Annotated in this window: 67 protein-coding genes, 1 tRNA gene and 1 riboswitch (1 of these 69 only partly in view); of the genes, 27 read left to right on the top strand and 41 right to left on the bottom strand. The window is 56.8% G+C overall.

What is annotated here, in order from left to right; all coding sequences use genetic code 11:
* Window positions 1-478: 478 nt before the first annotated feature.
* The 5 genes from JNB91_RS23775 (at window position 479) to JNB91_RS23795 (ending at window position 4,696) form a co-directional block, all read left to right on the top strand.
* Entirely contained in the window at window positions 479-1,027 is a 549-nt protein-coding gene (locus JNB91_RS23775) for a recombinase family protein (protein WP_220327964.1), read from the top strand.
* A gap of 102 nt (window positions 1,028-1,129) precedes the next feature.
* Window positions 1,130-2,758 carry a P-loop ATPase, Sll1717 family gene (locus JNB91_RS23780; RefSeq protein WP_220327965.1) on the top strand — a complete coding sequence of 543 codons (1,629 nt, stop codon included), beginning with the start codon at window positions 1,130-1,132 and terminating at the stop codon, window positions 2,756-2,758.
* Window positions 2,759-2,818: 60 nt separating this feature from the next.
* On the top strand, window positions 2,819-3,250 hold the full coding sequence (locus tag JNB91_RS23785; RefSeq protein WP_220327966.1) for a TIR domain-containing protein: 432 nt from the start codon (window positions 2,819-2,821) through the stop codon (window positions 3,248-3,250).
* Window positions 3,251-3,259: 9 nt separating this feature from the next.
* Entirely contained in the window at window positions 3,260-4,213 is a 954-nt protein-coding gene (locus JNB91_RS23790; protein ID WP_220327967.1) for a caspase family protein, read from the top strand.
* The gene (locus tag JNB91_RS23795; RefSeq protein WP_220327968.1) at window positions 4,214-4,696 is read left to right on the top strand and encodes a toll/interleukin-1 receptor domain-containing protein; all 483 of its coding nucleotides are present in this window, start codon (window positions 4,214-4,216) and stop codon (window positions 4,694-4,696) included.
* A 553-nt stretch (window positions 4,697-5,249) separates the two neighbouring features.
* On the opposite strand, the gene JNB91_RS23800 is transcribed toward JNB91_RS23795, so the two are convergent.
* Complete coding sequence (locus JNB91_RS23800) at window positions 5,250-6,455, bottom strand: tyrosine-type recombinase/integrase (protein WP_220327969.1); 1,206 nt, start codon at window positions 6,453-6,455, stop codon at window positions 5,250-5,252.
* A gap of 401 nt (window positions 6,456-6,856) precedes the next feature.
* On the opposite strand from JNB91_RS23800, the gene JNB91_RS23805 reads away from it, so the two are divergent.
* Window positions 6,857-8,335, top strand: a complete 1,479-nt coding sequence (locus JNB91_RS23805) for an AAA family ATPase (RefSeq protein ID WP_220327970.1) — start codon at window positions 6,857-6,859, stop codon at window positions 8,333-8,335.
* Between the two features lie 275 nt (window positions 8,336-8,610).
* Here JNB91_RS23805 and JNB91_RS23810 read toward each other — a convergent pair whose 3' ends face one another.
* Together JNB91_RS23810 and JNB91_RS23815 are read right to left on the bottom strand one after the other, a co-directional pair.
* Window positions 8,611-9,060: a hypothetical protein gene (locus JNB91_RS23810; protein ID WP_220327971.1), complete on the bottom strand. Its 450-nt coding sequence runs from the start codon at window positions 9,058-9,060 to the stop codon at window positions 8,611-8,613.
* Window positions 9,061-9,412: 352 nt separating this feature from the next.
* Entirely contained in the window at window positions 9,413-9,622 is a 210-nt protein-coding gene (locus JNB91_RS23815) for a hypothetical protein (protein ID WP_220327972.1), read from the bottom strand.
* Window positions 9,623-9,995: 373 nt separating this feature from the next.
* Here JNB91_RS23815 and JNB91_RS23820 point away from each other — a divergent pair, with 373 nt between their 5' ends.
* Genes JNB91_RS23820 through JNB91_RS23830 form a run of 3 tightly spaced genes read left to right on the top strand, consistent with a single transcriptional unit; the run spans window position 9,996 to window position 11,288 of the window.
* Window positions 9,996-10,235 (top strand): hypothetical protein, encoded by a 240-nt coding sequence (locus JNB91_RS23820; protein WP_220327973.1) that lies wholly within the window; start codon window positions 9,996-9,998, stop codon window positions 10,233-10,235.
* Window positions 10,207-10,827, top strand: coding sequence for a hypothetical protein (locus tag JNB91_RS23825; RefSeq protein ID WP_220327974.1), 621 nt, complete (start codon window positions 10,207-10,209; stop codon window positions 10,825-10,827). Before JNB91_RS23820 ends, JNB91_RS23825 begins: the two co-directional genes overlap by 29 nt.
* A complete protein-coding gene (locus JNB91_RS23830; protein ID WP_220327975.1) occupies window positions 10,824-11,288 on the top strand; it encodes a hypothetical protein in 465 nt (154 codons plus the stop codon). Before JNB91_RS23825 ends, JNB91_RS23830 begins: the two co-directional genes overlap by 4 nt.
* Before the next feature lie 179 nt (window positions 11,289-11,467).
* On the opposite strand, the gene JNB91_RS23835 is transcribed toward JNB91_RS23830, so the two are convergent.
* Together JNB91_RS23835 and JNB91_RS23840 are read right to left on the bottom strand one after the other, a co-directional pair.
* Window positions 11,468-11,710: a hypothetical protein gene (locus tag JNB91_RS23835; RefSeq protein ID WP_220327976.1), complete on the bottom strand. Its 243-nt coding sequence runs from the start codon at window positions 11,708-11,710 to the stop codon at window positions 11,468-11,470.
* Window positions 11,710-12,588 carry a lysozyme gene (locus tag JNB91_RS23840; RefSeq protein ID WP_220327977.1) on the bottom strand — a complete coding sequence of 293 codons (879 nt, stop codon included), beginning with the start codon at window positions 12,586-12,588 and terminating at the stop codon, window positions 11,710-11,712. The genes JNB91_RS23835 and JNB91_RS23840 overlap by 1 nt, the downstream gene beginning before the upstream one ends.
* Before the next feature lie 114 nt (window positions 12,589-12,702).
* Here JNB91_RS23840 and JNB91_RS23845 point away from each other — a divergent pair, with 114 nt between their 5' ends.
* The gene (locus JNB91_RS23845) at window positions 12,703-13,473 is read left to right on the top strand and encodes an ABC transporter permease (RefSeq protein WP_220327978.1); all 771 of its coding nucleotides are present in this window, start codon (window positions 12,703-12,705) and stop codon (window positions 13,471-13,473) included.
* Between the two features lie 11 nt (window positions 13,474-13,484).
* The gene (locus JNB91_RS23850; protein WP_220327979.1) at window positions 13,485-13,895 is read left to right on the top strand and encodes a hypothetical protein; all 411 of its coding nucleotides are present in this window, start codon (window positions 13,485-13,487) and stop codon (window positions 13,893-13,895) included.
* 2 nt (window positions 13,896-13,897) lie between these two features.
* Here JNB91_RS23850 and JNB91_RS23855 read toward each other — a convergent pair whose 3' ends face one another.
* The 32 genes from JNB91_RS23855 to JNB91_RS24010 form a co-directional block, all read right to left on the bottom strand.
* Entirely contained in the window at window positions 13,898-14,899 is a 1,002-nt protein-coding gene (locus tag JNB91_RS23855; protein WP_220327980.1) for a glycosyltransferase family 8 protein, read from the bottom strand.
* 87 nt (window positions 14,900-14,986) lie between these two features.
* A complete protein-coding gene (locus tag JNB91_RS23860) occupies window positions 14,987-15,727 on the bottom strand; it encodes a LamG domain-containing protein (RefSeq protein WP_220327981.1) in 741 nt (246 codons plus the stop codon).
* Window positions 15,728-15,737: 10 nt separating this feature from the next.
* Entirely contained in the window at window positions 15,738-17,852 is a 2,115-nt protein-coding gene (locus JNB91_RS23865; protein WP_220327982.1) for a sialate O-acetylesterase, read from the bottom strand.
* A 59-nt stretch (window positions 17,853-17,911) separates the two neighbouring features.
* Window positions 17,912-18,166: a hypothetical protein gene (locus JNB91_RS23870; protein WP_220327983.1), complete on the bottom strand. Its 255-nt coding sequence runs from the start codon at window positions 18,164-18,166 to the stop codon at window positions 17,912-17,914.
* A gap of 50 nt (window positions 18,167-18,216) precedes the next feature.
* Window positions 18,217-20,454 carry a phage tail protein gene (locus JNB91_RS23875; RefSeq protein WP_223218356.1) on the bottom strand — a complete coding sequence of 746 codons (2,238 nt, stop codon included), beginning with the start codon at window positions 20,452-20,454 and terminating at the stop codon, window positions 18,217-18,219.
* Complete coding sequence (locus JNB91_RS23880; protein WP_220327984.1) at window positions 20,433-20,858, bottom strand: DUF6950 family protein; 426 nt, start codon at window positions 20,856-20,858, stop codon at window positions 20,433-20,435. Before JNB91_RS23880 ends, JNB91_RS23875 begins: the two co-directional genes overlap by 22 nt.
* 6 nt (window positions 20,859-20,864) lie before the next feature.
* Window positions 20,865-21,476, bottom strand: a complete 612-nt coding sequence (locus JNB91_RS23885; protein WP_220327985.1) for a hypothetical protein — start codon at window positions 21,474-21,476, stop codon at window positions 20,865-20,867.
* A gap of 3 nt (window positions 21,477-21,479) precedes the next feature.
* Window positions 21,480-22,235, bottom strand: coding sequence for a hypothetical protein (locus JNB91_RS23890; protein ID WP_346269391.1), 756 nt, complete (start codon window positions 22,233-22,235; stop codon window positions 21,480-21,482).
* 3 nt (window positions 22,236-22,238) lie between these two features.
* A complete protein-coding gene (locus JNB91_RS23895) occupies window positions 22,239-25,049 on the bottom strand; it encodes a phage tail length tape measure family protein (protein WP_220327986.1) in 2,811 nt (936 codons plus the stop codon).
* Window positions 25,050-25,067: 18 nt separating this feature from the next.
* On the bottom strand, window positions 25,068-25,412 hold the full coding sequence (locus JNB91_RS23900) for a phage tail assembly chaperone (RefSeq protein WP_220327987.1): 345 nt from the start codon (window positions 25,410-25,412) through the stop codon (window positions 25,068-25,070).
* A 47-nt stretch (window positions 25,413-25,459) separates the two neighbouring features.
* Window positions 25,460-25,855 carry a hypothetical protein gene (locus JNB91_RS23905; RefSeq protein WP_220327988.1) on the bottom strand — a complete coding sequence of 132 codons (396 nt, stop codon included), beginning with the start codon at window positions 25,853-25,855 and terminating at the stop codon, window positions 25,460-25,462.
* On the bottom strand, window positions 25,852-26,046 hold the full coding sequence (locus JNB91_RS23910) for a hypothetical protein (protein ID WP_220327989.1): 195 nt from the start codon (window positions 26,044-26,046) through the stop codon (window positions 25,852-25,854). The genes JNB91_RS23905 and JNB91_RS23910 overlap by 4 nt, the downstream gene beginning before the upstream one ends.
* Window positions 26,043-26,975 carry a phage tail tube protein gene (locus JNB91_RS23915; RefSeq protein ID WP_220327990.1) on the bottom strand — a complete coding sequence of 311 codons (933 nt, stop codon included), beginning with the start codon at window positions 26,973-26,975 and terminating at the stop codon, window positions 26,043-26,045. The genes JNB91_RS23910 and JNB91_RS23915 overlap by 4 nt, the downstream gene beginning before the upstream one ends.
* 26 nt (window positions 26,976-27,001) lie before the next feature.
* Complete coding sequence (locus JNB91_RS23920; protein WP_220327991.1) at window positions 27,002-27,415, bottom strand: DUF4128 domain-containing protein; 414 nt, start codon at window positions 27,413-27,415, stop codon at window positions 27,002-27,004.
* A 2-nt stretch (window positions 27,416-27,417) separates the two neighbouring features.
* Window positions 27,418-28,131, bottom strand: coding sequence for a hypothetical protein (locus JNB91_RS23925; protein WP_220327992.1), 714 nt, complete (start codon window positions 28,129-28,131; stop codon window positions 27,418-27,420).
* Window positions 28,131-28,472: a hypothetical protein gene (locus JNB91_RS23930; RefSeq protein WP_220327993.1), complete on the bottom strand. Its 342-nt coding sequence runs from the start codon at window positions 28,470-28,472 to the stop codon at window positions 28,131-28,133. Before JNB91_RS23930 ends, JNB91_RS23925 begins: the two co-directional genes overlap by 1 nt.
* Window positions 28,469-29,089, bottom strand: a complete 621-nt coding sequence (locus tag JNB91_RS23935; RefSeq protein ID WP_220327994.1) for a hypothetical protein — start codon at window positions 29,087-29,089, stop codon at window positions 28,469-28,471. Before JNB91_RS23935 ends, JNB91_RS23930 begins: the two co-directional genes overlap by 4 nt.
* 4 nt (window positions 29,090-29,093) lie before the next feature.
* Window positions 29,094-29,504, bottom strand: a complete 411-nt coding sequence (locus JNB91_RS23940; RefSeq protein ID WP_220327995.1) for a hypothetical protein — start codon at window positions 29,502-29,504, stop codon at window positions 29,094-29,096.
* 36 nt (window positions 29,505-29,540) lie between these two features.
* Window positions 29,541-29,951 (bottom strand): hypothetical protein, encoded by a 411-nt coding sequence (locus JNB91_RS23945; protein WP_220327996.1) that lies wholly within the window; start codon window positions 29,949-29,951, stop codon window positions 29,541-29,543.
* A 75-nt stretch (window positions 29,952-30,026) separates the two neighbouring features.
* Window positions 30,027-31,319, bottom strand: a complete 1,293-nt coding sequence (locus tag JNB91_RS23950) for a phage major capsid protein (RefSeq protein ID WP_220327997.1) — start codon at window positions 31,317-31,319, stop codon at window positions 30,027-30,029.
* A gap of 97 nt (window positions 31,320-31,416) precedes the next feature.
* A complete protein-coding gene (locus JNB91_RS23955; protein ID WP_220327998.1) occupies window positions 31,417-32,325 on the bottom strand; it encodes a S49 family peptidase in 909 nt (302 codons plus the stop codon).
* Window positions 32,322-33,665 carry a phage portal protein gene (locus tag JNB91_RS23960; protein ID WP_223218357.1) on the bottom strand — a complete coding sequence of 448 codons (1,344 nt, stop codon included), beginning with the start codon at window positions 33,663-33,665 and terminating at the stop codon, window positions 32,322-32,324. The genes JNB91_RS23955 and JNB91_RS23960 overlap by 4 nt, the downstream gene beginning before the upstream one ends.
* Window positions 33,666-33,673: 8 nt before the next feature.
* Entirely contained in the window at window positions 33,674-33,823 is a 150-nt protein-coding gene (locus JNB91_RS23965) for a hypothetical protein (RefSeq protein WP_220328000.1), read from the bottom strand.
* Window positions 33,820-35,295, bottom strand: a complete 1,476-nt coding sequence (locus JNB91_RS23970) for a terminase large subunit (RefSeq protein ID WP_223218358.1) — start codon at window positions 35,293-35,295, stop codon at window positions 33,820-33,822. The genes JNB91_RS23965 and JNB91_RS23970 overlap by 4 nt, the downstream gene beginning before the upstream one ends.
* 298 nt (window positions 35,296-35,593) lie before the next feature.
* Window positions 35,594-36,223: a phage terminase small subunit P27 family gene (locus JNB91_RS23975; RefSeq protein WP_220328002.1), complete on the bottom strand. Its 630-nt coding sequence runs from the start codon at window positions 36,221-36,223 to the stop codon at window positions 35,594-35,596.
* A 618-nt stretch (window positions 36,224-36,841) separates the two neighbouring features.
* Complete coding sequence (gene nusG / locus JNB91_RS23980; protein ID WP_220328003.1) at window positions 36,842-37,495, bottom strand: transcription termination/antitermination protein NusG; 654 nt, start codon at window positions 37,493-37,495, stop codon at window positions 36,842-36,844.
* A complete protein-coding gene (locus tag JNB91_RS23985) occupies window positions 37,485-38,627 on the bottom strand; it encodes a helix-turn-helix domain-containing protein (RefSeq protein ID WP_220328004.1) in 1,143 nt (380 codons plus the stop codon). Before JNB91_RS23985 ends, nusG begins: the two co-directional genes overlap by 11 nt.
* Window positions 38,628-38,632: 5 nt before the next feature.
* Window positions 38,633-40,195 (bottom strand): MT-A70 family methyltransferase, encoded by a 1,563-nt coding sequence (locus JNB91_RS23990; RefSeq protein WP_220328005.1) that lies wholly within the window; start codon window positions 40,193-40,195, stop codon window positions 38,633-38,635.
* Window positions 40,192-40,380, bottom strand: a complete 189-nt coding sequence (locus JNB91_RS23995; protein ID WP_220328006.1) for a hypothetical protein — start codon at window positions 40,378-40,380, stop codon at window positions 40,192-40,194. Before JNB91_RS23995 ends, JNB91_RS23990 begins: the two co-directional genes overlap by 4 nt.
* Entirely contained in the window at window positions 40,380-40,601 is a 222-nt protein-coding gene (locus JNB91_RS24000; RefSeq protein WP_220328007.1) for a hypothetical protein, read from the bottom strand. The genes JNB91_RS23995 and JNB91_RS24000 overlap by 1 nt, the downstream gene beginning before the upstream one ends.
* Window positions 40,602-40,604: 3 nt before the next feature.
* Window positions 40,605-41,045, bottom strand: a complete 441-nt coding sequence (locus JNB91_RS24005) for a phage regulatory CII family protein (protein ID WP_220328008.1) — start codon at window positions 41,043-41,045, stop codon at window positions 40,605-40,607.
* 268 nt (window positions 41,046-41,313) lie between these two features.
* The gene (locus JNB91_RS24010; RefSeq protein WP_220328009.1) at window positions 41,314-41,532 is read right to left on the bottom strand and encodes a transcriptional regulator; all 219 of its coding nucleotides are present in this window, start codon (window positions 41,530-41,532) and stop codon (window positions 41,314-41,316) included.
* A gap of 47 nt (window positions 41,533-41,579) precedes the next feature.
* Between JNB91_RS24010 and JNB91_RS24015 the strand changes: the two genes are divergently transcribed.
* From JNB91_RS24015 to JNB91_RS24060, 10 genes are all read left to right on the top strand, one after another.
* Window positions 41,580-42,308 carry an XRE family transcriptional regulator gene (locus tag JNB91_RS24015; RefSeq protein WP_223218359.1) on the top strand — a complete coding sequence of 243 codons (729 nt, stop codon included), beginning with the start codon at window positions 41,580-41,582 and terminating at the stop codon, window positions 42,306-42,308.
* 435 nt (window positions 42,309-42,743) lie between these two features.
* Window positions 42,744-42,980 carry a hypothetical protein gene (locus JNB91_RS24020; protein WP_220328010.1) on the top strand — a complete coding sequence of 79 codons (237 nt, stop codon included), beginning with the start codon at window positions 42,744-42,746 and terminating at the stop codon, window positions 42,978-42,980.
* Window positions 42,981-43,061: 81 nt separating this feature from the next.
* Window positions 43,062-43,484 carry a hypothetical protein gene (locus tag JNB91_RS24025; RefSeq protein ID WP_220328011.1) on the top strand — a complete coding sequence of 141 codons (423 nt, stop codon included), beginning with the start codon at window positions 43,062-43,064 and terminating at the stop codon, window positions 43,482-43,484.
* Entirely contained in the window at window positions 43,481-43,687 is a 207-nt protein-coding gene (locus JNB91_RS24030) for a hypothetical protein (RefSeq protein WP_220328012.1), read from the top strand. The genes JNB91_RS24025 and JNB91_RS24030 overlap by 4 nt, the downstream gene beginning before the upstream one ends.
* A 161-nt stretch (window positions 43,688-43,848) precedes the next feature.
* Window positions 43,849-45,000 carry a DNA polymerase III subunit beta gene (dnaN, locus tag JNB91_RS24035; protein ID WP_220328013.1) on the top strand — a complete coding sequence of 384 codons (1,152 nt, stop codon included), beginning with the start codon at window positions 43,849-43,851 and terminating at the stop codon, window positions 44,998-45,000.
* Between the two features lies 1 nt (window position 45,001).
* Window positions 45,002-45,541, top strand: coding sequence for a hypothetical protein (locus tag JNB91_RS24040; protein ID WP_220328014.1), 540 nt, complete (start codon window positions 45,002-45,004; stop codon window positions 45,539-45,541).
* Complete coding sequence (locus JNB91_RS24045) at window positions 45,538-45,882, top strand: HNH endonuclease signature motif containing protein (protein ID WP_220328015.1); 345 nt, start codon at window positions 45,538-45,540, stop codon at window positions 45,880-45,882. The genes JNB91_RS24040 and JNB91_RS24045 overlap by 4 nt, the downstream gene beginning before the upstream one ends.
* A 53-nt stretch (window positions 45,883-45,935) precedes the next feature.
* A complete protein-coding gene (locus JNB91_RS24050) occupies window positions 45,936-47,117 on the top strand; it encodes a hypothetical protein (RefSeq protein ID WP_220328016.1) in 1,182 nt (393 codons plus the stop codon).
* On the top strand, window positions 47,114-47,602 hold the full coding sequence (locus JNB91_RS24055; RefSeq protein WP_220328017.1) for a hypothetical protein: 489 nt from the start codon (window positions 47,114-47,116) through the stop codon (window positions 47,600-47,602). Before JNB91_RS24050 ends, JNB91_RS24055 begins: the two co-directional genes overlap by 4 nt.
* On the top strand, window positions 47,599-47,757 hold the full coding sequence (locus JNB91_RS24060) for a hypothetical protein (RefSeq protein ID WP_220328018.1): 159 nt from the start codon (window positions 47,599-47,601) through the stop codon (window positions 47,755-47,757). Before JNB91_RS24055 ends, JNB91_RS24060 begins: the two co-directional genes overlap by 4 nt.
* Here the strand turns inward: JNB91_RS24060 and JNB91_RS31750 are convergent.
* Window positions 47,754-48,017, bottom strand: a complete 264-nt coding sequence (locus tag JNB91_RS31750; RefSeq protein ID WP_220328019.1) for a DUF982 domain-containing protein — start codon at window positions 48,015-48,017, stop codon at window positions 47,754-47,756. The genes JNB91_RS24060 and JNB91_RS31750 overlap by 4 nt on opposite strands.
* Window positions 48,018-48,127: 110 nt before the next feature.
* On the opposite strand from JNB91_RS31750, the gene JNB91_RS24070 reads away from it, so the two are divergent.
* From JNB91_RS24070 to JNB91_RS24085, 4 genes are all read left to right on the top strand, one after another.
* Window positions 48,128-48,838, top strand: a complete 711-nt coding sequence (locus tag JNB91_RS24070) for a hypothetical protein (RefSeq protein ID WP_220328020.1) — start codon at window positions 48,128-48,130, stop codon at window positions 48,836-48,838.
* Window positions 48,835-49,641, top strand: a complete 807-nt coding sequence (locus tag JNB91_RS24075; protein ID WP_220328021.1) for a hypothetical protein — start codon at window positions 48,835-48,837, stop codon at window positions 49,639-49,641. Before JNB91_RS24070 ends, JNB91_RS24075 begins: the two co-directional genes overlap by 4 nt.
* Window positions 49,638-49,853 carry a hypothetical protein gene (locus tag JNB91_RS24080; RefSeq protein ID WP_220328022.1) on the top strand — a complete coding sequence of 72 codons (216 nt, stop codon included), beginning with the start codon at window positions 49,638-49,640 and terminating at the stop codon, window positions 49,851-49,853. The genes JNB91_RS24075 and JNB91_RS24080 overlap by 4 nt, the downstream gene beginning before the upstream one ends.
* A 202-nt stretch (window positions 49,854-50,055) precedes the next feature.
* Window positions 50,056-51,006 carry a site-specific integrase gene (locus JNB91_RS24085; RefSeq protein ID WP_220328023.1) on the top strand — a complete coding sequence of 317 codons (951 nt, stop codon included), beginning with the start codon at window positions 50,056-50,058 and terminating at the stop codon, window positions 51,004-51,006.
* Window positions 51,007-51,037: 31 nt separating this feature from the next.
* On the opposite strand, the gene JNB91_RS24090 is transcribed toward JNB91_RS24085, so the two are convergent.
* Both JNB91_RS24090 and JNB91_RS24095 read right to left on the bottom strand, forming a co-directional pair.
* A tRNA-Gly gene (locus JNB91_RS24090) sits at window positions 51,038-51,111 on the bottom strand.
* Window positions 51,112-51,179: 68 nt separating this feature from the next.
* On the bottom strand, window positions 51,180-52,271 hold the full coding sequence (locus JNB91_RS24095) for a 2'-deoxycytidine 5'-triphosphate deaminase (protein ID WP_220328024.1): 1,092 nt from the start codon (window positions 52,269-52,271) through the stop codon (window positions 51,180-51,182).
* A 76-nt stretch (window positions 52,272-52,347) separates the two neighbouring features.
* Window positions 52,348-52,425: riboswitch (SAM riboswitch) on the top strand.
* Between the two features lie 46 nt (window positions 52,426-52,471).
* On the opposite strand from JNB91_RS24095, the gene JNB91_RS24100 reads away from it, so the two are divergent.
* A complete protein-coding gene (locus JNB91_RS24100) occupies window positions 52,472-53,650 on the top strand; it encodes an O-succinylhomoserine sulfhydrylase (protein ID WP_220328025.1) in 1,179 nt (392 codons plus the stop codon).
* Window positions 53,651-53,867: 217 nt separating this feature from the next.
* The gene (apaG, locus tag JNB91_RS24105) at window positions 53,868-54,260 is read left to right on the top strand and encodes a Co2+/Mg2+ efflux protein ApaG (protein ID WP_220328026.1); all 393 of its coding nucleotides are present in this window, start codon (window positions 53,868-53,870) and stop codon (window positions 54,258-54,260) included.
* 31 nt (window positions 54,261-54,291) lie between these two features.
* Here the strand turns inward: apaG and JNB91_RS24110 are convergent, their stop codons facing one another.
* A protein-coding gene (locus JNB91_RS24110; RefSeq protein ID WP_220328027.1) for an Hsp33 family molecular chaperone crosses the window boundary here: on the bottom strand, window positions 54,292-54,303 show its 3' portion. The gene runs 975 nt beyond the window's last position; the window shows 12 of its 987 coding nt (coding positions 976-987); its start codon lies off the right edge, out of view; the stop codon is at window positions 54,292-54,294.

The raw sequence follows: 54,303 nt of genomic DNA on the forward strand, positions 1-54,303 counted from the left end.
AGATGACGATGCGCTACGCTCACCTTGCCTCACACGACCTGGACGTGTGTTTACCCGTTCTTCTCCGAAGGCCATCAGAGCCGCCATCTGACGAGAAATAGTACTAACGACCTCCTGATTTTGACTGATGATCAGAATCTTGGTTCTGATCATCAGTTATAGAAAGCAGGAGGTGATGCGCAATCATCGGGGGGCTCGGCAACCGCTGACTGATTTGCTCAGCCGCGTTTCGGCCGGCAATCAGCTCTCTCGCTTCGCTACGGGTAAGCTACGCGGTCGCCGATTGCCGGATCGCTGGTTGCGAGTGGGGCGACATGTTTAAACGAAGTCGCGAAAGCAATAGCACACCTTAAATCCAGTAACATGGGGGTATACCCAAATTATACTCATGATTGCAATCTTCGACTTATGTAACATCTGGGTTGACTCGGGTTATTTGTGACAGGCTATGCCTCAACTTTAAACGTTGAGGTTACACATGGCCCGCATAGGTTACGCACGCGTCAGTACCACCGACCAAGATCTGCAGGTTCAGCTCGACCGCCTGCGAAGCGAAGGTTGCGAGATTATCCGCTCGGAGAAGGTGTCGGGCGGCAGTCGAGAAGGTCGCACCGAACTGGCGACTATCATTGAGTTCTTGCGGCAAGGTGACGAGCTTGTCGTTACCCGACTTGATCGACTGGGGCGGGACACTCGCGATGTGCTGAACATCGTGCACGAGTGTCAACAGCGCGGCGCGTTTGTGACTGTGCTGGATCCCCACGTTTCCACGCGTGGGGAGATGGGCCACGTCATTCTGACAGTGCTTGGTATGGTCGCGCAAATGGAGCGCCGCTTCATCAAGGAACGACAACGGGAAGGCATCGAACGCGCAAAAAAACTTGGCACCTATAAGGGAGGGAAGGCCCGGTTTAACTACGACCTGATTATAAATCTTCACTCCGGAGGTTTAGGCGCTTCTGCAATCGCAAAACGTGTCGGATGCTCGCGAATGCAGGTGTACAGGATCCTGAAGGGGTTCGCCTAAAAGATTTTGTTGCACGATTACTGTGCGAGAGTAGACCCTCCGTCCAGAATCATCATAGCTTCTTCAGCAACTTGGCATTGAAACGACCGGCTGGGAACTGTTATGATTAATGGCGTTGTCTATCGGCAGGGAGTCCATGTCGGAGAAATTTCCGCGGAGGATGACGAAACTTTCCTAGCCGAATGTTTCGTGGCGCAGGATTTTTATGCTCAGCTACTGGACATGGACTCGTCGAAGTCGATTGTCCTCGGGCGCACGGGGTCAGGGAAAACCGCAGTGCTCAGGCAGATTGAGCGCACGAGAGATGACACGATAAGAATCGACCCCAAAGAAGTTGCATTCGATTACATATCGAACTCAAATATCCTTCGGTTCATCATCGAATTGGGCTGCGATGTAAACCTGCTATTTCAGTTACTTTGGAAGCACGTATTCCTTAGCAACAGTATTAAGAAATACTTTAAAGACAGAAATAGCTTCGAGGTTGCTATCGACAATCTGTTTGATAGAAGCAATCCCGCACGATTATACTTCGAGAAATATCAGAAGACATTCTGGATAGAGCAGGATGTAATCATCAAGGAGATATCGAGCGGTTTCGAAGATAAGGTGTCAGCTGGACTGGAAAGTGCGCTCGGAGCTGAGAAGTTAGCACAGATAAAGTCGTCGCTCACAGCTACACAGAGCATTTCTGGGTCTGAGAAGCGCGAAATTCAGAGCAGAGTTAAACACGCTGTGTCTCAGCTTCAGATGCGCGACATGAACAGAGCGATAGATGCCCTAAACGATCTGATGAGTAACAAGCAAAGGCACTTCTACATACTAGTAGACGACCTTGATCTGGATTGGGTGGATCCGGTGCTTCAATACAAACTTATTCAATCTCTAATAGAAACAGTCAAAAATTTCCGAAAATTGCGCAACGTTAAAATCTTGGTCGCGCTGCGATCAGACGTTTATGAGAAATCCATCGCCTCTATCGAGTCTGAAGGCATGCAGCCTGAAAAATACGAGGGCATCATCACGACGGTGAAATGGGACCGGGCATCTCTCGCAGTTCTTCTGGATAAGCGAATATCCTACATGTTCAAGCGACAATATAGCGGAAAAGCGAACGTCACCTTCTATGATGTTTTTCCCGAAAAAATTCGCTCTCTGGCGGGTTTCGACTATCTGTCGGAGAGGACCTTGCTGAGACCAAGAGATCTAATTTTTTTCGTAAATCAGATCCTCGATAAGGCTTCAGGCTCGACCAGCATTTCGCAGAAAACCATATCGGATGTCGAAGCTGATTATTCCAGAAAGCGTCTTGATGCGTTAAAAATCGAATGGCGCTCTGTTCATCCAAAAGTTGACGCGTATATCTCGCTACTTAGCCGCCAGACCGGCAAAAATGATGTGCGTGAGCTGGCAGCTCGAGATCGGCTCCTCGAAGTATGCCTAGAGCTTGCCGAACTCGAAGGCAGCGATAAATTCAAGGACGAGTGCTTTGAAAAAGCGACGCAGTACTTAAAACGCGAAAATCCAAGAAAACTCTTCGAGCTTGCCACCTGTATAATCAGCGTTCTTTATAAAATTGGCGCGATAGAACTGAAGCTCAGCAAACAAGAAACGTTCTACGCGAGCTATAGAAACGACGCTGTGGTGTCACCCGTACAAATTACTGAAGACGCATCCTATCGCGTCACACCGATGCTATGGAGAGCTCTTGGAATAACGCCAAATATCTAGATAATACTTATGAAATGAAGAACGGTTTTATTGTCACCGACAGCTGTATGGTGTTTTCGAATGAGCCTGCATCAAATCCATGTGTTCATTAGTCATTCGTGGTCTTATTCCGGGCACTACGACACTCTAGCCAAGTGGGTTTTTGACCAAAATTGGCGGTTTGGCCAAGCAGTTGCCGATTTCAGGAACTATTCCGTCCCACGAACCGATCCGATCCTTAACGCGCCAAATGACAAAACATTGAAAGAGGCAATCTACAGACAGATCGCCAGAAGCCATGTCGTCGTGATCCCGACAGGCATGTACGCACACTATAGTAAATGGATCGGCAAAGAGATTGAGGGGGCAGCCTTCTACGGCAAACCGGTTCTGGCCGTAAATTTAAGGGGTGCCCAGCGAACTTCGAGCGTAGTGGGACGCTCGGCTGACGAATTTGTCGCTTGGAACTCCGCGTCGGTAGTCACGGGCATTTGGAATTTGTACTGCCGCTAGGAGATGGTGATGAGAAAAGCTCTGATCGTAGGGATCGATTATTACGATGGTGGCGGAAATTTGTATGGATGCGTCAATGACGCTTACGGTGTGAAAAGCGCCCTAGAACGCAACAGCGACGGCACTTTAAATTTCGATGTGATGATGCTTACCGGTACTGGCCCAAATGAGCAGGTCACACGAGGAGAGCTTCGAGAGAAAATCAAGGAGCTATTCGCGCACTCAGGCGAGATCGCGCTGTTGTACTTTGCTGGCCATGGCCACATAGCCGAAACGGGCGGATATCTAATTGCGAGCGATTCTAGGTCAGGAGACGATGGTATTCCACTCTCAGATCTTCTTGTCTGGGCCAATGAATCTGCTGCAAGCAATAAGGTCATAATTCTTGACAGTTGCCATTCAGGGGTCGCTGGGGAGAGGCCGGGCAAGCAGGCAATCGCCGAACTATCAGATGGCCTCACAATATTGACGGCCTCGACAGCAGAGCAATATGCCAGTGAGAAAGATGGCGCCGGGGTGTTCACAACCCTTCTAATCGATGCCCTTAATGGCGCGGCAGCAAATCTCGTAGGAGAAATTACCCCGGGCAGCATTTACGCCCACATCGATCAGTCTCTCGGCTCTTGGGCTCAGCGCCCCGTTTTCAAGACAAACGTTAAGAGATTCATTTCACTGAAAAAGGTTCAGCCGCCTATCACGCTGGCCGATCTCCAACGGCTGACGGAAATATTTCCTGAAGCGACTTATGAGGTTCAACTCGACCCATCGTTTGAGCCCGACAGCTCGGCGCCCGATCCAGAGAAAGCCGAAATCTTCGCCGTTCTTCAAAACTACAATCGCGTCAACTTGGTGCTCCCAGTTGGCGAAACGCATATGTATTATGCTGCGATGAACAGTAAATCCTGCAAGCTGACGGTTCTTGGTGAACACTATCGCCGGTTAGTTGAAAATAAGAGAATTTGAATGATTAAAGTATTCTTGTCTCACCAGCGAGCTGACTCAATGGTGGCCTCGCGCATCGCTGATAGGCTTAAACGGTACCACAGCATCGAAAGCTATCTTGACGTTATCGATCCGTACGTAAAGGCGAACGGTGAGGATCTCGCCGCTCACATTAGAAAAGAGATGACGAATTGCACTCAGCTTCTGGCGGTCATTTCAGATTCAACAATTGCTTCTCAGTGGGTACCGTGGGAGATAGGGGTCGCTACTGAGAAAAATTACCCGTTAGCTACCTATTCGCAGGGTTACGCTCGTCCTCCTGAGTTTCTTCAAAAATGGCCCTATCTTCGCAGCGATGCAGACATCGACGAATACGCGAAAGCATCGAAGCGAGCCGCATCAACGTATCAGGTCAGAAAATCAGCTTCATTTAGCGATGCCTCGGCGCAAGTTAGTTCGACGGCAGAATTTTTCAAAAGCCTTAGAGCCGGACTCGGTCAGTGATGCGTGTCGGGGTGACGGGCCATCAAGCTCGGGCGGATATAGATTGGCGGCGGGTACGTAACCAAGTTCGTGATCACTTATGTAGCCTTGACTCTTCAGACATTCTGATGACGTGCCTCGCAACTGGCGCCGACACTATTGTGGCACAAGAGGCGCTATCACGGGGCCTTCACGTTATCGCCGTGATACCACATGATGACTATGAATCCGTGTTCGACGCCGAAAGTAGGTTGGTTTTCCTGCAGCTTGTAGGAGCAGCCGATCAGGTAATTCGGATTGCTCCCCAAGCCGACAATGAGCAGGCTTACCTACTTGCAGGCCGCCTTATCGTCGAGCAGTGCGAGCGCATAATTGCGATATGGGATGGTCAACCGGCTGGGGGAAAAGGAGGCACTGCAGATATAGTCAGGTACGCGATTAGTTTGCAGAAATCGGTCGTCAGGTTGGAAGTCTGAAGCCACCGCGCCGAACTGGCTTGCCTTAAACGTTTTTTGGCCGAAGAAGATGGCGCATCTGGGTATGTTCGCCTGAATGTAAAACGGGTTGCACGAGTTTACCCGCCTGCCGAACCTTGTTGAAGCCTTTCGTTATCTAGCATATCCGCCCACCATTGCATCATATGAGCGCGCTCCTCCCAATAGGTAGCGCGGTTATACACTCTTCGTACCTTGGAGCTGTCAAGATGGGCGAGTTGAGCTTCTATGGCATCCGGTTTGAAATGGCCGCATTCATTCAGGATGCTACTAGCTGACGAACGGAACCCATGAGCTGTGTGCTCATGGCTACCTATCCCCATACGTCGCAGCGCAGAATTCATCGAATTTTCCGAGAGGAGACGCTTTCCGGACATCATCGATGGAAAAACGTTATCATCTTCACCGTATAACACTCTCATTTGATCGATGACTTCGATTGCCTGCCGAGACAGTGGCACGTGATGCTCGCGCCTCATCTTCGTTTTACCGGCTGGTATTGTCCACACTCGGTCTTTGAGATCAATTTCCGCCCATTCCATGGATCGCGTTTCGCCCGGGCGGGCAAAGCACAGTGCCTGAATTTTTAGCGCAGCCACCAGCGACGGCCACCCATCGTAGCCGTAAATAGCCCTCATGATTCCGCCAAGTTGACTGCGGGTCGTCAAAGCAGGATGGCTAGTAGGAACGTGCCGTTGAAGCGCACCGCGCAGAGCCGACGTCGGATCCGCTTCGGCCCTTGCCGTTGCGATAGCGTAGCGAAATACGCGGCCAATCGTTGAGCGAGTCGCTAAGGCGCTTTCAACTCTTCCGCTTTTTTCGATGCTTGCGAGCACCGCCAAGATATCCTTCGCTGTGATTTGGGTTATTGGGTATGGAGCCAGCTTCACCGCGAGGACTTTTAGCATCCATGTGTTCTTGGCGATGGTTGGTTCAGCCCGCCTGTCTCGACGGAGTTTGTCGATGAACTCGTCCGCTATCAGGCCGAATGTATTCCCGGCTGCGGCCTTTGCCTCCAACTGCTGTCGCTTCTTCGCCAACGATGGGTCTAGTCCCTCCGCCAGTTTGCGCTTGGCCTCGTCTCGTAGGCTACGCGCCACAGCTAAGGTCAATGCGGGGTAGCTCCCGAGTGTCAGCGTTTTACGCTTACCAAAGAAGTTATAGTCCAGCCGCCACGATTTCCCACCGGCCGCTGAGATGTATAGATACAGACCATTGGCGTCTGTAAGCTTACGCGGCTTGTCGCCTGCTTTAGCGTTGCGAATCTGAATATCGGTCAACGGCATTACGGTATCGAATTCCTGAATGGTCGTTTGATACCGTAATTATTACCGCGAAAAATGCTGGCTGTCACCGCACCTCGTTGTACGTCGCTACGCGCACGCGAGGCCAAGCGCCATATTTTGCAGGCACTTTAGCTGCGCTACTGAACATTACTGGACACCGCTGGAAGGGTAGCTGGAGCGGGTGAAGGGAATCGAACCCTCGTATTCAGCTTGGGAAGCTTCGAGAACAACTAAACAAAACATGAAGGCGTTTCACTGGCAAGGCGCCCCGTTTATCTCAATCCGACGGGGCGCCTGACACGCGAAGACCGGCCGTCTCAGCCGAGCTCACAGCAAAAAAACCAAACACACTGTGCGCTCCGGAATGGATCCTCCACTGCGGCACAAGCTTCGCGCGTAAGATGCGCATTTATTTATACGGAGGACAGGCATTGCTACCAACAACAATAGGCACGACAAGCGCAACCCTAGAAGGAACACACAATATAAACATCATCGTGGGGAGGAACGGCGCCGGAAAAAGCACCTTCTTACGCGCGCTCGATACTTTCCTCGGCGGGCGCTCCGATTTCAACGTCAGGTATATAAGCCCTGAGCGTGCTGGAAGCTTCATCCGGCAAGGCCACATCGTCACTAATATGGAAAGCAGCCCCACTTGGATTAAGGAGAGTCGCAGGGTAAACCAGGCGGCAGAGTTCAAAAATACATCTGCTGTTCTATTGCGTGATTTAGAGCTCCTTTACCTGAGGAAGATCTCAGACGAGGAAGCCTTAAGGCTCGATCTGGCTAGGAATTTCGAGACTGACCGGATCAGCAAGATCAATCAGTTACTCCTCAACATAACCATGGAGAGGCGAGGCTCTGACTACGTCTTCGTCAATCAACAAGGAAGTGTGGTCCAGCCGGACCAAATTAGCAGCGGCGAATCCGAGGCGGTGTCGCTTGCCACCGAGATACTGTACTTCTTTGACTCGGTCAGACCCGATCGCACCAATATCCTTCTCGTTGACGAACCTGATGTTCATCTACATCCTGATCTTCAGGCCCGCCTTGGACGACTTATGCTCTCCTTCTTCGAGAGTAACCCAGCGCTGAGAGAAAACACCTGCATATGTATTGCTACCCACAGCACGGCGCTGGTCTGCGCTCTGGCAGGCTCAGACCACGTTGGTATCGGTACGAAGGCTTTCGATATCAATGAGGTGAAGATAGCCAGCGCGTCCAATCAGATGCGCAAACTGGCACCGTTCTTTGGGCATCCACTCTCTCTTAGCCTAAGTGATGATGCACCTTTGATCGTTGAAGGCGACGACGATGAGCGCGTCTGGCAGCAAGCCGTACGAACGTCTCGTGGCAAGATCCGTGTTTTTCCGATCGTCGCCGAAAGCGTCGATCAGCAAACTCACCTTGAAGAGTTTTGCATCGACTTAATGTCGACGATCTACGACGATCCAATCTCCTTCTCAGTGAGGGACGGTGACGGCGTTGTTGGGGAACCCATTACCGATCTGGGCCAACTGAAGCGATACCGCCTCAATTGTTACGCAATCGAAAACCTTCTTCTCACAGACGAGTGCCTGGCGGTTATGAAAACAAGTTGGAGTAGTTTTCAATCTGCTGCCGCTGTTTGGCTTCATGAAAACAAGAAGCACAAGGACGTTGATGCCATCGTTGCGCTTATAGGTTCTGAAGACCGTCTGAGGCACATCAAGATAAAGGACATCCGACAGCTCATTTGCTCGATTGTCGGCGTCAAAAAGCCTTGGGAGGTAGTTGTCGGTCAAGCCATTGGGAATTTGTCTAAGCAAGAGCCAGATACAAGCCAGATGATAGTCGACTTCATAGGCATCAGTGCCCTGCAACGATTGATCTGGAGGTAGTTTTGGCAGAGCAGGAGACACCCCGAGCTCAGCTTGGGAAGCTTCGAGGACGAACTATAGGAACTTCGTTCGTCCCGAGCCACCGACGTATTAGCTCAACACGTCGTCTAAACCCTTAGCGACCTGGCCCTCGCTGCCCAACCATCAAGTCGATCATGGACGCGGGAGGATGGCGCAGCGCAGCCGTTTTCCTCGGTACCTATGCCAACCCTAGAAACGCCGGCAGGGTCGTGGCCGATCGCCACAACCTCTATCTTTTCGAGAACGATCTCTGATTAGTTGGAGCCGCGTCGCTGCGCGGCCTCCATCCTCTGCAGGATCTCTTTCACGACCTGTATGTCACCGCCCTGCTTATTCTGACCGGCCTGCAGGTCCTTGATGGAAGACGTTATGGTGACCGCGGACTGCTCGGCGACCGTCACACGATAAGTGAGATTGTCGAGCTTTCGATCGAACTCATTGTCCCGCAGTTCTCCGGCGCGGATACGCTCGTTATAGCTCGCCTCGATCGCCTTTACTTCAGCAAGCCGCTCTTTGTGCAGCGTCTCATGGGCTATGCGCCATTTAAGCAAATCATCAATGTCGCGCCTGGAGTTCACCCATACCGTGACGCCACCAATCAACATCACCGCCAAGGTGATCAGCTGGATGACCGTGTTTAAATTCCACTCGAATTTTGCTGCCTTTTTGGGAACCGGTATCTGCATCTCGTCTTCTCCAGCCATCAGTCCCCTTGCCCTTCAATTCTCGGTATGCTTTTCAATGCTGAAAGCCCCGCCGGACAGGCGAGGCGTAGGTTTGGATAACGATGCCGGACAATTCAACGTGGGCAGGCATGCTTGCCTTGAACCTGACCTTCCACGTCTACTGCTCCCCATGCGAGCGGAGCGTGGAAATCGACATGCGAAAGATGCCTCCCGAGGGGAAGGCTATCGGAGCAACATTCCGCTGCAGCCAATGCGGCAAGATCGGATCAAACGTGGTAAGCCACCAAAGCGCCAACAGATCATATCCTGGCGCCAAGACGAAGCCCCGCCTTTGATGTCAGGGCGGTGGCGGCACATACCGCGATTGCCCCTAGCTTCGGTCGGACTCGGAATGCAGCGTTTTGGACAGTCTCATGATGTAGTCATCTGCCGCATCTGCAACTGCTGTAGCAGCTTGCATGTGCGTCCAGCCATTCTCAACAAGCTGGTCTATGATTTTGGTCACGCCGACCTGTACTTCGAACTGCTTTTCTTTTGTTAGACTGGCAAGCAATCCAGACGGCCCGTTCTCTGATCCCACTGCTTACTCCATCGGTGATGTTCCTTACAGCTAGGCTTACACGGTGAAGACCGCGCTTCAAGGTGCGCGGTCAGAGAGAAGGCCTTTTGATGTCAAGGCGTCGCCCTGTCGTGCGATGCGCACTCTCCGGCCGTCCAAGTCTTCGATATCAAGGCGAGTGCTGATGCCGCCTCGATTTCTGGTGGAAATTAGTGTTGTGCTTCCCCATGTCTTACTGCACAGGGCCGTGGCGGGATGATCAATCCGAGTCGGACCTTGTATGGAAACCTATTCGTAAGGCGCTGATGATAAATTTGATACGTCTTGAATTGACTTAGAACGCAACTTGTATCGTATAGAGTTGACATATTCGGTGGATCACCGGGAGTAGATGATGAGTGACGACGAACCAAGTAATCGGCCTGCGAAAAAGAATGCTACGCTTTTCCCTTTCGGATTTGGGATCCAGCGTATCGACGATAGCATTCTGGTCATCGATTTCCTCGACGCTGATACCGACGACACTTCTGGACGAGTGATATCCTCGATCGCCATGCCGCGACGGAGAGCGGAACTACTCGCTCGGGCCATTCTTGAGATTGACGATGAAGTTGAGCAATCTGTACAGAACTAAAGATCAAGCAAAGATCAAAAAACATTACGACCTAGTTTCTAAGAGACTGGAGTTACTGTCTCGCGAAACAAAATCATCGTACTTCTACGGTGAGCGTAGCCGCTACGCTTACGTCAAGAACAGCCGCCGAATTGACGCTGCTTCGTGGTGCGCGCTTGTTGATGGCTTAGACATTGATTTCTCTTTTCAAAGTCAATTCCTCGATCATTTGGAGCCAAATGAAAGCGCGTTCTCTGAGTACAGCGATCTCGTCAGTAGGTTGATATCGGCAATCCGTGACTACATCGAACATAAGGCTGAAGTCGCAAGTGCCCTTCCAGTGTCTGAGGCCGCAGCTCGCAATTATTTTTACTTGATCCCAGTTCTGTTTAGGCGAGCGCATGAAATTACGATTGACGCTGATACTGGCTTTGTGTCGGTAGCGCTTCTGTGCAGCGACGACAGCGTCATGACAGCACTCATTACGGGTCGCGGTGATATACACTATTCTTATGTTGGCCGCGGCACAAAGATCGTCAAAATTTCGGGTGTCGCCAAGATAAAGCACTCGAGAGATTTTGGCAGATTTGAAAGAGTACTGAGGATGCTATGAGCGAAGCGATCGTAGTGGCTATCAGCTCTGGCACGGCTTCCAGATACATTAAACCTGCTTGGTTAGGTGAGGCTGGCGATATACAGCCCATCGCATTCGATTTAAGAGATTGTGCGCCTCCCGAAACGTACGTCTCGTTCTTCCTGACTCAAGGAAATGATGAGGAGGAGCACTTTGAAGTTGCCTTCGCTTTGATCCGTCGACGCATTCGGATCAAAAGTGGCGCGGTAATATTGATGGATATTGCTGAATGCCTCGAAGAGGTCAACGATGAAGATCAACCGATCATTTCCTTCCGTGACCAAAAGCTTCCGCATTGCGGTCTATTTTACCACACCCCAGACCTGACGAAGATAACTGAGGCGAAAACAACGCTTTGTTTTCTTGCTAGGGAAAGGATAAGACACGCGCCGTCAGATGACGATGGCGCCAACCTTATCTGTGGGATTAGTGGGCAGTGAGTGGTGGTCTTCGTAACTGACTTTCGCCGCGCATCGTTCAGTTGAGCAGTTAATGTCGGGGCGAGACCTGATGCCGCCCGCATTCATCCGTCCGATAAACCCCACCTGCGCAAAGCCGCACGACTGTCCTATCGATCCTCCGCTGATCAGCATCAGTCGCACCATGAGCGCCGATCAGGTCAATTCCGACCACTCGGCGCAGACCTTCCACATTTCCCGGTCCGGAAATCCCACACCCGACCAGCATCGCGGCAGGCATCATAATCAAGAGCGCTTTCGTCAGCGCGTCGAGCCGCTTCATTGTTCTGCCTTTCGATTGAGTTGGAGACGCCTTGACCGCCTGCTCGGTAGATCCACAGCGCAACAGCAAGGATGGCGGCGGCCAGGAGGAACACACCGACGATGCGAATGGAGCTGGACATCACCCCACCTCCGCTTTGATCTCGCGGACTGCCGCGACGATCTGGGTGCGCAGAAGGACGAAGAGCAGGAGCACGACCACCAGCACGACGCCACCGGCGACCACGGCTTGCCAGTCCATCCCGGTCAGCCAACCGAGGCCCAGCGTGCTGAGACCGCCGCCGCCCGTCAGCCAGGTCAGCAGGTTGGATTTCTCCTTCACCTTCTCCTCGACCTTGACCGGAACGACAGGCTTCTCGACCTCGACAGGTATCTCGACGAGACGCTGTTCAGTCACGATAACCTTGTCAGCGGCCGGGATTTCGTCTGCCAGCGCCGCCTTCAGCTCCCGCTCGACGTTGATCCGCTTGGCGCTGCCCCAGTCCGGAGTGCCCTTCGCGGTCACGCGGGTGTATTCCGTCATGGCGCCGGCATTCGACCACTTGCCGTCGAAGAACAGGTCGCGCTCCTTCTGGCGCCGAGGCACGATCTCCTTTGGCTTCGAGTAGTTCATGAAGGCTTTGCGCGCTTCGGCCAGCTTGCCCTGCTTGAACAGCTTTACCCACGAGGCAGAACCGATCTTGCCGGTATTCCAGTGGAAGGAAAGCGCGGCCGCGAACTGCGCCTTCGTCAGGGGCACACCAGCAAACGCCTTGCGGACAGCATCGGCATAATTGTCGAGTGCCCAGACGTAGACGCGGAGGCAGTGCTCAAGCGACTGAGGCTTGCCGATGTAGCGCTCGACCAAATGGCCGGTAGCCGATGTGAGGCCCACGGACCAGGTCCAGATATTCTTGCTGTCCTTGTAGGCCTGAAGGATGATTGCCTCGTGGCTGGCAACCTCCATAGCGACGTCATAGTCAACGACCATCGCCGAGCCGGATGGCACGTTCTTGTCCATTGATATCTCCGATGTTGATGATCTCAGGTCAGAGCCTGACGGCTTATGTTTTGACGTTTTGGCCGTCAGGGGATAAAAGCCCTTCGGCTCGTCGGTCCCAAAAGAGCAACCGAGATGTATTATCTAACGACGCACTTTCGAATCGTATCTGCTTTCGTCATCCGCGAGGTGGCTACGCGCTACGGCAGAAGCCCGGGCGGCTACGTTTGGGCCTTCCTTGAGCCGATTGCTTTCATCACGATTATGTCTCTGCTGATGTCCGCGATCGGGCGAGTGCCGCCTGTAGGCGAGAGCTTCACGCTGTTTTATGCGACCGGTTATCTCGCCTTCAGCATGTACAAGGCTATGGAGAGCTATCTCGTATCGGCAGTCAGCGCCAACAAGAGCCTTTTAGGCTATCCGAATGTCTCTGCATTTGATGCAGTTGTCGGCAGGCTTCTACTGCAGATCGGCACAGCCACTGTTGTTGCCGCTGTCATCATCGGCGGGATTATGGTGACGCTCAGACACCCACCGTCGATAGATTGGGTGAAAATTATCGAAGCAACGTCTCTGGCTTGGATCCTCGCCATAGGCATGGCACTCGGCAACATCACCCTGTTCTTCTACTTTCCGATCTACAAGAAGGTGTATGAGACAGTGACGCGCCCTCTATTCCTTCTCTCAGGCGTGTTCTTGATGCCGACGCACCTACCCCATCCTTTCCGCGAATGGATGCTACTCAACCCCGTCACGCACATAGTTATTCTTTTCCGCGAGGGCTTTTATGGCGGCGCGGGGCTGGATGGTCTCGATATGAATTATCTCATAGCAACGTCCACAACGATCCTATTCGTCGGGATGTTTATCTTCACATACTGGCCGGTAGCGCGCCTTAGAGACTGATAGGACACTTCATGTCGGCTGTAAAAGACACCTACATCGCACTTCGCTCAGCTACTGAAGGATCGCGCGATCTTGACATTATGATCGCGGAACTGATCGGCTGGGAGCGCAGAACTCTTAGGATAACCGACACAGCAACCGGATCTGTTCGAGAGCGTCCGCAATGGATGAAGCCCGGCACACACGAGCCAACCAAGGTTCCTCTCTACACCTCAGACCTGGATGACACGATGATCCTAGCTGAATCCGTCGCCGATGGGGACAGGATAGCATTTAGCTGGGAAGCCGACGAAGCACACGCGACAGTCAGCCGCAGCGGGCGCATCTCCAAGGCTCCAACTCTTGAATTAGCGATATGCGTCGCGTCCGTATTGGCAATCGCCGCGCAAGAGGTCGAGAAGGATCAGTCAGAGAGCACCTGACTTCACGGCTCCATGATCATCCTTAATTCATAGCGTCTAAGGTAATCATGGAAGGCGGCGGTTGTTTTGTTATTCGTCGTGCCTTCCTTGAGCTTGAACTTGCACGGTCCATCGAAGTGCAGGACACGAGCGTGGTCGAAAGCGTGATCCCACGTCTTATCGCTGTTTAGAAGGCCCATTTTCCAGTTGTAATGGTGAGGAAGATACATTCTCTCCTCATTCAACCATTGAGCATTCAGAAGGCTTTGATCTTGCTTAACGGTATGGGTCTTCTCGTTCAGGAGCCGGACCGCTTCGTTGAACGAATTTCTCGAAATGTACGGTTTCTTGATCAGCATCAAACCTGAGTTAAAGCCCATTTTCTGGACGCCATAACTGACGCCGAAGTGATGGTGTGGCTTTCCGCCGCGCACCATCGCCAACTTCGTCGGCAAGGAAAATAGCTCGAAGATGCTCTTCAAAACGAGCATGTCGGAATCCATCCACAAAATCTCGTCGTATTCCGTGAGATTCAGGATGGCCAGTTTCAGGTAGACGCTTTTCTTGCTGGGCAGTTCTGCGTCGGTGACTTGCTTGATGACAACGCCATTATCCCACCTTTTCACAAGGTCGTCTGACAGGTAGGACGTATCAGGCTCAATGAACCTGATCTTTGGCAGGATCGAAAAAAGAGTATCCTTGTTGTCATCCGAAAGCGGAGCAAATTTGGGGTCGCTGATTACGACGACATCAACTTCGTCCGTCTTTGGCAAGTTCCCGTTTTCGACCAGGCTGGCAATAAACACCGCCCCCAACGTGATGAAGTTGTCGGTAATACAGGTCACGACTGCGCGACGGGGACGCAGCCCAACCGGATTGGCTGGCTTCGAGGATGCCAAGGTAAGGATCGTCGCGGTTTTCGCTGTAGACTTCTCAGCCTCACGCCTCCACTCCCCGACCTCTTTTCGGAGATCTTTGATCTCCTTCAGCAACTCATCAATCCGGCTGTCGTCGCGGTTAAACATGCTCATCCCCTAGAAGCGATAAGCACTTTGTGTACACTAACCGGCAGACACATCAAGTGATGCTCGATGCACACTGCTAGAGTGCGGCTAAATCGTAATACCCTTAGCAGCAAGATACTTCTTCGCCCACGCATAGACCGTGCTGATCTCGGTATCGGAGAGCGCTCGGTCGTACATCGCACAGAAGGCGGCATCCGACTTGCCTTTCCAAGTACTGTCGATCATGGACCCGATGCGGATTTTTCCGGAGCCAGGGTTATGGGTGTTGGAAAGCGCGGCCTCACTGGATGCAACACCTGTCGTGAGGTTTCTGATCGAATAGGTTGTCGCGGTGATCCGACCCGCGATAAACTGCCACGCACCGACCGAGTAGGAACTGATGACGCCGATAGTATTGATCGACGTAGACCCGGTCCATTGGGAGAAGAATATACGTTGGGTGCTCGCCGTATTCGGATAAAGCTGAATGCCACCCGTCAGCCCCAGCGCGCCAGGCGAAGATCTGGACGATACAAACACCGGAGAAAGATCGTCGGTCGAGGAATCCGTCGTGCCACGACCGGCATACAGAATTGTCATCTGTGGCGATTCAACAACCGGCGTTTCGATGTAGGCCACCGAATTGCTCTGCAACGAAGAATATCCAGACGTGAAAACCGGAGAGCCGACGAGAGTGCCGTCGACCTTGCCGGGGGCCCAGTTCTTCACTGCCCTTTCTGCGCTTGTGTTTGGCAGAAAGAAGCCTTGGCATCCTGCTGCAACCGGGAGGATCAGGCCAAGCTTCAAAGCCTCATAATCAGACCCCGGGGGGATGATTTTCATGCCCATGATGATTTCCTTAATTTACGGCGATGTCGAAGGCGCAGCACCAGTTGTAGAGCGGGTACGGTTTGCCGGTGAGTTCGGAGATGTTCTCGTCTGGCTGCATACCGCTGCCAGCGGTGTATTCGTAAACCCCACTAGACGTGAGCGGATCGCTGTCTCGAAGGCAGCCATTGCCGTTGTAGGTAGCCAGCCCACCATAGCGGACCCTGGCTCCGGTCGAGAGCGGGCGGGATGGCGTAAGGCGAACCACGGTATCAGCGACGATCTCAGGTGTGGACGACACGTCGCCCACGCTGTCGTAGAGCCTGAATCCTTTGCCAGCATAATCGGTAGCAACGCGACCCTCGTATGGACGATCCCACACAAGCGGCGCGACAGGGACGTGAAAACCGATGTGGACAGCGCCATCAATGATCTTCACCTCGAGCGGCTGCAGCGGGCGCCACCCCAAGCCACGCACCAAAACCTGATGCATGACCTTGCCGATCATGAACCCCATCCACCGTGAACCGTTGGCGTTGAGGTGGCCGTCATCTCGATTGGTCAGGAAGTAGTTGGGGCCGACGAGATATATATCCCGATTTTCGTCAGCCAGTTCGATCTGCGCCATACCGACAGCGAGATTCGATGCGTCATTGGTGAATGAGCCGCCAGTCTGCGTCAGGAAGATTGCCGGAGGATCGGATGGCCCGTAAATCGTCTGTGTGTCCGCCTTGATGTCGGACATAATCTGCAGGACGCGGGCTTTGTAGGTGGCTTTTGCGGTGTTGGCCGTATAGTCAGCCTCCCCTTGAATGTAGACAATGCCAGCTACGCCGCTCGTCTTTGATAGGCTGTCGGCCGCTGCTTTGACCTTTGCCGCGCCATCTGGGATCTTGCCGTAATAATTCGGTGACGCGCCCTTTTGCAGAGCAGATGACTGTGTGCCGCCGCGGCCATTGATCGTAGGAACAAATACCCGGCTGTCATCCTGCTGGACACCGAGGCTTTGAAGCCACATCTTTTTTACGAAAGCGATCGCGACTTCCGTCGGCGTTACTCCCCAAGCCGGTTGATCAGCAGGGAATGCAGAAACTTCAGCTGCGGTGTAAAGCGTAGTCCCGCTCGTAACCGTCGCAACAAGGGGCTTTAGCGTTGCAGCCCCAAATGTCGGATAGTCCGTCGCCTGCTGGTTTGTGTTCTGGACGCTATTGCCCAGCATGAGGTTACCATACTGGTTTGTCTGCACGGCGGGCCACGACAATGAGCCGCGCTCCAATGACTGACCGTAAGAAATGATGTGGTTGATGTTCCAATAGGGCCGAACGACCGCTGAGTTATATTTCACCGGGGTCTGGGCCGATACCGCAAGGCACCGAGCGTTCAAGCTGGCTACACGGTCGGTTACTGCGCCTGCACTGGATCCCAGCCCTATATTTGGCTGGCCGTCAGATCTGGCTTGGATCGCGATAAACCCGTTCTCGTCCGTCACGGTCAGAACTGCACCGCCGTCACGATTGTCAGAGTAGAATGCCCCGGCCGGGACTCTGAAGCCTTCGGCCTCGCCTACAATGAGAGCCGCAAATCCCTGCTCGTCTGTTATCACTAAGGCTGGAGCGGGTGGCGAGACTTCAGTCTTGACCGCGGATGCCAAATTCGCATTCAGCGCGGTTTGGTCATTGATCTCAACGAACGTAAGCTCAGTTACTCCGACCTCGATAGGCGCCGGCGTAGTGCAGACGAACTGCTTGCCGCCGTTCACCGTACCATTACGGACGAAGACCGCCATCCTGACGACCTCAACGCCCTGATTGGCATCGGATACGCGGGTCCACGCGGATGCGCCGGTCAGATATATTCCGTTCTGAGCAGCATTCGCCTGGTTCTTCAGAAGAACGCGCGACCCATTTGTCAGCACCCCGTCCACAGTCTGCTCGCCGGATAATGCTGCGATGTTGGCGGTGCTTGCCAGGGCAACGGGCGGATTCCACTGAACGCCGCTGACGGCCACCGATCGGACATTGTCAACCTCAGTCTGAATAGCGCCACCCACTTCTAGTCGGATGCGGCGCTTTTCAGGTTCCGTAGGTGCGGATGCTGGCCCATCTTCAAACACACGGTTAAATGCAGCCCTAATTTCGTCTGCCATGATTTCTCCATGCGAAAGCACTCCGGCATGACGCCAGGAGCGTATTGAACGTTAGAATATTAGGAAGGCGACCGAGCGCCGTTGTTTGCGGCGATGGGGTCGCCGAGAACCCATGCCATCGAATTGGCATCGTGCGCGAGATCCGCATTGATCGCCGCTTTCGACGAATATATGAGCCCGTTCAACGAGATGTGCAGATCCAGCCGCCGCTCGATTTCCTTCATCACGGCGCGGATATCCGGCTTGAACGGTTCGGTCGGCATACCACCAGGACCATCGGCCCAGATCACATCAGGGTTGCGCGAAAGCGGCATTCAACTCTCCATGTGGAAACGTCGGACGATGTCCGAGAAAGAAATCGGGATTAGCCGACGACGAAGGCGCCGGTTGCGACTGGCGCGCTTTCGACGCCCGAGCGATTGACGGAAGTGATCCAGCCGTAGCGGGTGCCGGCCGTGATGTTTCGGCTGGCGCTATCGCTGGCATTGGCCGCGCCGTACTCGATCGGGCCAAGGAACGACGCGCTCGAAAAACTGTTGGTCGTGTTCCAGTAAAGTTTCGCGCCGGCGTAGTTGTCGCTGTTAGGCGCCGTCCAACCGAAGTTGGCTACGCCGGCCCCAGTCGAGACCGTGACCCCCGTAACCAGACCTGGCGCTGTCGGATCGGCCGTCGAAAACACCTGCGTCGACGGCGAGAACTCGGAATACGACCCCTTCGACGAGATCAACGCCGCTTGCACATCGAGCAATCGGTTCGACGGGACGATATCGGTTGAAACCCTGATCGTTCCGCCGGATGGCGAGATGTCGCTAAAGATCTTCTCGACCCACGATCCAGCGCCGTCGCCCGTATCCGCCGTCCGGTAGCGGACAGCGAGCGTCAGGCTATCGTCGTCGGGATCCTGTATCGTGACGCGAAGGAACACCGATCCACTGCTTGCGACAGCTGCCGCCGAAATAATCGATGGAGCCGACACACCGTTACCCGAAGGCTTTGGCGGTACTGGCGGCTTCTGCCCCTGCATCGCCGTGGTCCATTGGTCGATGTTCGCCGGGTGCTTGGTGAAGTCGAGAGTGAAACCACCCCGCATCAGATCAAGCACCGCTCGACGGTTTTCGATGAGAGCGCCATCATGACGCGGCATGAAGGTCGGCGTCTCCAGTCTTATCCATCGGGCATAGACCGCGTTGATGCCAGCCAGACGAACATTTAGCGCGCCCTTGACCTTTTCCTGTGTCCTCTGCCAGTCGCGCCAGCCAAGCCTCCGCGCCTGTGTCCAGCTCGTGCACCATTGATAATTCCCGTCTTCCGAGAGAACACGGCCGGCAATCAATTGCCGGTCCTGATCTTCGAAGAAGTCCGTGTCAGCCGTGGCATAATCCACGTCCGGATAATTGAACTTCGGAACGAGGCGATTGATCTCCTCTTCGAACAGGACATCATCGGCAACACGGCGACCGAGAATATCTTTTTCGTTCAGCGTGACGACGCGCGTCTCACGAAACTTGCCGACCGTGATCAGCAGAGCGCCATCGCCGCGCTCGCAGATCCAGCCGTCACAGGTGGCGAGAATTGCGTTTGTCCCGACCTTCGGTTCGCGCTCGGTCGTATCCCAGCCGGAGCATTCATACCGCCGCTCAGATCCGCCACCCGCCAGTGCGACCAGCTCGTCACAGACATTGGCCTCCTCGATCCACATATCGAGAACAGGCAGGATCAGGCGCCGATAATCACGCTTGTGGCCGAACTCAGAAAAACACCAATGCCAAGCGAGTTGCAGAACGGGGTTCTTTGAGAATGTCCACGTTGAAGGATTGGTCGGACTTTGGCTCGGGTCGCGGAAATCCCACATCTTCGCCCCGCTGACCTCAACCGAGAGGCGCGGGATATTGTAGGGAAACCGCTTGCTGAAATCCTTTCCCTTCGGCGTCTTGGCGATCATCGCCACCGATGCCTGCCCGTCGCCGCGGTGATTGTTCGTCCAAAGGCCGCTTGCCGAAAGCGGCGTCACCAGTTCTGCATAGGGTGTCTCAGGGTTGGCGCCGAGGCGATGGAAGATCGATACCTTGCCATCGCCATAGCGCCCGTCAGACATGCCATTGACAACGCCGGCACTGTTTTTAGTGACCTCGTCGTCATGGAGGTAGAAGCGATTGAACGACTGCACCTGATGACCCGCGATGGCCTGGCATGCAAACAGTCGAGATCCGACCGCATCCCACAGCATGTAAGCGCCAGCCATGCGCGTGGTGCCGATAACCCAATGGACGAAGGGCACCGACTGCGTCATGGGCGACTTACCATCTTCAGGCTTTGGCGGCTTGGGCGCCATCATTGCCTGAATACCGATGGTCAGAGCCGTCGTCACCAGCGCCGCGCTCAAGCTGCCCAGCAGACCCGCCGTCGAAACACCAAATATCGTGCCGGTGAAGCCGATCGAGGTGAAGATCGAAGTCAGGATAGGCGTAAAGATCGGGTCGAACTGGGGCGCGGTCTTGAGTGCGGTGCTCGCAAAGAAGTCGCGCGCGTTCACCCGCCGCTCGATCTCGCCGGCCGGCAGGTTCTCGAAGCTATCGCGTATCACGCCTGCCACCTCCAGCATGCGACGAGACGCGCCTTGCGGTCAGCAATGCCGCTCGGTCCAGCTTCACTCATCACCGACCAGAGAGGGCCGAAACGAAGTGCTGCTATGTTGCCATAGACCGGCTCACCTTCGGTGGCGCCAGTGATGGCATTGATGATCGCCATGTCGCCACTACGCGGCTCAATGACGCGGTGCCAGCCCTGCTCGATCAAGATTGGCGCCACGAGATCGTAAAGGCTGCCATGCCTTGCGATCAGCAACAGAGCGCCTTCCCGGTCAGAGTAGGTTCCGCGAAACGCCTCTGCAGGATCCTTTCCGGTCAGCAGCCGCGCATAGGTGGCGCACCAGGTCGTGCAATCTTCACCGTCGACGCCGCCCCACGAGAACCGGGCCGGCATCTTCGCATAATCACGGATGTCCATAATGCCTCAGAAATTCGGCCAGGGCGGATTGACGCCGCGAGAGAGCCGGTTCGTGTTGCGGCAGAAGTAATCTGTCGGATGGAGCGCCTCATGCTGGGCGCTGGACCAAAGCGCCCTTGACGGACGGCTTCGCGTGTTTTCGCCGGTCACCACAGAGAGCGACAGGGTTAGGGTTCGAGGATCATCGCCATAGGCGACAGGCATCGAGTCACCGGTGCGCGCCGCAATCCCCTGCCAAAGCGGGATAACGGCAGTCATCGGCTGGAAGTATTCGTCGAGCGTGGTGATCCCGACATGAAACAGCGCGCCGCGGACGTTGGGCATGCTGTTGAGGAGTTCAGCGCCGGTTGCCGGGTCGACACCCGACAGGGTGAATTCGACAGACCCCGAAAGCCCCATCATCAGGACTTCCAGTGTCGGGATACCGAGAAGGCGCCCGCCACCGAGATAGACGGCGCCCTCTTCGTCGATGCTGTCAAATCCGGCCTGAATGTCGTGAACACCGAACCAGATATGCAGCGAAGGGTCGGTGTCCATGCGGACGAAAAGGCCGAGCAGATGGCTTTCGCGCATCTTGTCAGTCACCGCCGCCGGCACATAGGTTGTGCTATAAGCCATGGCTCAGTTGAACGCCTCTTCGAACTGCAGCGTCGGACGCGTCACCCAAAACCCCTCGATATCGGTCGAGACCGACGTTCCGGGCTTGAGCTTCGCCGAAAAGCGGGGACGGGCGAATTCGATCCGATAGCCCGGCTCGATCGCTTCCCGCAGTGCCGGCCCGATCGCCAGGGTGTATTCCCGATAGGGGTAGCTTGTCCCGGCGATCACCTGCTGACCCGTTCCATGATCCTCGACGATCTTCCAGTAACGGTAGGCCCGCCAGCCCTTGCCATCCGGATGATAGATCGAAAACCAGTCCGACCAGCGCAGCGGGCGCGACGCATTGAATACCCGCATCCGAAGCACGCCGGAGTTTACCTGCTCGACAACTTCACCCCAGACAGTCGCTTGACTGTATCCAGATCCGTCCGAGAACAGCGCGCCATCCGAATGCGGAATGCCGGATATGATCGGCTGCGGAAACCGGCCAAAGGTCGGGAACGGCCCCTGCCAATCGGTTTTAAGCGGAACATCGATGTAGCGGTACGACCCATTAAGGTAGGCCGCCAACCAAGTGACATATTCATGCTCTTCCGGGCTTTGAACCCAGCAGCCGCCATAGGTTGCCGTAACAAAGCCACCGCCGGAAAGATCGAAGGACGTCTCCTGTCCGAAGGCGTTGCGGCCCCCGCCAAGCGCATTGCCGGGATTGTCGAACGACATCCGCTGCGGCTTGAGGAAGTCGATATGAAGAAGCGGAAGACCGAGAAATGCCACTGATCAAGCCTTCTGCCAGGCGTATCGACGCTGGATCTCGCCAAAGCCGGTACGAACCATTTCCTCATTCTGGGCCGCAAGCGCCTGGCTTACACCCTGCTCGACAAGCTTGCGGACATGCTCGTCGCCATTTGCGCCGATCACGTTGACATTCAGCGGGATCGGACCATTCCGGCCGGAACCGGATCGGTTGCCATTCGCCGCAAGCATGCTTTCCGTTCTGTGGTTCGGCACGACCTGGCTACCGCGCGGAAGGTTGACGATCTCTCGACCGCGCTCACCGACCATGGCGAGACCACCCGGCGCGAATTCCGTGCCATCGGCAAACAGGCCGGTCAGGCCGGTATACTTCGACAGGTTCGGGCCGAAGAGATTGCCGATCCAGCTGAAGAGACCGCCGCCGCCGCCACCAGAAGCAGCGGCCGGCGCAGCAGGAAAGAAGCTGGTCGACAGGCTCTGACCGATCTTTCCGAGACCACCACCCAGCGTATCGAGACCTTTCGTTGCCGAGCCTGCGGCTTCCGCAAGCTTGCTAACAGCCTCACTGGCTGCGCCAGCGCCGCCCGTTCCGATACCCTGCCAGTTGCCAATTCCGGCTTTGCCAGCGCCATACCAAGCACCCCATCCGTTGCGTGCAGCATGATCAAGCGCGAAGTCTGTGGCGGCCGGCCCATTAGCAGCAAGAGCCGGATCAAGGCCGGTCTTTGCCATAAACTCATTGCCGAGACCGCCGCCCTTATAGAGCTGGAACGGGCCATAGGACTGCTCGCGCACGCCGTTCTTGTAATAGTTCGACTGCAGGTTCCAGCTGTTGAGGCCACCTTCCGACTGCGCGACCCGAAGTGCAACATTCGGATCGATGCCGCGCTTGATCGCACCATCTCGGATGTAAGCCGCGATGTCGGTCGTCGGGACACTGGCAAGCCCGGAGAATCCGCCAGCCACATTATCGTTGGCAACGGAGAGACCGCCGCCAGCACCGACGATCTGCCCGAGCGTCGTGTTCGCGCCTGTGAAGCCGATACCTTTATTCAGTAGACCGGCACTCGGCTGCCCCATGATCGCATTGACAATCGCGGTGGATGCGTACTGCGCAAACTTATCCCAAGCCTGCGAGGCGGCATTCATCATCGAATTGCTCAGCCCCTCGATCAAGGCCTTACCGAGATCGCCACTGTTATCGCGCAGCGACGTGCCGAAATCCGTGAAGAAGCCCTTGAACACGCCGCCAACTTCGGCGCGTCGTTTTTCTTCCAGCAGGATATCTCGCGACCAGTACGGCGTGCTGGTCGTAAAATTCGGCAGATCGGATTCGCGCTCGAAATAGTTCGGGCGCTGATTAGGGATAGGGACATTGACCATACGACCATCGGAATTAAGGATGGTCGGCGCGGCCGGCGTTCCCGGCAGCCCTTCAAGCTCGATTTTGGGACGCCACTGGATGACCGGCCCGTTCAGCGGCAGATCGGGGTCAGATGATCCCTGCATTGGGCCATCCGTGTTGCCGATCAGACCAGCGCCGCGCCATGTGCGAGGATCGTTCAGCGCCTTGTTCATCGCCATGCCGACCCGGCCGGCCTCGTCGCGGGCATCGACCATCGCACCGATTGCGTTGCGGATCTTGTTTGCAATGGCCTCAAACCCATTGCCAAATGCGGCAACGTCGGGAGATCCCAACTTCATGGCATTGTTCAAAGCCGTCTGGGCCGCATTAAGATCGCTCGATGTCGCCGTACCTTCCGCCAGCTTCTGGACCAGTGTCTGGAATTTCGAGGTCAGATCCTCAACGACAGCAATGTTGTCGGGATTGCCGCTGAGCGTCAGAATCATCCGCTCGTATTCGTCGGTAACCGTCGCGATTGCCTTTTGGGCATCGTCGAATTGCGCCTTGGCGACCGCCTGACCAGCCGCACCAGCGTCTCGCAGTTGCTGGACACGCTCCAATTCATCGGCATAGGCCTTGAGAGCAGGCGTCGCATCGCCCCACTGTTTGGCAACTCGAGTAATCAGCTCATTCTGCTTTTGCAGTTCCTCGCTGATTTTCTCGCCGCCGCCCCATGACGAAACATACTGGATCAGCGCGGCAGCACCTGCCGTGAGGCCGATCGTCACCAAGGATACCGGACTGACCAACGAGCCGAACGCTGCCGCAAGCCCCATAACCGGCCGTTCCATCGATCCGACGACGGACGCGAGCTGCGTACCCTGCTGAAGACCGATCATCAGCGGACTCATGCCCATTGCAGCCGTAACGGCGATATCCTGGAACTGATATGCCGCATTCGCAGCATTGAAGTTCTGCCCGCCTTCGGTCGCGGTACCTGTCATGCCACCGAGCAAGCCGCCCTGCCGGTTCGTGTTGGCAGGAGCAATATTGCGCTGGGCCGTGAGCTTGGCGTTGGCCTGCTCGATCGCGTGAGCAAGATCAATCTGGCCGCGCTGCGCAATGCGTGAGGCATCCGCCATCAGCCCGTATTTCCGGTAGATGCCATCCAGAATGACCGTCGCTTCGGACATCTGGATCTTTCCAAGCTCAACGCCGCGCGTCAGCTGATTGATGGCTTGGTTGAACCTTTGAGAGGAGGCGTACCCATCGACATACTGACGCGACAGCCTGGACAGGATATCCCCCGCCTGACTAATCTTCGTCGAGTTCTCGGCGACAGTTCGACCAGTTTCACCGAGGGCCGCATTGGCCTGACGGCCAGATACAGCCATTTGCCGGTCGGCAGCCACCTTCTGCTGTGCCGCAGACGTATACTGCGACGCATCCATATCGGCGGTAACCCGCAATGTGCGAAGTTCGGTTGCCACGGCAAATCCTGTCGAAATTCAGCGCCTGGCGTCTTCGTTCGCTCTACGCTGCCGGTCGGCTTCATCCTGCTCGCGACGCCATGAGAGCCATTCGCCGTCGAGCGCGTTCATGAAGATCTGGAAATCGGTGAACTCGTTCAGCGATAACTCATGATCGCGCGCCCACTGGCTGAGCGCGGAATAGTAGATCGGCCCTTCGCCACCCATGGCGCCGTAGAACCGGTCATATTGAAGGGCGTCGAATGCCCGGAAATACAGATCGTGCCACCGTTGCGGCTCGAAGTCGTCACCGGGCCGGATCTGGGGACGGAGCCATTCGTTGTCAGGATCCTCTGCGTAAAGCTCCCACAACCATTCGAGCATTTCGGCCGAAAGTTTCGGCCCTGTCAGGCGCGCTCGAAACGCCCGCCTTAGTTTTTTACTTCGTCCTCGACGAACTCGATATCGGTCGCCGACATCGTTCCGGCGCAATATTCAACCGCGGCAATCACGTTGCGATATTCCGGGTCTGACATGATCTCGGAGGCGACTTCCGGTGAATAATCCACATCGAGGCCGCGCCAGCCATGCAGGATGTGGCGAGCATAGAGCTTACCCATCTCAACCGTCAGGATGCGCGGAGGGATCGCGCCACCCTTGTACTGCTTGCCAAGCCGCCGATAGAGAAGGTCGCGAGCGGTCGTGAATGATGGAAGATGGAGAGATGAGACGTTGAACTCGACACCCGGCCAATCCGGGAAGGGAACCCAATCGCCCTTTTCCTCGCGCGCCAGGTCTGCTTTGAGGGACAACAGTTTTACGGTCATGTCGACGAGCTTTCTTTCCCGATCTTGGCGGCAGACGCGGCCAGACCTTTTTGCTTGATGAGAGCGATGTAGGTGGCGGGGAGCGGCGAGCTGCGCACCCCGGCCTTGAAGTGGACCGGCGTCTTTCCGTCAGGATAGCCGGTGAAAGACACCGCCGGCACGAAGGTCGATACGGCGGCCTTGCGCGTCATGCGACGGCTCGGGTGATCGTTATGGAGCCGGCAGCCGTTGCATCGAAATAGGCCTGATACGGAACTTCCATCATCACCGCCTGGCCGTTGCCACCAACGACCGGGCCACCGTCGAGAAGTTTCGTTCGGGCCAGCGCCACGGTGTATTTCTCGTTGGCAGCATTGCCGATGGTGAAGGAAACGCCGACATCGTCGTGATCGAGGACCGCCTGGTAGGCGTCCAGGTTCTCGAAATATGTCGTCAGCGAACCGGTCACCTCGAAACGGCCAAGGCCATGCGAGTAGGGTTCATAGGCACCGACGACATCGTTCTGATAGATGTTGTTGGCGATCCGCATCGTCATCGCCTGAATCTTCGGACCGTTGGTCAATCCGCTGAAAGCGAGGTTGGCAACATTCAGACCGGCATTCATGACCGGCGTCGTGGTCGGATCGGCATAAGTCGCGCCGGCAATGATCGCCGCGGTCGGATCCGGGCTACCGAGACCCATGATACCCCAGTTCGCCTGAACGGACTGGCGAGCCCGCAGCGTCAGGTCGAGCGTATTGAAGCGGCAACCACGATAGCGGATGAAGCTCTGTGCTACGCCCTGATTGAACGTCAGCTCCAGCGAGGCGGTCTTATGCTCGATGCCATTGACCAGGACATCGTCATCCCAGGTCGAGCATAGAAGACGCTCTAACCATTTGTCGAAGGTGCCGTAGGAAAGCAGGGTGTTGATCGAACCCTGAACGGAGCGACCGACATCGACGATCGAGCCGACATTGCGGTCAGCACGGATTTCGTTGGGGATGTCGGTTTGCTTGGAAATACGAACGTCGGACGAGACGTAGCGCATGATCTGAAAAGATGGGTTCGCGGGAATCTGCCCGATGATGGCTTCCGGCACATCAGCAAGGCGCACCTGACTTCCGTCGGCGACAGTCATGGTAGTCTCCTAAAGTTGGGTAACGATCAGACGGTGTAGTCGCGCCGCGACCAATGAATGGACGCCGTCAACGCCCAATAGTTTGGAAAGTCCCGGCCCGGATCACCCACGCCGATCGACATTTCCGGCATGTCGAGACCAGCCACATCGCGCTCGCGAAACAGCGCCAGAAGATTGCCGGCAATCTCGCGAGCATCACGACTACCCGTACCGTCCGGCGTCATCACGTGCAGGTAGGTGACACCCTCTTCCTGCCAGAGGTTGGCACCAGGAGCACCCACCGTCCGCTGATCGTAAGTGTCGCCGAAGATCTCGACGTAGACGAACGGGGCAGGATCGTCGGCGACATTGTACGGATCATTCTCGAAAACGATATCGGTCTGCGCCCATGAAGAGGTCAGCCGTTCATGGAAGGCGTCGAAGGTTGCCAGACTGGCCATGCCTAAACCTGCGTGATGACGATTGATGGATAGGTGATTGGCTGACCCGCTTCGCGATCCTTACGTCTTTCGAGCGTCAGCCGACCGGCTCTGTGAGCACTCGAACGAGAGCTTTTCTTTGCGGCAGTGACGCGCTGATGTCCCTTCAATATGTACGGGATCTGCGGGTGTACGCCTGACCGGATATCCAGCCATTTCGTCTCGAAGCTGAAGGCCGCAGCATTGCGTCCAGAGTTTCCGAAGCGACGCGCCAGGCTGCGCTTCGTGCCGTCGAAGATCGAGAACCGCGGAACACTCAACACGCCACCTTCCGCCTTTCGAATGTAAGGCTGAAAATTGGTGATGATCACCTCGTCATCCGGTCCGATCTCGTCGAAGTCGGTGACAATGCGCTGGTTGGCAAGAACGATAAACGACTGCCGAAAACGGCCGGATTTTACCGGAGAGCGCCGCGCAAGCTCCAAAAGCGCGAAGGTCAGTATCGGCTCCCACAGCGAGAACTCATAGACAATCGGCCCCGGCAGCTGAACGCTATCCTCGGATGCGCCTCGCCGCCCGTTGACATACCGATCATAACGAGCGCTTGCGCGGCCCGACTGAACAACCTCGGCGACGCTTTGCCGAGCGTAGACCGCGAGAGCGTGACGGATTTCATCCGGCTCAAGTCCCGCCGTGGCAATCCTGATCTCCTGCTCGAACGCGTCAAGACCAGCCATTATCCGGCAACCACGACATCACAGCGAACCAGCACACCGGCGAGGGTGATCGGCTTGACGACCTCGACATTGCGGGTCTTGCCGTCGATCACGACCTTATCGTCCTTCCTGACTGGCCAAAGCGCCCCGGCGTCCTCTGGATCGAAAGCAACATTGGAGAATGTGCTGTCGATCCGACCAACAATCTCCTCAGCCTTCACTGCCCGCACAAAAGCGCGAACCGGAAGATCATCTGATGGCCGTGGATTGCCGGAGGTGGCAGTGTAGCGACGCAAGATGATATCCTGACCATGCGCAGCGAGTTGCGTCTTCAGCATCACTTTTGCTTCAGCCGGCGTCATACGTATCTCCGCAGTCCCGACAGCAACCGCTCGGAAGCTTTCCGGATTACAGCGCCCGCCTGGTCGGAAACGGTGTATTCGCGGCGACCGATGCCATCGACCTCGTCCGCACGAATGAAGAGGTTCTGAGCACCGAGAGACTGGATATGCTGGACGGACAGGATGATGGCCTGCTTTACCTGCGCCGGCACTGGACCCGTCCCGCCATCCTTGACGGCCACGCCATTATATCCGGCCCGATAACGGAGCCGGATCGGATCCGGCTGTTTCGCCAGAGCGGGGAAACGCCACTTTCGGCTGAGCCAGACAGATTCGCTGTCGTTGGACCAATCGGCAGTATCGAGGGTTTGTTCGACACCGTCGACATCGAGGTAGGTGAGACCAGTTACCTCGATGAGAGGCGGGAACGGCAGAGGCAGAAAGTCGTAAGTCCAGCAGGGAAGCGAGAGTTCGAGCGTTTGCGGCCCGAGAGCCCTGCCAAGCCAGCCGTCCGGGCCATCGATTTCCGCCGTCACCGCCGCAATCATCCCGGCGACTGACTCGTCATCGGGATCAGCCCTGGCAATGTCAGCCGGCGTAACGATCGGTTGTGGTGGTTCGATAACCCGGACTGGCATGGCTTCACTTCGTCAGTTCGGCGAGAGCGTTCGAAGCGGCCTCAACCTTTTCGGCGGCGACATCGACTGCCTTCTGGGCCTTGGACTTATCCGCATCGGACTTCGCCCTTGCCAGAGACGCCTGCGCCTCCTCCAAAGCCCTGTCGGCCTTATCCTTGTCGGCGCGCGCCTTGATCAGCAACTTGGCTGCCGCAGCTTCGTTGTCGCGCTTCTCTTTTTCGGCAGCTGCCTTGTCTTCGTCGGCAATGTCGGCCTTTTCGGCCAGCTCGCGGGCAGCCTCAGACAGGCAACCAGCCGCAATCAGCCGACCGACCTGATCGGCTGTCGGGACGGGGTCGAACACATCACCACGCTGGAAGCGATTGCCGTTTCGCGCATCGACGCATTCGGCAAGCACAGTCAGAGCCTTTGTCATGATTTTCACTCCTGATGAGGGATAGAAACCGGCCCGTTACGCGACGGGCGCGTAGCGGGAACCGGAAAGGATGGCGACAGCGGCGATCAGAGCCGCGCCGGCATTGTTGGCCGGTGTGATCGTCAGCCGGACATAGCGCTTGGGACCGACATAGCCGATCTTGCGCGTCTGATCGTCACTGTCGAACTTGAAGCCCGCGGCGGCTTCCGTGCCGGTCAGCTGGCTATCGGGGACAGCCGCAGCATCGGAAAGATTGGCCTGGTCACCGTGTTCGATAAGAACCGTGAAGGTCGCATCGGCATCCGCAATCGAACCGATCGCAATGCCGAACATGGCCTTGTCGAAACCGGCAAGGTCAACGATCTGCGACACGACGGCGGTATTGTCGGCGATGGAAACCGGGCTGATTGCCCGCTTGATGGAGATATGATTGGCAAGGTCGCGCATGGCGATGTCCTTTCTCGCGATACAGGGGAAAGCGACCCGATGCCTGACCGGGCCGCGCAATCGTCATCCGGCCAATCAGGCGGGAACGTCGAGACCGACGAAGGGCGAAACTTCGTAGCCGTTTTCTTCCTTGATCGGGGCCTTCATCCAAGGAGCGCCGTCGACGTTCCAAAAGATCTTGATAACCGTCTTGTTCTGAGTGAACTTGACGTGCTCGGAGGCCGCAACGAACGGGCCGGAGCCATCCTTGATCAGGTAGTAAGACCAGTCGGCAAGCATGATGTCGCCCTTGGAGCCAAGGCCCGGAGAGCGGTTATTCCAGCGCACCGGGTAACCGAGCAAGGTACCGGCAAAGCCGTCACGCGCGTCCGGCTTCCAGATGTAATGCCCTTCCGGGTCGGTGATCTGGGCCAGCGGCACGATTGCCGACTGCGGCATGGACCAGACCGGAACGCCACCGCGCATCAGCAGAACGGCGACCATCTTGAGAAGGTCGACGTAAGTGACCGAGTTGGCAGTCGCACGGTTGATGTACTTCATCGCCGGCGAGTTGATGGCGCCGAGAGGCTGCGTAACGCCGTTACCGCGAAGGAAGGCGTAGTCTTCAGCAGCCGAAACGCCGGAGCGCATCTGACCTTCCAGGAAGGCCGCCGAGGAACGCCAGTTGCGCAGAAGCTTGTCGGTTACGGTTACGAAACCGGCGATTTCATGCGGCGTCAGCGTGATGGCCGACAGATCAGCATCCGTTTCGGGCTTTTCGCCACCTTCCTCAATCCACGAGAACGTCATGCCGCCGAACATGTTGCCCGGATTAGCTCCGCCCTGCTCAATCGCAGGCATGGTGACACCAGCATCCGGCGGATCGCCCGCTTCAAGAACCGTGGCGCGAGGACGGACAAGCGCATCCTGCGGACGGACACTGAGCAAGGTATTGCGCAGCTGTGTCGGCACCATGAAGCCGCCGGACGTATCATTGTCCATGCGCATTTCGGCCTGCATGCCATTGTCGTCGGTCGCATGTCCAACGCCTTCGACGTAGTTGAGGCGCTGATCGCCGGGACGAAAACGGACGGCATGGAGGAATTCGCCCATGCTTTCGAACTCGCGGGAGGCCTCAGGGCCACCAGCACGCTCGATGCCGGCGCGGCGCGAGGCAGCCGGGATGACCACGTTGAGCGCGGCTTCTGCCGTTTCCTGACCTTCAAGACGGCCGATGCGAGTGTCGAGACCTTCCTTTTCGGCCTGCAGAGCATCATAAGCTGCCTGCTCTTCGGCGGAAAAATCACGATCTTCGGTTTCGGCGGCGGTAATCATGCCGCGCATCTCCGCGACAAGCTTGGCGCGCTTTTCACGCAACTGCTTCAGCATGTGGGTTCTCCTGTTGATGAGGTTTCGGTCGGACAGGTCCAGGCATCGTCCGGCCGACCGCCGGAACGTGGAAACTTTCCAAAGAGGAGCGTTAGGATCAGAGAGCGGCGGCGCGCTTCATCCGTTCGGGCGCCAGGGCCCGCTTGCGATCACCCGGCGCCGCCGGAGCGACACCGAAGCGTGCGAGCGTATCTTCTAACGTGCCGACACGATCAGCCATACCTTCGGCGACAGCTTGGCTGGCGAGCACCATGCGACCCTGACCGAAGCCACTACGGACAACCGACGACGCGACATTGCGACCGCTGGCGACACGATCGACGAACATGTCGTAAAATGCTTCAACTTGCTGCTGACGGTAGGCCAGAGCCTCCTCACTCAGCGGACCAAACGGGTTTGCTTCCGTTTTGAATGGTCCGGCGCTGATCAAGGTTTTCGTGACGCCGGCCTTTTCAAGGGCGGCCGCAACATTGTCATGGACGGTGTAGACACCGATCGAACCAACCCAGCCCGAAGGCGTAACGACGATTTCGTCTGCGGCAGCCGCAATCCAGTATCCAGCGCTGGCTGCTGTGGAATTGACCTGCGCGACAATCGGCTTCACGCCTCGGAAACTTGCGACAACTGCGGCGGCTTCATCGGTACCGGAGACAGCGCCACCGGGCGTATCGGTATCGAGGATCACCGCCTTTACGCTATCGTCGTCTCGCGCCTGGCGCAATTGCTGCGCCAGTTGCTCAGTGCTCGTTCCACCACCGCCAGAGATGTTGCCCATCAGGTTCATGCGATTGGAGATGACGCCGCGCATCGGGATGATAGCAACCGAGCCCTCACGGCGCGCCACCGCCTTCGCCGTCTGTGGCGCAATGCGCGCCTCAATTTCCTCCGCCGAGAACTTTACGCCTTCAGCCTGCGCCGACAAGAAATCGATGATAGCCATCATCTTTTCCGGCTGCATTGCCCAGATCTCGGACGCGACAGCCATCAGAATATGAACGTATTTCATTCGGAATCGTCCTCCTCGTCGAGGTCTGTTGCATCCGGCTTGGCTGCGGTGTGATCGGCACTCTTGGCGCCGCTTGGCTGATAATTCGGATCGGTGGCACGCTGCAGGGTGACAAAGTTTGCCGGGACAAAATGGAAGTCACCGATCGGGCCGATACCGTCCTCGTCCTCTTTTGCCAGGATGGCGTTGGGAGACATGCCGCCGACGCCGAAAAGCTTATTGTAGAAGTCTGCGCGAGCCTTCATGTCGCCGCGCAACAGGGCGTTCATGTTGAACTTGACGTAATAGCCCTTCTCGCGCTCTTCATCGGTGAACAGCTTGAAGTTCAGCTCTTCTTCCCAGGCATTCACCCAAGGATCGATGGTCTGCCGGACGAAGGCTATCATAAGCTGCTCAATGCCAGCGCCGAAGCTGGTTTGCTTCTCCTGGCTTTGCAGCAAGATAAGCGGCACATCGTAAATGCGGGCAATCTCCGCAATCTGAAACTCACGCGAGCCGAGAAACTGCGCATCTTCCGGCGGTATCGAGGTCTGGATGAACTTCATCCCCTCCTCAAGCACTTTGATTTTATGCGCGTTGTCGAGACCGCTCTGCTTTTCCAGAGAAGATGCCGGATTATCCGGCGAGGCCTTCTTTTCGCCGTTTGGGCCACGAAGGTTCTGATGAGCGGAAGCCGACAGCTTGCCCGGATGCATCAGAAAGCCGCCACTCTTGGCATCGTTTGCAAAGAACTTGGAGCCGAATTCCTCCATTGCGAGACCCCAGCCGATCGCCTGCCTTGCCATCGCAATTTGCGAGATGCCAACATAGCCGTCCTGACTCTGATCCATAATGTGGATGACATTGCCGCTATCGAGGTCGATCTGCTTGCCGTCAATGCGGGTGCGGAACCAATGATCGCCGTTTTCGCGCACCGGATGGGTCCGATCTGGCAGCAACGGGTACAGTCCGACTGCCTGATTTCGACCGTTACGCTCGATCTCCTGATATCCGTTACCCCAAAGAAGAGCATGCGCCTGCGTGGTTTTGCGCAACGTCCTGGAACTCATCAGCTGATTTGGACGAAGGCCAAGGAAAGCTGCGAATGGATGATCCTCCGCCGTCAAACGCCGCCGGCTTCCGTCCTCCATCGACTGATACATTGCCAGCGGAAAGCGCGCGATCGGGTTTGCGATACGATTGACGCAGGCATACACGACGGGCAGCTGCAGCGCATTGTATTCGCTGACGCGCGTCCCGGATTTGGTTTTGCTGCCGCCAATCGCCCTGACAAGCCAGCCCCCAGGGGAGGAGAAGCTACCGGCATCCTCATACGTCGAAGGCCGGAATATGGATGACATGAACCCCATTATCGCCTCGCCATGCCGATGGCCGCCATGATGATGAGCGCCCCAGCCAGGATGAAGGCCGCCGGCTGATAGACGAGCCAGGCGCCATAGGACAGGATACCGAGACCGATCACGGCCAGAATGTCCGAAACTTCGAGCTTCGCCCTCATAGGTAATCGACCTCTACTTCCAGAATGCCGCGATTTTCATAGATGGACGGTCCTTCAACCTCTTCCGCCATCGACAGCCCAACGGCCATGACAGAGGCCACGATGCCGTCGATCTTCTCGGCACTCTTCTTTTTCGTCGGCGCATAATTGAGGTTGTCGTCGAACTTGACCGCCGCATTGCCGGCCATCCAGCGCAAAACGGGATGGCCGCCATGGTCGAGCTTTCCAGACATCACAAGCCGCTCAAAGAATTTGGTCGGCTCTCCCAGCGTCGGAATCCCCTGACGCATTTTCAGGAACCGGCCCTCATCAGCGCCGTCATTCACCAGGTCAGTGTAAAGCTTCGTCGCATTCCAAGGGTCATAACCCACGAGTGCTACGTCGTAGCGCTCCATATCGGCAGCAACGGCGTTCTGGACAAAATTGTGATCAACGTAGTCACCGGGCGTCGTCTCCAGAGCGCCCATCCCGACCCACTTCTCGTACGACACTCGGTCTTGCCGGGTGCGCTTGGCAACGATCTCCTCAGGGATCCAGAACCTCGCTGACAACACCCACCGGTCGAAGTCCTCATCCGGCGGAAATGCAAGAATGCGGGCGGTAATGTCCTCATTCGCGGAAACGTCGAAAGCGCTGAAGCAACGCCGCCCCTCCAGACCAATCCCATCGCGCCAATCCTTCCAGACTGCCTTGTCACTGGCGCATGCATCCCACTTTTTCAGGTTCAGCCAGCGTACGACAGCGTCAATCCACTGATTGGCGTGGTAGCAGCGAAAATGCGCCTCAGCCCTCGGATTGTCGGCCGCAATAGCCGCCTCTCGCCGGAGAAACTGGACAGTGGGCGAGATCCCAAGTGAAGGATTTGCCTTCTTCCAGTTCTGCTCGTCCGCCCAATCGTCATCAGGATCGAGCGCGAAGATTACGACAAGCGTGGTCGGATCGTCTGTTGTGCCGTCGAGGATCGAGCGACTTTCTTCCCAAAGCTCCCAGCCTGTCCGGTTCGACTTCACACCTGCCGTGGAAGCATAAAGCTCGATCGGCTCAAGTCGCGTCCCGGTACCCTGTCGCAGGAAGTTCGCCAGATCCGGCGTCTCCCATTCGTGCATCTCGTCGCCGGCTATAACGGTCGGCGACTTGCCGTGTTTACCTTCCGGCTTGCCCGACAGAAGCTCAAATAAAGCCCTGATCTTTGGCAAGTAGATCGATTTCTTAAACAGCTGCGCATCCGACAGACCGGGCGCCAGGCTGATCATGGCTTTCATCTTGTTGAAGATGATTGCCGCCTGTTTCTCGTCTCGGGCAAATACATATCCCTGACCGCCAACCACGCCATCCAGGATGAAGAACAGCAATGAAAGGGCCGCCAGAAACTCGGACTTGCCGTTTTTGCGCGGAACCCACAGCATCAGCCGCCGGAAGATCCGCACATGCACGATCATCGGTTCGTCGGTCTGCTCGTCGATGATCTCCATCGGCGCTTTCCAGCCGACAAGTAGACGGACGATGCACTCTTGCCAGAAGCCGAGGCGGAATGGCTTACCAGCAAACCGGTCGTCGGTGAGCCGAAACACCCTTGGGAAGAGCGCTACAGCTGCATCGGCCTTTGCGTGATCGAACCAGGATCCGGCTACGCGCGAGCACCGCTCCCACGCTGTACGAACCCAGGTCCAACCATGAGTGTCGACGGCGCGCTGAACCCATTCCGGTTCCGGCCACAGCAAATGGCCCGCGCTCGCCTGTATTGCGCCAGCGGAAACACTTTCCATACGCTCAATTCATGCGCCCCGGTGGCGGGGAGTTAAACGACGCCAGGGCGCCGACCACATCTTCGGGCTGCGCCTGTGGCGGCTGGGGTTCCGTCTCGTCTTCGGCTCGCGGCGACGAAGGCTTTTCGGCGCCGAACAGGTCACCGAAGTCTGCGCCGAGGCCGCGCGCTGCAGCCTGGTCGCGCATGATCTTGTACCGGGCATCCGGTCGCATACCGAAGGTGGCTTCCATCTCGCGGAGCATCTTTTCGAGATCCTGCACCGCCTGAAATGCGGGATGCCGCTTTTTTGTGGGCTTGCCGTTGGTATCCTCGGCGTCGAACCACGTCCCCTCTTTCTGCACCGCCAAATCCGCTGCGATCCATTCGACCACGTATCGGCAGTAACGGGCGAAAGGGCTGGCATCGAGTGTCGACAGCAGGTTGAGGCGAGCGAGCTGCGGTGCGAGATCGTTCCAGACCTCGGTTGCCTTGCGGCTACGCTTCAACCACTTCGGAGGTCGAACGCCGCTAATGGCGATCGGCGATGACGCCTTTTTCGACCGTTCCGTTTGAACTTCCTTCTGCGTCATCCGCTTTCCGGGCGCTCCTTTGTCGGCCTGTTGCTCTGGTGTATCGGGCTTGCGACCACGCATCGTGTTGCCCTCCATCATTCAGGCATCAGGAAAAAAAGTTTTCGCCAATTTCGCGGAGACAGACGCGAGCACACCCACCGGTGTGGGCCCTCTACCCTCTGAACTTTCGACCCGCCCCCCCCTCTCAGGACTCGGATCGCTCCATCCGCTGCTTTTCGGATCGGTGGCAGGTCGGGCAAAGCGACTGGAAGGGGCCACCCCAGAACTTGACCGGATCGCCGCGATGTCGCTCGATGTGGTCACAGTCAGTTGCGGCGGTGACGCGTCCAGCATCTTCGCACATCCGGCAAATCGGCTCGCGGGTCAGTTGAAGCTTGGCTATCGCTTTCCATCGAGCGGTAAAATACCACCTGCGCCATGGTCGCTTACTGCGCTCCCGATCGTATTCCCGTTCCCGCTCTTCGGCTGGAGCCATGTGGGAAGGACGGAAAGACTTCGGTTTGCTCGCCATACCCTAGATACGCGAAAGGCGACCGTGAGGCCGCCTTGTTATTTATCTACCCATAGCAGTAGCACTTGCTCTGAATCGGTGCCTCGCTCGGGAGACTGCTAGAGCTGGGTCCGGGCGCGAGAGCGAAGGTCACTAAGAACCGGATCAACCAATGGTAAGATTTCTACTCACAAACGACGAAGCATTGCAAGAGGGATTAGGATCGGTGTCTTTCTACCGAAAATATCAATCTCAACCACTGGGGTGCCTTTACCTGTGCCACCGAAGGCAACGATGTACCCCTCGAATGAAGAGAAAGGCCCTTCCTTTACGAGTATCTTGGATCCTACCGGAATGGCGCTGCTTTCCACCTCCCAATCGTATGCACCACTCTCTGCCATCTCCATGAAATGTTTGTGAGAATCATCACTTATTGGGAATGGGCGTTCCCATCCTCCAATGATCCCACGAACATGTTCGAAGCCCAAGATAGCTTTCATAGCTCTGGGCGAATGAGCGCATCGAACGAAGGTATAGCCCATAAAAACCGGCTTCTCAGAAGGTGGGATTTCCTTGTGATGCCGCCTCCGTTTCGGGCCTTTACACACAGGAACGGACGCCTCAATGTCATGCGACAAGAGTGCCTTTTCCACAGCGTGCTCTCTGCCAGGCCATACATGGACGATGATCCATGACGAAGACAGAGAGTGATTCTCTGCGAATCGGCGCGTTGCTGCATCGATACAGGCCTTCCGGTTCGCTTCATCGGCAGATAGCTTTTCCAGCTTCAGCATTCCCTCGACCGAGATGAAACCAGCAAGTGAGTGATCTTTAAATTGCATCATCGTCGCTCCGCTCCCTCGCTACGGCATTCCTGAAATCTTCCATGGCCTCTTCCGGCGATCCGCCAATCGGGAAGAAAAGCCAATCCATCTTCTCCGGCATCCACGGCCAGCCCATGAGTGCGTGGAGATCCCGCCATCTTTGGGCCTTGTCGCTGTCGCGGCGGACACTCTCGAAACCCTCAGAGATTTTCACCAACCATGGCGCGACGGTCATTCCCTCGGCCATTTCGGCGCGTTCGTGCATAGTCACGACCTTCGGCCATCCATACCGCAGCCGGCGCTCTCGCTTGATCGTCTCGGCAGCCTCGCCGCCCTGGCGAAGCTGCGCCATCTGAAACGCTGTCGGAGGAACGCGAGGCTCGATCGGATCATTCAGCAACTCAGCCAAACGCCTAGCGCTCCAAGCCTTGCTGAACGCGTTGTGCAAAACCGTCCTCTCGCTTTCCGGCGGTAGTTCGGGGATTTTTGTCCATCCTCGACTTTTTAGGAACGAGGCTGCAGCCGCCCTGTCGGATTTCTTGACCTGCATGAGGATATCCGGCGCCCTGCGAACACACTCGGCTCGCTCTTCGGCCGAAAGGGAATTCCAGGTGTTTCGGGCGTAGCTCACGTCGCCCCTGTCCCAAGCTGCGAACCAACGGGTGAATTCAAGCTCGGATTTTTTCTGCTCCTGCCGATCTTCAGAACGCTCGCGCACACCCACTCTGAGAGTTGATGGTTCTAATGGTGGTTCTATTACGGTTCGGGTGACACCGTGACACCCGTCTCCGTCGTCTGTGTCACCCCTCTCTGCAGGATTGTCACCCGTCTCGACCGTTTGGACGGGTGACACACTGTCACCCGTATTCGCTGGTTTGTAAGCGAAGAGCTTCGCAAGATCGAAGTCATAAGCATTGGCAATTCCCGGCCGTCCCGTCGCCTCTTTTACAACGACGAGGATGCCTTCCTGCACGAAGTCTGCAAGAATGCGCTGTATGGTCCGCTCGGAAAGCTCCGTCTCGCTCGCAAGCCTCCTCACGCCGGGATAGATGCCGCGCCCCTCGTCGTCAGCGAAGTCAGCCAGGCGAACTGCCAGAAGTTTTCGATTGCAGCCGCCAAGGTTCATGCGGAACAAGCGGCTCATGATCATAATGCTCACGGACCGACCTCCGATCCTGCGCACTCCAGTTCTTCCGCAGTCTCCTGTTGCGTCCCGGCCTCGAATCCCCATGCTGTCCATCCCGGCCGTGCAGAGCGCGAAAACATTTCAAGCTTCGGCACGCCGGGATACAGACGGTCGATCGTATCGGCATAGAATTCCGGCTTCGCACTGTGGCGGCCCTTGGCTTCACTATGTACCGTGTGCGGCTGTGTGCCAGGGAGCGGCGCCAGAGGGCTTCCGCGCTTGCCGATCAACAGTAGCTCGTGCCGGTCGCGGCCCCAATAGCCGGTTCCGGCCACTTCCTTGTCCCAGATCCAGTGATGCACATAGGAAAATCCCCAGGCATCCATAACCTTCAAGGCATCGAGCAGCATCGGATTTGTGGCCCAGAGAAACAGTACCGCATCCGCCTTGGCGGGCGTGCCGATCTTTTCGAAAAGTCCGCAAATGTCATCCGTGCTCATGGTCGGGTAGTGATTTTCCGGACTCTTGTCGCGCCCAGTCACCTCCGAATAGACACCGAATTTCCAAGGCGGATCGGCGTAGATGATCGAGAATTTATGCGCGACCTGCCCGGCCTTGGCCTCGCCGGCCGTCGCGACATGGGCCATATGTGTAAGCCGCACAGCATGGCGGATCTTGGAAAGCTCCTGCCGGTTTTCTTTCACCTCGGCGGCCTTGCGCTTCTCGTCGTCGAGCGCTGCCTTCACATACAGGACCTGATTTTTGATCGGCACCTGCTTCAGCCGATCGAGAAAAGCGCCGCTGTTGAGCCGCGAGCCACGGATCATATGCAGCGCCATATCGTCTATCTTCGATCCCCTTGCGGCGTCTCGCTCGATCGTCTTTCTGCTTTGGCCAGTTACCTGCGCGGTCGCTTCTGCAAACGACAACTTGTCGCTTGCAGCGCCGCTCTTGGCCTTTCCGCCCGAAACGTGCTGAGCCGTCTCAGGGTTTTTGAGCAGATAAATCTCCTTCCGCCGATGCGTGAACAGTGCCCGGTCGGCAGGCGTCAGCTCTGATCGGGCAAGATTTTCGTCGATTTCCCACAGCTCGGCATCGAGATCGTCGCCATTCTCATGGAAGCAGTCGATATAGGCATGGCCGAGCTGCCGCATCGCCTCTAGGCGGTGCCCGCCAGCGGAGAGCCTCACATGCGCGTCCAGCACTGTCCCAAAGACGGTAATCGGGGTTTTCAGACCAAGCTCGCGGATAGACGCCATGATGGAAACCACGCGCGCCTGGTCGACGGGTCGCAACCGCTCGCCTACCTCAATCGTGTCGATCTTTCGCCGGAAGACGTGGCGCTTGTCGTTGAAGCCTCCGCGCTCGCCGGCCTTCGCAGCGGCTTCGACGGCGCCATGCATCTGACTGCCCTTGGCAGAGAAGGTGAAGACCTTGCCGTTCTTGATGTCGCGGTCCAGCATGCCCTTTTGGTGCATGCGCATGCAAACGCGGAAGAAACCGTCATCGGCGCAGGTGAATGATCCGTGCTCGCGCAGGGCGGCAATCACCTCTTGTGCCCGTTCGCCGGCTGTCTGGTGGGAATTACTCATCGTTTCGATCTCCGCTCGATCGAGCGCGCGACGACATCGACCCGCCGCCCTAGCGTGAGGCGGTTGGCGATCTCGCAAGGATGATAGGGAAAATCCGCCTGCGCGATGGCGCGGCGGATGCGGTCTGGCAGGGCATCGAAAGTCTTCATGATCTCGATGCGTGGCACTGGCGACAGGACATCCATCACTCGCACCTCGCCAGTTTGTCGAGATACGCCGCGCCAGCCTCGGTCACGTCGACGAGCGCCGCGCCTCGATTGATGCGGCGAAGATATCCGGCGTTGATGCAGGTCATCGCCAGTTCCAACTCGTCGGCTTCCGGCTTCATCGGCGCACCTGCAAAACGCACGCGGCGCAGGAATGTCCGCGCCGCCGTGCCGATGGGTTCTATCGATGTCGAGTGCATCGCTTATCCCTCCCCAAGATTGACAAGAATTTCTTTGAGCTCGCGAATGGCCTCGTGGACCTCCTTCGCGACAGCCCGCTTATCGGCGCAGTCGGCGCGATCCTTCTGGCGCATCGCGCGGATAGCCTCGACCACGTCCATCGCCTCCGACATGAAGTCGAGAGCATCGCCTTCCGTGATCTTCCTGCGATCAGAAGGTGCGGTTTCGTCGGGAACCAGACGAAAGCCCTGCATGCGTGCGAGGGCGGCAGCGATAACCGGTGATCCGGCGAGCCTGTCGACCTCGATTGCAACATCGATTGGGATCAAGGTCTCCGCGTTCTCCGCATTGGTCGATGCGTATTTCGACAATTGCGGGATCGAGGCCCGCGAGCGCAGCGTGATGACGGAAACGCCGCCGGCCAGCGCATAAGCTGCCTCTGCCGCCTTTTTCGCGGTACGCACTTCCTCTTCGGAGATTGAACGAATTCTGTCTGTTTCTGGACGCACGAAAACACCCCGCAAAAAGGCAAGGAAAAAATTTCAGGAAAGGATTCGATGACCGTCACAAAACGGCCGGTTACTCAGTGGCCGTCAGTTCATGGAGGCCTACACGGGCATGAGATCAGTCGAAAAGAAAGCTCGCCGGAGCCCAGAGGTCCGCCGCCCCGGCGAGAGGTGGCGCCGTCACAATAAAGGAGGCGCTGGGGGAAACGTTCTTGGCCGGAAGTCACTAGGCAACCTCCGGGCGCTGGCCAAAGACATCTGGCCTCAGATCATATCGAGATACGCCCGTCAGCCTTTCGACGTCCAGCACACGTTCAGGGGGTACCGACCTCCACTGAAGAACCGCCTGCGGCGTCAGGCCTAAATGCCTCGCGATTGCGCTCGCGCCGCCAGCGGCGAGCCTGGCCCGCTTCAATGCGTCAAATGCTTTGTCTCTCTCGCTCATGAGCGGAGCATAAGCAGAACTCAGATTTAAAAGCAAGAGACTCTTACATGGACCTGAGACAAGTTTCACTTTCAATAGCGGGCATGAAAAATGAGAAAGCAAAGATTGTTGGCGCCGCCATTCGACTGGCGCGAAAAGGCAGAAAACTGCCTATGCGAGCGATTGCGGAACACCTAAAAATTGACACAGCTGCCGTTAATAACTGGGAGCTAGGCCGGAATATGCCGTCCACAGAAAACCTCCTAAAGACCGCAGATTTTCTCGGTGTCGATGCGTCCTCTTTGGGGCGAGGAGAAGTCTCTTATATCACTGAAGGACCGAAACCGACTGAGGCGGAGATTGTGACAGATGCAGCGCCGCCGCAGCTAGGCCCACTCGATGTCAAGCTTCTTGGCGGCGTAGCTGCGGGTGACGACGCAGATTTCAGCCTGAATGGCGAAATTGCCGGTTATGTGAGAAGGCCTCCTGGCATCGCTCACCTTCATAATGTCTTCGCGACCCACGTTCTAACGGGAAGCATGATTCCTCGCTATGACATCGGGGAGCTTCTTTACTGCGGAGGACGGGCGCCCGTTCCGGGCGATCATGTCGTCATTGAGATGTATCCCGATGACGGCGAGCCATACGGCAAAGCTTACGTTAAAAAACTCAGCCGCCGAACCAAGGGCGAGCTTATTTGCGAACAATACAATCCGCCCGCGGAAGTTAAGTTTGATGCATACCGCGTGAAAAACATCTGGCGCATTATCCCGCTGCGCGAGCTGTACGGTTTCTAGCGATAACTGCGGCTTCGGCCGCGAGGCGCGTTCGCTCACACGCAAAAGCGACCTGAATAGATACACTCTTTCCAGGCATTCCTTCAGATCGGCATTTCGAACAAAATAGCTTGTTTCCCAGCACTCGAAGCTCAGTATCGGCGCCGATCCCCTGAGCGAAGAATTGCGCCGGCCTTGACCATCGAGAATGGCCGCAGTCGATGCACTCCACAGCAATAGAGATAACGTCTGACAATCTTGCTTCTCGGTCAGAATTCATCCGAATTTTCCCTGAAATGTTCTCCTTGCGTTCTATTATTGAATCACTTTCTCGCGGTGTCGAATCGATTCTTCGAACTCAGATCTGAAAGTTTCCCTTGCAATTGAATCTGAGTTTTGCTTTTAATCTCTCATCCGCTACCGATGATCGGTCCAGCAGGAAGCAAGGAGAGATCAATGCGCTTTCAAAATCACAATGCTTGGCACCTCTGCCGCGACCGCAATGAACGTGTCGCCTGCGTTGCATCTGCCATGCGCCGTCTCGGCGAAGGCTGCACTGCCGAAGATCTGAAGCTCAGCCTCGGCATCACTCAGTCGGATCTCGATTCCGTCGCCGACGATGCCCGTTCTCTCGCTGTCCTGCAAAGCACGACTTATACCCGCATTACTGTGCCAGCTTTGTGGGCCGCCTGACCGGCGATCCGCTTCGGTGTCCGCCGCGCCCTCCCAGGGATACCCCTCGCGGCGGCATCCGAAACGGATCGGAGGTCAATCATGTCAGCCGTTGCAATCCTCAAACATCATGTAAAGCCGCTGTCGTCGATGTCCGACGAAGAGCTGCAGTGCGAGCATGATTATTGGTATGCTGAACTTCGCAGCGCTTATCTATGGGATAAGTCGCCGGAAGTGGCGCTGCAGGCGATCGAGAACATCGAGCTCGTAATGCGCGATCGCCGCGTGGCAGAAATTCGCGCAGGTCGCTTGGGTCGCAAGCCTGTCGTCGTCGACGATCCGGGCGTGAAGCCCATCCACATCGAAGTTATGGGCGCAGCCAAGACGCGCGCGGAATACGTGCCTTCGCGCGCACTCATCATCGCGGCATCTGTCATTCTCGGCGGGATTCTGGCGGGTGCCACTGCCGCTACCGCTATGCGCCTCGCCGAATACAACGCGCAGCTTGGATGGGCGATCGTATGAACACCCCACGTTTCAACACGATCAGTCTCGCACCATTGCCGCCGCGCCGCATGTTTCATTTTCGCGTCTCATGCGCAGGAAGCACGGTCTTTGATGTCCAGGCCGCATGTTCGGATGATGCTGAAAACTACGTCAAGCGCCGCAACAAGTCCCGCATCAAAAGCATCGAGATGATTGCAGAGGTGAAGAACCATGTCCGCTAGTCGTGAAGATATCGAACGTCTGTACCGCTCTGTTGCGGACGGCGAGCCTCAGCGAGAAATAATGCAGATGATCTATGACATGTTTGGTCATAGTCACGGTTTGCGTCCGCCTGTCTCCGAGCTCAATCTGGCTCGGCGATGCGAGGTTCGGAGCGCGATCAATGGCTGAGAAGGTCTTGCTCCGTATCCATCGATCGCAGCTTCTCCCTGCCATCGAGGCGGCTTTCGAAGCTGCCGATACCCGATCAAAGATACCGATCCTCGGAAGCCTCTTGCTGAGGTGCCACGGTGGCCGGCTGAGTGTGCGCGGCACCAATCTTGATATCGAGATTGAGGCGGTCTGCGACCTGCTCGACGATGGATACGATGCGGTAATTACCGTCGCGGCTGCACGTCTCCGAGAAATCATCAAGGCCCTTCCAGAACATGCTGAGATATCCTTTTTCGAAGGCAGGCATGAGGGGCAGATAAAGCTGACTGCTGCCGGATCGCAGTTCACGGTATTTTCTCTCCCTGAGAAGGAGTACCCGTCGCTTGGCACTGATGTGGCTGGGTCGGCTTTTTCCGTTGATCCGCAGGCGTTATCAGACGCGTTTCGGAAAGTGACCTATGTCGTGGACACCCACGACGACGTACGCATCTACCTGTCCGGGATCCACATTCATCCGAGTGAAGACGGCAGGAAGTTGTGCGTCGTCGCTGGATCAAATCGCGGCCTTGCGGCTGTCAAAATTGAGAGCAAGTCGACCGTGGATTTCCCCGGCATCATTCTTTCTCTTGAGACAGCCGGTGCAATCAAGAAGCTTTTCGCTGAGGTCAAGGAGCCGCTGAACCTCACAATCTCGGACATCAAGATTAAGGTTCAGTGCGGCGACGTTACGATCATCTCACGGCTGATCGAGGGCATATTCCCGAGGGAGTATGCGCGCCTTATTCCGGCAGAACCGACCCGAAAAATTCTTGCCTCTGTCGACGTTCTCCAAGCCGCGATCCGGCGTGCCTCGCTGGTCGCCTCGGATTTCACCAAGGAAGGCATGCTTCTGACGGTGGAGGATGATCGCCTACGGGTTGAGGTCGTAAACAAGCAGGGTGAATCCGCGATCGACTATGCTCCAGTCGAGCTTGATGGTGAAGCCGGCCTGTCGATGGGCTTTAATGCCAAGACCTTCCTTGGCACGCTTGGAAGCATAGCCACGCAAGACGTGCGCATGGAATTCGCCGAGCGCACTCAGCCGATCGTTTTTCGCCTGACCGATGACCGGGAGGAATTTTTCTGCCTTTCGCCCATGCACGCTCGAAGCGCCGAGGACTGAGATGGCGACGGCAGGGGAACGCGAAAGGCTCGACATTATTCGTTCACGGATAGGACAGGCGAGCACCGACTGGAAATTTGCGACCGATCGTTCTCATGGTGAGCACCTGACGGCTGTCGTCGATCCGTTCATTCCGCCGCTGGCGATTGCAAGACTGACCGAGGACTGCAGTTACCACGATCGCGATCTTCTGCTCTACGCTCGCGACGATATCGATTTCCTTCTCGGCATGCTCGGCAGAGCCGTACGCAAAATCAGGGAATTGCAGGCCGAGCTCGCCGAGCGCGGACGCGAGGTGAAGCCAGCTTCGGTATCGGGGGATTTCGCTGCCGAGTGCGCGATGAAGTGCGACGATGTCGTGTTCAAGACTTATTTGCGGGAGGCTCACGGCTTCGAGCTTGAAGACCGGGAGCGCATCGCCGCGCAGATCCGCGATCTGCTGAAAGTCACGTCGCGCGGCGATCTGAACAAAGACCCGGCCGCCGCCGCCAGGTGGAAGGATTTGCGGGCTGACTTCGAAGCGTGGAGGCAGGCCGCATGAGCAGGCGCGAGCAGATCCGTCAGAAGATCATGGCGCGCGTCAAGATCGATGCAGAGACCGGGTGCTGGATATGGACAGGTCCGACCTCTGGCACGAGCGGCAGAGGCGCCGGCTATCCAAGAATGTCACTGGGGGGGCAGACCGTAGCCGTCCACCTCGTCATGTGGACCAACGAACACGGCTACATACCGGGCAAGAAAGAGATCGACCACTACTGCCGCAACCGGCTGTGTGTTCGCCCTGAGCCCGAACATCTTCAACTCGTCACCCGCAAGAGGAACATCTTGCGCCAGTGGGAAGCGCGCAAGGCCGCCATGCTTTGCGAGGAGGTATCATCGTGAAGCCAGAATATCAGGACGCAATCGAGAGGATCGACGCAGACCGCAAGCGCTGGATGAAGACCGAATTGATGGTCGATTGCCAGATCTCCGGCGGCATGGCCGAAGCCCTGATCGACGCGTATTTCGACAAGGTTGAACCGGCTCCAAAATTCTGGATCTCCAAGTCTCGTCTTGGCCGCATCCTTTCCAAAGAAATCGATTGGCCGCACGTCTACACGACCGACCAGAGCGAGCATTTCGAATGTGTGCCGCTTTTTATTTCGGCTCCGACCCCCGCACCTGCGCCGCAATTGCAGGGCTATGAAACACGTAAAAATTTGGTAGAAACGGACCATGCCGAAGATCAAACAGATCATCAACGACATTCAGGATTTCGAAGCTCACCAGCTTCCGTGGCCGCTTATGGTTCTAGCGGCCTTTCTCCTGACGGCATTAATCAGCATAGCACTGAGCTAGACCCGCCTCCCTGCGCACAAATGATGGGCGCGGCGGTCGAAGAATATCTTCTAATTCACGCCGCCGAAGGCGATGCAGAACGATTGGGCCGCCGTTCCGCCATAAGAGGCTTGATGGTCCGTCTCGGAAAATACCACGAGCTTTGCGCCGCGCTTAATGTCGCCTCTCCCATGTCCCCGACCGCTTACAACGGCTGCACCTGCTCATGCCATAGAGGCAGCGGGAAGATGCATATCGTCGCGTGCTGCTCACCGTCCCCCGAAACGAAGGCGGAAGACCTCAGCCCGGAAGAAACCGCGATCGCCACCTGCGAGGCGTGCGGCAAGCACATTCAGGAAGGTGAGCCATATCTGTGGGGGCCGGAAACGGATTTCTGCGGAGAATGCGCGCCGACCTATCAGGCGCTGATCGACGAGCCGGAAGGCTTCGTCAATGCCGATGGCGAGCCTCTGACGCCCGAGCAGTGCCGCGCATGGTTCGACGAGCATATCGCGGCTGGCGGAAAAGCGACCGACAGCATGGCAACGGTTGACCGAACGCCGGTCACGCTGCCCCAGGAACATGTGACGGGGCCACAACGGATTGAAACGGCACCCGTCGAAGGCTTTTTCCTCGCTGAAACGCGCGACGGAGACTGGATCAAGGCCGAGCACTACGACAACCCCTTTGGCGACAAGAACACGGTGATCAGCAGGCGAACCGGGAAATGGTGGTCGCCGGCTCGGTGGATGCCGCTTCCTGAAAAGCAGAGCGATACCGAATGGGAGGACAACAAGTGAGCGAAGCAATTACCCGCTACCTGCCGAGCGACTGGCAGGACGAGGTCATTCCTACACCTCAGAAGAACCCAAACGATTTTCTGTTTTTCACAGAGGATCATGGCTGGCACATCCGGCCTCCCGAAAACGACGAGGACGATTCGTGCTTCACATTCCTCAGGTTGGAACCGGGGCAGATCGTCAAGTTCGACCTGAACCGGGTGTTCGGCGATTTTGATCTGACCGTGAATGATGACCGCACGTTCGACGTGGACGGTGTTATCCCGGCTGAGGCCAACTGCTTCCGCATCGACCATGACATTTACACGCTGCAGCAATCGCTCGAAGCGCTCGTCAATGGCGACGGGACCCCTTGGAGCAACGACATCCTCGAACCCGGCACATACCTCATGGACGCCTATTGGTGGTCCGAGAAGAGCACTTCGTTCCGTTTTGAGATCGAGGACGGCAAGGGGAAATTCGTCAACTGCGCAGGTGCATCATGACCGATAAGCGACTTGAAACCGCGTTGCGCGATCTGATGGCCGCATATGCAGCCTGCAACGGTGAGGATCATCCGGCCTACGAACGAGCGGAGAAGCTGCTCGCCGGTAAATTCGTCTCATTCCCAGCACCGCAGGAACGTGTGGAGGGTTCCTAATGCTGTTTCTTCACCATGTAATCGGCGTAAGCCGCTATGAACGAACTCCTAGCTATCTCCGCGTCGCAACGAAAGCGAAGCGCCATCATGCAGTCAGCGACAGCGCTCCGATAGGGGCGCCCTGTCTGAAACTTGATGTCTTCTTGAAGATATTTGAGTGCGTCTCTTGGACCAGTAATCGCCTTATCGAAAAGGCCGTTCTGAACGAAAACCGCAAATTCCCATTCAAGGCCAAAGCCTACGGGTATGACAGAGTTCAAGCTGGTTCCCTTCTAGAGGGTTCGAGTGCATGCCCCCGCATGTTCGCAGACTACCACGCCCTATTAGGTGCTGTACGATTTATTTCGCCAGCCACCACGGAGGGACAGCCATGAGGGTCCTGATCGGCTGCGAAACATCTGGCATGATGCGCCGTGCCTTCGATCGGCTTGGCCACGACGTGTGGTCCTGCGACCTTCTGCCAGCAGACGACGGCAGCAATCGTCACATTGTCTGTGACGTGCGCGACCTTCTCAATGATGGATGGGACTTGCTCGCCGTCATGCACCCGCCGTGCACCAGGCTCTGCAACAGCGGCGTTCGCTGGCTTTCCGAGCCGCCGACGAAGCTGAACGAGACCTATACCTCGGAACAGCGGGAGACCTATCGCCTTTGGTCCCGTGACGAGCGGCTGGCCTTCATGTGGCAGTCGCTAGATGAGGGTGCAGCACTGTTCTCGGATTGCTGGAATGCGCCGATCGAGAGGGTGGCAATCGAAAACCCGGTCATGCATCGCCATGCGAAAGAGCGCATCCGCAACTATCAGCCGCCGGCACAGACCGTGCAGCCGTGGTGGTTCGGCGACGAGGCGTTCAAGGGAACCTCGTTCTTCCTCCGAGAGCTGCCAAAGCTCGTGCCGACCAAGCGCCTGACCCCGCCAAAGGCCGGGACCGACGAACACAAGGCGTGGTCGAAAATCCACCGCGCACCGCCCGGCGTGGATCGCTGGAAAATCCGATCCGAAACATTCCCCGGCATTGCCGACGCTGCAGCGCTCCAGTGGGGCGGGCATGCGGTTGAACAGATGAGGACAGCAGCATGACCGAAGCCATTTTCCGCGAACGCTTGCAGGCCATCATTGATTGGGCCGATCTGGCGATGAAGAACCGGGCAGAATTCGACAGCCACGGCGTCCGCAACCTCGACGGCCCTGTTTTCGATGCAGCCCGCGAAGCTCTCGCCGCCTCGCCCGAGGAACAAATGATGGACGTGGCGGTCGAAGAATATCTTCTAATTCACGCCGCCGAAGGCGATGCAGAACGATTGGGCCGCCGTTCCGCCATAAGAGGCTTGATGGTCCGTCTCGGAAAATACCACGAGCTATGCGCCGCGCTCAATGCCGCCTCTCCCATGTCACCGCCCGCTTACAACGGCTACACCTGCTCATGCCACCGAGGCAGCGGGAAGATGCATATCGTTGCGTGCTGCTCTCCATCCCCTGCACCGAATGTGCGGGACGATGATGCTATCCGCGCCCATGCGATCGACATCATTTGCAAGGAAGCGGAGGAAATGGGCTTTCCCGAGAATAGCTTGGCTGAGTTCCGTTCCGGCGATTTTGACGGGGACGATCTTCTGACGTTGCAAGCTGTCGAACGCGCCCTTCGTGCCCCATCTCCGCAGACGAAAAAGCAGGGCACTCAGCCGACCCCTGCGGAATACGTCCAGGACGCACTGGAAAACGATGGGATCTTATACGGACCCGGAGTTGGCCGCCCTCTCGGACTTCTTACCCAATCAACGAGCAAGCGCGATCGCCAGCGCCTCCAGTCCGCTTTCAAGAAAGGTGTGAAGGAGGGTCGCCGGATCGAACGCGAAGCGGCAAAAAAGGGAGAGGTCAGGTGAGCAAGGTCGCCTTTAAACAGGCCGACATGGAGCGGATCTTCAAAGCCGCTGCGCGAGCTGGTTCCGTTGTCCAGATGGATATGAAGACGCTCATCGCAACAATCCTGCCGGTCGACCCCGAAAAACTGGTTGACGGCGAAGGCAATTCGCTCGCCATTCTTCCATCGGGCAATTTCGCCCCCGATGGAAAGGAGAACTGGGATGAGGACTGACAGGCCTGGCTATCAATGCCGGCCGAGAAAGGACGGTACGCCCGTCCACTATTGGAATCCGGCGCGAGCGGTGAAAGGCTCCTCGAAAAGCCTTTCGATCATTCGCTTGCCGGATGATTGGACCGACGATCAAATCTCTGCCGAGTGCCAACGTCTGACTAACGAGCTGCGAGCCGAGGTCAGGAAGTTGGGCGCAGAGCCAATGTTCGATGGCACAATCAAATCGCTCATCGAGCGTTACCGCCATGACAAGACGAGCTCTTGGCATAGCGTCAAGCACTCGACCCGCATCCGCGACTATGAACCGAGCTTGCGGGTGCTGACTAAAAATGTCGGAGATCGCGACATCAACGCACTTCGCGGGTCTGATTTCAGTCGCTGGTTCAGCCAGTGGCGAAAAAAGGGACATCGTCGCGCAAGTGGTGCGATGAAGCTCCTGCGCATCGTCCTTTCCTATGGTGCAGGCGAGCGGCTACGCGGCTGCAAGCAGGCACGGGAAATCCTGTCGGACATGCGCTTTGAGCTTCCCGCATCCCGTGATGTTGCGATGACCTACGACCAATGCCTCGCGATTGTAAAAATGAGCGCGGAAATGAAATGCCCATCTATCGGCTTCGTTGAAGCCTTGAAGTTCGAAACGGCACTTCGCCGGATCGATGTAATCGGCGAGTGGGCACCGCCACCAGAAGGCGGCGCGTTCCGCTGGCGAGGACTGACGGCACAGAGCCTTTCGAAGGATCTCATCCTGAAGCTCAAGACCAGCAAGAACGGCGCAGAGGTCGCACGCGATCTCAAGACCATGCCGCTCGTTGTTGAAGCCCTCAAGGCCTATACGATACCCGAGATCGGCCCGATCGTGATCGATGAGGATCACAAGAAGCCGTATTGGGAAAACCGCTACGCGGAGAAATACCGCAAGGTGAGAGACAAGGCCGGCGTTCCTGCGAACGTCTGGTCGATGGATTCGCGCGCAGGCGCGGTTTCAGAAACCGTCGAAGCCACCGGGTCGCTGGAACTTGCCAGCAGTCTCGCGACGCACTCGACAACGAAAATGACAAAAAAATACAGCCGCGGCGACGGACTTGAGACGAGCCGCAAAATTGCCGAAGCACGAAACGCGAACCGCGCCAGTGCAACGGCAGTGAAACAGTGAAACACTATTGCTTGTAAGTTATTGAAGTTGCTGGAGCGGGTGAAGGGAATCGAACCCTCGTATTCAGCTTGGGAAGCTGCTGCTCTACCATTGAGCTACACCCGCTTGCGTGATGCAGATTTCCAATAACCGGCGGCCCGTGTCAAGGCCGCCGGTTGGCCGGATACAGTCCCTCAGCCGCGGAAATGCTTGGAGAGTTTCAGTCCCTGGGCCTGATAGTTCGAGCCGAGACCTGAACCGTAGAGACCTTCCGGCGCCTGCAGCATATGCTCGTAGACCAGGCGTCCGACGATCTGGCTGTCCTCCAGGATGAAGGGCACTTCGTGGCTGCGAACCTCGAGAACGGCGCGGCTGCCGCGGCCTCCTGCGGCTTCATGTCCGAAGCCCGGGTCGAAGAAGCCGGCATAGTGAACGCGGAATTCGCCCACCAAAGGATCGAAAGGGGTCATTTCGGCGGCATAAAGCGGCGGCACGTGCACGGCCTCGCGAGAGACGAGAATGTAGAACTCATCCGGATCGAGGATCAGTTCGTTGCGGCCGCGGCTATAAAGCGGCTCCCAGAAATCGAAGACATCGTGCTGGGCCTTCTTGTCGACATCGACGACCGCCGTGTGGTGCTTGCCGCGATAGCCGATCAGGCCGTTCGCATCGCCCTTCAGATCGATGGACAAAGCGATGCCGCCGCCCGACACGTTCGGCTTTGCCGATGCGACCAGCGTTTCCGTTTCGTGGAGATGCAGCAATTCCGGCTCTGCCAGAAGAGCGTTGCCGATGCGGAAGCGGATTTGCGACAGGCGTGACCCCTGACGGGCGACGATCGGGAAGGTGCGCGGGGAGATCTCGAGATAGAGCGGGCCGCGGTAACCGGCCGGGATCTTGTCGAATTCCTGCGCATGATCGGTGATGACGCGGGTGAAGATGTCGAGGCGGCCGGTCGACGACTTCGGGTTTGCCGAGGCCGACATGTCGGCCGGCAGATCGAGGCTTTCCATCAAAGGCACGATATAGACGCAACCGGTTTCCAGAACCGCACCTTCGGTCAGATCGACGACATGCAGTTTCAGCCGGTCGAGCTTGTCGGAGACGAGGCTATTGGGACCAGGCATGAAGGATGCACGGACACGAAACGCCTTGGCGCCCAGACGCAGGTCAAGGCTTGCCGGCTGGATCTGATCATGGTCGAGTTCGCGCTCGGAGATCAGCCGTCCCGTTTCGAAAAGGGCCGCGATTGCGCGGTCCGCCAGAATTCCCGTTTCGCGTGTCATGGTGTTTCTTTCAAATTTTGGCGGTGACAAAACCAAATGCGGGCCATTGACGCAAGCAGATGCGAGGCGTAAGCCAGCTTTATCCCGTGGTGATTTGCCGGTCGGCTTGCAGCCACGTTAAACAAGTGGCTAAAAAGACCGGGTTGCTAAAACCGGTCTGCTTTTGCGGCCGGTTTTTTTGTTTTGAAATGGGGATTAGCATGACAAACAAATGGCGCCCGGCAACGACACTCGTCCACGGCGGTACACTGCGCTCGCAATATGGCGAGATGTCGGAAGCGATCTACCTGACCCAGGGCTTTGCCTATGACAGTTCGGAAGCCGCCGAGGCACGCTTCAAGGGCGAGACCGACGGATATATCTACGCCCGCTACGGCAGCCCGACCAATGACATGTTCGAAAAGCGCATGTGCGCGCTGGAAGGTGCGGAAGAAGCCCGCGCCACGGCATCCGGCATGGCTGCCGTTTCTGCCGCGCTGCTCTGCCAGCTGAAGGCCGGCGACCATATCGTTGCAGCCCGCGCGCTGTTCGGCTCGTGCCGCTGGGTGGTCGAGACGCTCGCACCGCGCTACGGCATCGAATGCACGCTCATTGATGGTCGCGATCTCGCCAACTGGGAGAAGGCGATCCAGAAGAACACGAAGGTTTTCTTCCTCGAAAGCCCGACCAATCCGACACTTGAGATCGTCGATATTGCAGGTGTTGCAAAGCTTGCCAACCAGATCGGCGCGAAGGTCGTGGTCGACAACGTGTTTGCTACGCCGCTTTTCCAGAAGCCGCTGGAACTCGGTGCACATATCGTCGTCTACTCTGCCACCAAGCATATCGACGGCCAGGGCCGCAGCCTTGCCGGCGTGATCCTTTCCGACAAGGAATGGGTGGACGAGCATCTGCAGGACTACTATCGCCATACCGGCCCGGCGATGTCGCCGTTCACCGCCTGGACGCTGATCAAGGGGCTTGAAACCCTGCCGATCCGGGTCAAGGCGCAGACCGACAACGCCTCGAAGATCGCCGACTTCCTGGCAGAGCACAAGCATGTCGCCAAGGTCATCTATCCGGGCCGCAAGGACCATCCGCAGGCCGACATCATCGCCAGGCAGATGAGCGGCGGATCGACGCTGGTCTGCTTCGAGCTAAAGGGCGGCAAGGAAGCGGCCTTCAAGCTGCAGAACGCGCTTGAGGTGGTGACGATCTCCAACAATCTCGGCGATACCCGCAGCCTGATCACGCATCCGGCAACGACGACGCACAAGAACCTCACCGACGAAGCCCGCGCAGAGCTTGGCATCTCGCCCGGCACCGTGCGTTTCTCCGCCGGCATCGAAGACGGCGAGGATCTGCTTGAAGATTTCGCTAGGGCGCTGGCCGCGATCTAAGGCCTTTCAGGCTATCGATATGGTGAATCCGGTCTGCGGATTCACCATATCAGTTATCCCTAATTCCAAGAACAGATCACAGTTTCTCGCGTAACCCGCGAGTTTTCTTGACCTTCGCGGCCTCTTGTACGATATCCGGCGGTGTAGATTCGAGGTTCTACCGCGTCGTTTATTGCTTGAGACAGTGTCCGGCGCTGTAGTTTTGAGGTATTTGTCCATGTATCGCGCCCGGACAAGAGACATAGAAGTTGCAGTCGAGCCGTTCTATCTGGAGGATCAATCCAGTCCGGAAGACAGCCGCTATGTCTGGGGTTACCGCATCGTCATCGAAAACCATTCGATCCACACGGTAAAGCTCGTTCACCGCTACTGGCATATTACCGACCAGAACGGCCTGGTCGATGAAGTGGACGGGCTTGGCGTGGTGGGAGAACAGCCGCGCCTGCAGCCTGGCGACAGTTACGAATACTCCTCGGGCTGCCCGCTCGACACGCCATCCGGCATGATGTTCGGTCACTATGACATGCAGACGGAAGAAGGCGAGGTCTTCAAGGTCGACATCCCCGCCTTCTCACTGGATTCACCCGGACTGAACCGGGTGCTGAACTGAGGCACAGACCTCATTCAGCAACTCATTCCACTCAGGCCGGAGC

The sequence above is a fragment of the Aliirhizobium wenxiniae genome (assembly GCF_019511445.1).
Classification (GTDB): Bacteria; Pseudomonadota; Alphaproteobacteria; order Rhizobiales; family Rhizobiaceae; genus Neorhizobium; species Neorhizobium wenxiniae_A.

Coding starts and splice junctions, on each gene's coding strand:
- JNB91_RS23775 (WP_220327964.1), top strand. CDS start 479: ATGGCCCGCATAGGTTACGCACGCGTCAGTACCACCGACCAAGATCTG.
- JNB91_RS23780 (WP_220327965.1), top strand. CDS start 1,130: ATGATTAATGGCGTTGTCTATCGGCAGGGAGTCCATGTCGGAGAAATT.
- JNB91_RS23785 (WP_220327966.1), top strand. CDS start 2,819: ATGAGCCTGCATCAAATCCATGTGTTCATTAGTCATTCGTGGTCTTAT.
- JNB91_RS23790 (WP_220327967.1), top strand. CDS start 3,260: ATGAGAAAAGCTCTGATCGTAGGGATCGATTATTACGATGGTGGCGGA.
- JNB91_RS23795 (WP_220327968.1), top strand. CDS start 4,214: ATGATTAAAGTATTCTTGTCTCACCAGCGAGCTGACTCAATGGTGGCC.
- JNB91_RS23800 (WP_220327969.1), bottom strand. CDS start 6,455: ATGCCGTTGACCGATATTCAGATTCGCAACGCTAAAGCAGGCGACAAG.
- JNB91_RS23805 (WP_220327970.1), top strand. CDS start 6,857: ATGCGCATTTATTTATACGGAGGACAGGCATTGCTACCAACAACAATA.
- JNB91_RS23810 (WP_220327971.1), bottom strand. CDS start 9,060: ATGGCTGGAGAAGACGAGATGCAGATACCGGTTCCCAAAAAGGCAGCA.
- JNB91_RS23820 (WP_220327973.1), top strand. CDS start 9,996: ATGAGTGACGACGAACCAAGTAATCGGCCTGCGAAAAAGAATGCTACG.
- JNB91_RS23825 (WP_220327974.1), top strand. CDS start 10,207: ATGAAGTTGAGCAATCTGTACAGAACTAAAGATCAAGCAAAGATCAAA.
- JNB91_RS23830 (WP_220327975.1), top strand. CDS start 10,824: ATGAGCGAAGCGATCGTAGTGGCTATCAGCTCTGGCACGGCTTCCAGA.
- JNB91_RS23835 (WP_220327976.1), bottom strand. CDS start 11,710: ATGTCCAGCTCCATTCGCATCGTCGGTGTGTTCCTCCTGGCCGCCGCC.
- JNB91_RS23840 (WP_220327977.1), bottom strand. CDS start 12,588: ATGGACAAGAACGTGCCATCCGGCTCGGCGATGGTCGTTGACTATGAC.
- JNB91_RS23845 (WP_220327978.1), top strand. CDS start 12,703: ATGTATTATCTAACGACGCACTTTCGAATCGTATCTGCTTTCGTCATC.
- JNB91_RS23850 (WP_220327979.1), top strand. CDS start 13,485: ATGTCGGCTGTAAAAGACACCTACATCGCACTTCGCTCAGCTACTGAA.
- JNB91_RS23855 (WP_220327980.1), bottom strand. CDS start 14,899: ATGTTTAACCGCGACGACAGCCGGATTGATGAGTTGCTGAAGGAGATC.
- JNB91_RS23860 (WP_220327981.1), bottom strand. CDS start 15,727: ATGGGCATGAAAATCATCCCCCCGGGGTCTGATTATGAGGCTTTGAAG.
- JNB91_RS23865 (WP_220327982.1), bottom strand. CDS start 17,852: ATGGCAGACGAAATTAGGGCTGCATTTAACCGTGTGTTTGAAGATGGG.
- JNB91_RS23870 (WP_220327983.1), bottom strand. CDS start 18,166: ATGCCGCTTTCGCGCAACCCTGATGTGATCTGGGCCGATGGTCCTGGT.
- JNB91_RS23875 (WP_223218356.1), bottom strand. CDS start 20,454: ATGCTGGAGGTGGCAGGCGTGATACGCGATAGCTTCGAGAACCTGCCG.
- JNB91_RS23880 (WP_220327984.1), bottom strand. CDS start 20,858: ATGGACATCCGTGATTATGCGAAGATGCCGGCCCGGTTCTCGTGGGGC.
- JNB91_RS23885 (WP_220327985.1), bottom strand. CDS start 21,476: ATGGCTTATAGCACAACCTATGTGCCGGCGGCGGTGACTGACAAGATG.
- JNB91_RS23900 (WP_220327987.1), bottom strand. CDS start 25,412: ATGCTCGAATGGTTGTGGGAGCTTTACGCAGAGGATCCTGACAACGAA.
- JNB91_RS23905 (WP_220327988.1), bottom strand. CDS start 25,855: ATGACCGTAAAACTGTTGTCCCTCAAAGCAGACCTGGCGCGCGAGGAA.
- JNB91_RS23910 (WP_220327989.1), bottom strand. CDS start 26,046: ATGACGCGCAAGGCCGCCGTATCGACCTTCGTGCCGGCGGTGTCTTTC.
- JNB91_RS23915 (WP_220327990.1), bottom strand. CDS start 26,975: ATGACTGTCGCCGACGGAAGTCAGGTGCGCCTTGCTGATGTGCCGGAA.
- JNB91_RS23920 (WP_220327991.1), bottom strand. CDS start 27,415: ATGGCCAGTCTGGCAACCTTCGACGCCTTCCATGAACGGCTGACCTCT.
- JNB91_RS23925 (WP_220327992.1), bottom strand. CDS start 28,131: ATGGCTGGTCTTGACGCGTTCGAGCAGGAGATCAGGATTGCCACGGCG.
- JNB91_RS23930 (WP_220327993.1), bottom strand. CDS start 28,472: ATGACGCCGGCTGAAGCAAAAGTGATGCTGAAGACGCAACTCGCTGCG.
- JNB91_RS23935 (WP_220327994.1), bottom strand. CDS start 29,089: ATGCCAGTCCGGGTTATCGAACCACCACAACCGATCGTTACGCCGGCT.
- JNB91_RS23940 (WP_220327995.1), bottom strand. CDS start 29,504: ATGACAAAGGCTCTGACTGTGCTTGCCGAATGCGTCGATGCGCGAAAC.
- JNB91_RS23945 (WP_220327996.1), bottom strand. CDS start 29,951: ATGCGCGACCTTGCCAATCATATCTCCATCAAGCGGGCAATCAGCCCG.
- JNB91_RS23950 (WP_220327997.1), bottom strand. CDS start 31,319: ATGCTGAAGCAGTTGCGTGAAAAGCGCGCCAAGCTTGTCGCGGAGATG.
- JNB91_RS23955 (WP_220327998.1), bottom strand. CDS start 32,325: ATGAAATACGTTCATATTCTGATGGCTGTCGCGTCCGAGATCTGGGCA.
- JNB91_RS23960 (WP_223218357.1), bottom strand. CDS start 33,665: ATGTCATCCATATTCCGGCCTTCGACGTATGAGGATGCCGGTAGCTTC.
- JNB91_RS23965 (WP_220328000.1), bottom strand. CDS start 33,823: ATGAGGGCGAAGCTCGAAGTTTCGGACATTCTGGCCGTGATCGGTCTC.
- JNB91_RS23970 (WP_223218358.1), bottom strand. CDS start 35,295: ATGGAGATCATCGACGAGCAGACCGACGAACCGATGATCGTGCATGTG.
- JNB91_RS23975 (WP_220328002.1), bottom strand. CDS start 36,223: ATGCGTGGTCGCAAGCCCGATACACCAGAGCAACAGGCCGACAAAGGA.
- nusG (WP_220328003.1), bottom strand. CDS start 37,495: ATGCAATTTAAAGATCACTCACTTGCTGGTTTCATCTCGGTCGAGGGA.
- JNB91_RS23985 (WP_220328004.1), bottom strand. CDS start 38,627: ATGATCATGAGCCGCTTGTTCCGCATGAACCTTGGCGGCTGCAATCGA.
- JNB91_RS23990 (WP_220328005.1), bottom strand. CDS start 40,195: ATGAGTAATTCCCACCAGACAGCCGGCGAACGGGCACAAGAGGTGATT.
- JNB91_RS23995 (WP_220328006.1), bottom strand. CDS start 40,380: ATGGATGTCCTGTCGCCAGTGCCACGCATCGAGATCATGAAGACTTTC.
- JNB91_RS24000 (WP_220328007.1), bottom strand. CDS start 40,601: ATGCACTCGACATCGATAGAACCCATCGGCACGGCGGCGCGGACATTC.
- JNB91_RS24010 (WP_220328009.1), bottom strand. CDS start 41,532: ATGAGCGAGAGAGACAAAGCATTTGACGCATTGAAGCGGGCCAGGCTC.
- JNB91_RS24015 (WP_223218359.1), top strand. CDS start 41,580: ATGGACCTGAGACAAGTTTCACTTTCAATAGCGGGCATGAAAAATGAG.
- JNB91_RS24020 (WP_220328010.1), top strand. CDS start 42,744: ATGCGCTTTCAAAATCACAATGCTTGGCACCTCTGCCGCGACCGCAAT.
- JNB91_RS24025 (WP_220328011.1), top strand. CDS start 43,062: ATGTCAGCCGTTGCAATCCTCAAACATCATGTAAAGCCGCTGTCGTCG.
- JNB91_RS24030 (WP_220328012.1), top strand. CDS start 43,481: ATGAACACCCCACGTTTCAACACGATCAGTCTCGCACCATTGCCGCCG.
- dnaN (WP_220328013.1), top strand. CDS start 43,849: ATGGCTGAGAAGGTCTTGCTCCGTATCCATCGATCGCAGCTTCTCCCT.
- JNB91_RS24040 (WP_220328014.1), top strand. CDS start 45,002: ATGGCGACGGCAGGGGAACGCGAAAGGCTCGACATTATTCGTTCACGG.
- JNB91_RS24045 (WP_220328015.1), top strand. CDS start 45,538: ATGAGCAGGCGCGAGCAGATCCGTCAGAAGATCATGGCGCGCGTCAAG.
- JNB91_RS24050 (WP_220328016.1), top strand. CDS start 45,936: ATGAAGACCGAATTGATGGTCGATTGCCAGATCTCCGGCGGCATGGCC.
- JNB91_RS24060 (WP_220328018.1), top strand. CDS start 47,599: ATGACCGATAAGCGACTTGAAACCGCGTTGCGCGATCTGATGGCCGCA.
- JNB91_RS24070 (WP_220328020.1), top strand. CDS start 48,128: ATGAGGGTCCTGATCGGCTGCGAAACATCTGGCATGATGCGCCGTGCC.
- JNB91_RS24075 (WP_220328021.1), top strand. CDS start 48,835: ATGACCGAAGCCATTTTCCGCGAACGCTTGCAGGCCATCATTGATTGG.
- JNB91_RS24085 (WP_220328023.1), top strand. CDS start 50,056: ATGTTCGATGGCACAATCAAATCGCTCATCGAGCGTTACCGCCATGAC.
- JNB91_RS24095 (WP_220328024.1), bottom strand. CDS start 52,271: ATGACACGCGAAACGGGAATTCTGGCGGACCGCGCAATCGCGGCCCTT.
- JNB91_RS24100 (WP_220328025.1), top strand. CDS start 52,472: ATGACAAACAAATGGCGCCCGGCAACGACACTCGTCCACGGCGGTACA.
- apaG (WP_220328026.1), top strand. CDS start 53,868: ATGTATCGCGCCCGGACAAGAGACATAGAAGTTGCAGTCGAGCCGTTC.